This is a genomic window from Flavobacterium aestuarii, from assembly GCF_040049115.1.
Classification (GTDB): domain Bacteria; phylum Bacteroidota; class Bacteroidia; order Flavobacteriales; family Flavobacteriaceae; genus Flavobacterium; species Flavobacterium aestuarii.
The window spans coordinates 15,231-72,901 of the sequence record NZ_JBDLZZ010000011.1 but is presented as its reverse complement, the minus strand read 5'-3'; the positions used below and the strand labels follow the sequence as shown (position 1 = coordinate 72,901).

The following is a 57,671-nucleotide window of genomic DNA, read 5'->3' as shown; positions in this document are numbered from 1 at the left end:
GATTATACCAAAGCACCAATTGCTCCAGGAAAATCAGGTACAGTAACGGCGACTTATAATGCGGCAAATGCGGGTGCTTTTACCAAAACAGTATCAGTGACTACAAATGCTGAAACCGCTGTTAAAGTTTTGACTATTAAGGGAACTGTAGTTGCAGCAGCTGCTAGTGTGAAAAGCTGATTTTTAATAAAATAAATGTACATTGAACCACCTCTTTTAGGTGGTTTTTTGCTTGCAAATAGTACTCTTGCCGATTTTTGATTATAGTTTGAAAAAATAGTATATATTATTAAATTGTAATCAATTTATATTTGTTGTCTATACTATTATAAAAGCTTTAAAAGATTATGAATTACAAAAAAAAATACCATTTATTTTTATTGATTCTCATTTCATCCTTTTCTTTTGCTCAAAAAACGGTTGAAGATCAATCATTTTTTGATTATGACGGAAGGATCGAAAAATTAGCAGACAATAAGGCGGTACTCATAGGTTCTGCTTCTTCGGTTTCTTTTGATTTTATTGGCGATTCCTGCTCCGTATCTCTGCAAAGCGTGGAGGATCATCAAAATTATGTTTCAATAGAACTCGACGGAAACTATATCGGGAGAGTCCGAATCGAGAAGGGGGAAATAAAAAACTACCCTGTTAAAGCTTCTAATGGCAAAAAAACGCATCATCTTTCGATTTACAAAGCTACAGAAGCGGCTAATGGAGGTGTTTTGTTTGCAGGAACAACAGCTAAATTAACAAAAAATACAGCATCCAAAAAGAAGAAAAAAATTGAACTGATTGGTGATTCTATAACTTGCGGTTATGGCAATGATCTGTCTTCAATTCCCTGCGGGAGCGGCGATTGGTACGATCAGCATAATGCGTATTGGGCTTACGGGCCGGTTCTTTCCAGAGCTTTGAATATCGATTTTGTATTGAGTTCTGTTTCTGGTTACGGGATGTACCGCAACTGGAATGATGAACATATTCTTGAGCCTAATATTCCGGATGTTTATGAAAATCTATATTTGAATAAAGACAGTTCAAAACCGTATGACTTTGTTTTTCAGCCTGATTTGGTTAGTATTTGTTTAGGGACTAATGACCTTTCAGATGGTGACGGAAAAAAAGAAAGGCTGCCGTTTAATGAAGAAAAGTACGTTTCCAATTATATTGATTTTATAAAAACAGTTTACAAGCACGCACCTAATACCCGAATTATATTATTGACCAGTCCAATGGTTTCGGGAGATAAAAATGTAACGCTGGTAAAATGCCTCAAAAAAGTGATTCAGGCTTTTGAAAATGATAAAACGCACAAGCCGATTGCATTATTCGAGTTTCAGCCAATGTCTCCCAAAGGCTGTGGCTACCACCCAGATATTGCTGATGATAAAGTAATGGCAGACCAATTAATTCCAGTTTTTAAAAAGATATTAAATGAAAAATAAGATCATTGTTTTTGTTCTTTCCCTGATTTTTTCAAATACCGCTTCCGCAAATATTACGCTTCCGAATATCTTTTCGGATAATATGGTGTTGCAGCGTAATAGCGAAGTACTGTTTTGGGGATTTGCCAATCCGCAGGAAGAAGTTGTGATAACACCAAGCTGGAATAATGAAAGTTATAAAATAAAAGCCAGCAATCAGGCAAAGTGGGAGATTGCGATTCCAACTCCAAAGGAAGGCGGTCCTTACACCATTACTATAAAAGGTTACAATGAAATAGTTCTGAAAAACATTCTGCTTGGTGAAGTCTGGATTTGTTCCGGGCAGTCCAATATGGAAATGAATGCCGGCTGGGGAATTGAAAATGGTGATGAAGCAGTTAAAAATGCTGCAAATCCCAACATCCGATTGTTTCTGGTGCCGAAATTAACTGCCACCTCTCCACAGAATAATTTATCCGGAAATTGGACAGAATGTTCACCGGAAACGATGAAATATTTTAGTGCAGTGGGTTATTTTTTTGGAAAACGTCTGCAGGAAGAATTAAAGAATGTGCCTATCGGCTTGATTTCGTCCAATTGGGGAGGAACACCAGCCGAAATCTGGATGCCGGAAGAAGTGATTCAGAATGATGCGGTTTTATTAGAGTCGGCTAAGACACGTAAAGAAGAAAGCTATGGACCAAACCAGCCTGGACGTGCCTTTAACGCAATGATTTATCCATTGGCCAAATTTAAAATCGCTGGAGCATTGTGGTATCAGGGAGAAAGCAATGTGGGATCGGAGGTTTATGATAAAACGCTTTCGGCGTTAATAACGTCTTGGAGAAAATTATGGGGATACGATTTTCCGTTTTATTTTGTTCAGATTGCGCCTTATAAATATGGTGAAGATCATTTCAGTGGAACGATTATCCGAAATTCACAGCGGAAAGTTTTGCAGGAAGTTACAAATACTGGAATGGCTGTGACCAGCGATATTTCGCCTACTGATGATATTCATCCAAAAGATAAGAAATCGGTAGGGATCCGCCTGGCTAATCTGGCATTAGCCAATACATATAAAACGAATACAGCAACGGTGAATGGACCACTTTATAAAGGAATCACAATTGAGAAAAATAAAGTTACAGTGACTTTCGATTACGCCGATGGATTATATTTTAAAGAAAAAAAAGCAGATTTATTTGAAATTGCAGGTTCTGATAATGTATTTCATAAAGCCAATGCAGTTATTAAAAACAACACTGTAGTATTGCAGTCTGCTGAGGTAAAAAGTCCTGTAAAGGTGCGTTATGCCTGGAAGAATACGGATCAGTCCACTCTTTTCAATAAAGCCGATTTACCTGCTTCGAGTTTTATTTCGGAGTAAAAAATCTTTATATTAATAAATTTGAAGTTTAAGGCAGATATTGATATAATGGGTATTTGAAATATAAAATACTGTTATCTGCACTGAATTTGCGTGAGGGATAGAAGTGAAAATCCTCCCGTTTTTTTCGGGAGATTGTAACGCATAGCCCGACCCGCAGGGACACGCCCCAAGATAAATAAACTAATGATGAATAAAAAAATAATGATTACGGGGCTTGCTGCCTTACTTACTATTGGAACCATGAATGCACAAAAATTACCTCATTTAGATAAAACAAAACCTATTGAAGAGCGAGTAGAGCTGCTTCTGAAGCAGATGACATTGGAAGAAAAAGTGGGACAGATGAACCAGTACAACGGATTTTGGGAAGTCACTGGCCCAGCTCCAAAAGGCGGTACAGCAGAGCTTAAATATGAGCATCTGCGTAAAGGCCTGGTGGGTTCGATGCTCACTGTACGTGGGGTAAAAGAGGTTCGTGCTGTTCAGAAAATTGCAGTTGAACAAACGAGATTGGGGATTCCACTGATTATTGGTTTCGATGTAATTCATGGTTATAAAACTTTGAGCCCTATTCCGCTGGCAGAATCAGCAAGCTGGGATCTCGATGCGATTAAAAAATCGGCAGCTATAGCAGCAGATGAAGCTTCGGCCTCTGGAATTAACTGGACTTTTGGTCCTAATGTAGATGTTGCCAATGATGCCCGCTGGGGACGTGTAATGGAAGGTGCTGGAGAAGATCCATATCTAGGAAGCAAAATTGCAATTGCCCGGGTAAAAGGCTTTCAAGGAGAAACCACTGCGGATCTGGCAAAAGTAAACACGATCGCTGCCTGCGCAAAACATTTTGCTGCATACGGTTATGTAGAAGCAGGATTAGAATATAATATTGTGGATATCAGTAATTCTAAATTGTATAATTCGGTTTTGCCACCGTTCAAAGCTACTGTTGATGCGGGTGTCCGTACGTTTATGAATTCATTTAATACCCTGAATGGTGTCCCGGCAACTGGAAACGTATTTTTACAGAGAGATATTCTGAAAGGAAAATGGAAGTTTGACGGTTTTGTGATTTCAGATTACGCTTCGATCCGCGAAATGATAGCACATGGTTATGCCAAAGATGAGGATGATGCTGCTTTGAAAGGTGTGGTTGCAGGTTCGGATATGGATATGGAATCGTATTTATATGTTGCAAAACTTGTCGGTCTGGTTAAAGAAGGAAAAGTTAAAGAAGCATTGGTAGATGATGCGGTACGCAGGATTTTGCGCGTGAAATTTGAATTAGGATTATTTGATGATCCGTACAGATATTGTGATGAAAAACGCGAAAAAGAAGTTATTGGGAGTAAAGCCAATAATGAAGGTGTGCTGGATATGGCCAAAAAGTCTATTGTGTTATTGAAGAATGCTCCCTCTCCTTCGGGGAGAACGGGGGAGGGATTACTGCCGCTAAAGAAATCAGGTCAGAAAATAGCTTTGATTGGTGCTTTGGCAAATGATAAAAACAGTCCTTTGGGAAGCTGGAGAATTGCATCGGATGATAATACGGCAGTATCGGTTTTAGAAGGTATGCAGCAGTATAAAGACAATAAGCTGACTTTTGAAAAAGGAGCTGATTTAATTGTTGGGAAAACTTCCTTTTTAGATGAGGTTGTCTTCAATACTACGGATAAAAGCGGTTTTGAAGCGGCTAAAAAAGCGGCTAAGGAAGCAGATGTTGTTGTAATGGTTTTGGGAGAACATGGTTTCCAGAGCGGTGAAGGACGCAGCAGGACTGATCTTGATCTGCCAGGTGTGCAGCAGGAATTACTGGAAGAAATCTATAAAGTGAATCCTAATATCGTTTTGGTTTTAAATAACGGACGTCCTTTGAGTATTCCGTGGGCAGCAGAACATATTCCTGCTATTGTTGAGGCTTGGCATTTGGGAACCCAGACAGGAAACGCAGTTGCACAGGTTTTATACGGCGATTATAATCCAAGCGGAAAACTGCCGATGTCTTTCCCAAGAAATGTGGGCCAGGTACCAATTTATTACAACAGATACAGTACTGGAAGACCTGTAAATACAGATAAAAATGTTTTCTGGTCACATTATACTGATGTCGAAAAAACACCTTTATTTCCATTTGGTTTTGGTTTGAGTTATACAGCATTCGAATACAAAAACCTGAAGCTAAATAAAACTGTTTTTGCAAAAGGAGAGCCGGTACAGGTTTCTGTTGAGGTTACCAATACAGGGAATTATGACGGAAAAGAAGTAGTGCAGCTGTATATTCATGATGATTATGCAAGTATTATACGTCCGATAAAAGAGCTGAAAGGTTTTGAATTAGTTGATCTGAAGAAAGGGGAGACCAAAACAGTTTCTTTTACCTTAACCGATAAAGAGCTAGGTTTTTATGACAATGAAGGGAATTATTTGGTTGAGCCAGGGACTTTCAAAATTATGGCAGGAGGAAACTCTGATAATGGCTTGGAAGGTGGTTTTGAGTTAAGATAAATTTAGAAACAGCCCCATAAATATTTTCACGCAGCTATAGCAGAATATGGAAATCTGCTATAGCTGCGTGATTTTTTTTTATATTTTTAAAATCTTAAAACTTCAATCAGTAAATAAATAAGATGAAATATAACAGATGCGGAAAAAGCGGGTTGTTACTGCCTGAGATTTCTTTAGGATTGTGGCATAACTTCGGCTCAGTAGATAATTTCGAGAATGCCGAAAGTATTGCCAAAGAAGCTTTTGATAAAGGAATCACTCATTTTGATTTAGCGAATAACTATGGGCCAGTTCCAGGTTCAGCCGAAGAGAATTTTGGAAAAATATTATGGCATAATTTCCAGGGAAACCTGCGTGATGAAATTGTAATTTCTACAAAGGCAGGCTACACGATGTGGGATGGACCTTATGGAGACTGGGGTTCCCGTAAATATTTACTGTCGAGTTTAGACCAGAGTTTAAAACGTATGAATATTGATTATGTAGATATTTTTTATTCGCATCGTCCTGATCCTGAAACGCCGATTGAGGAAACCATGATGGCTCTTGATCATGCCGTGAGAAGCGGGAAAGCCTTATATGTGGGAATAAGCAATTATTCTGCGGAGCAGACCAGAGTTGCTGTTGATGTTTTAAAACAGCTGGGAACGCCTTGTCTCATTCATCAGGCAAAATATTCGATGCTGGTTCGCTGGGTCGAAGATGGACTGTTAGATGTTTTAGAAGAAAAAGGAGTAGGCTGTATTGCATTTTCGCCTTTGGCACAAGGACTTTTAACCGATAAATATTTAAACGGAATTCCTGAAAATTCCAGAGCGCATAATCCAAACGGACATTTAAGAGAAGATGAGGTTACGCAGGAGCGTATTCAGAAATTAATTCAGCTGAACGAAATTGCTCAAAACCGGAACCAGTCTTTGGCACAAATGGCTTTGGCTTGGCTGCAGAAAGACAAAAGGATTACTTCGGTATTAATTGGTGCAAGTTCTGTCAGACAATTAAATAATAATATCGAATGTCTGCAGAATCTGAATTTTACGCAGGATGAAATAAATGTAATCGATAAAATATTAGCATAAAAAAAGGGGCAATTTGCCCCTTTTTTAGAAATTGAAAAGATATAATTCAGTACTCTAGTTCGAAGAATTAAGAGTCACTGTTGCAGTTTTAAGTCCTTTGCTGCTAACTGTAAGTTCTATGTCTCCAGCTTCTTTCAGCGACTGAACAAGTACTACAGCTTTTCCGCTAAAGGCTTTCATTGTTGGCAGATGAAATAATTCCAGTGAAGTTGCATCTCCATTGCATGCTGCTCTGTAAGTCCCTTTTCCTGTAACTTTAAACTGCAGCTGATTGACTGCGTTAGGACATGGAATTCCTTTTTCGTCTACTATTGAAACCGTAACATAAGACAGATCTTTACCATCGGCTTTGATTGTTTTTCTGTCTGGATCAAGTACTATTTTGTAGGCTTTTCCGGCAGTATGAATTTCCTCTTCTGCGACTGCTTTGCCATCTTTATCTAATGCAACCACTTTTACAGTTCCAGGTTCGTATTTCACATCCATCCACATCAAACGGTATCTGTTTTGTGGTGTTGAGTTATTCTTTTTTTGAATACCCATACTTTTTCCGTTTACAAAAAGCTCGGCACTATCATAATTAGTGTACACAAATACAGGTGTTACCTGACCTTCGCGTCCTTCCCAATTCCAATGGGGTAAAATGTGTAAGGTTTTTTCGTTTTTGTTCCAGCGGCTCTTGTACAAATAAAATCTGTCCTTTGGCAATCCCGCCAAATCATTGATTCCAAAATAAGAACTGCGGGAAGGCCATTTTTCATCATAAGGAGTTGGTTCTCCTAAATAATCAAAACCTGTCCAGACAAATTCACCAATAACCCAAGGTTTGTCATCCTGTAAAACAAAATCTTCATCAGGTACATTGGACCAGCTGCAGGCTTCCAAATCATAAGAAGAGCATTGAAAATCCGGATACTGTTTGTCTTTGGCCTGTACTACAGGAAATTTATAAATTCCTCTGGAACTAACGGTAGAGGCAGTTTCAGAACCTAAAATAAATCCCTGCGGAAATTTTTTAAATGCTTCCTCATATAAATGAACGCGGTAGTTTAATCCAGGAACGTCTAACAAAGCTCCAAAACCGGATTCCATTGTTGCTTTTACCTGATCCATACCAACAGTCACGGGTCTTGTAGGATCTTCACGGTGGAAAATGTCCTGCAGCCATTTGGCACGTTTTACTCCTTCATCTCCCCATTGATCGGGAACTTCATTTCCAGAACTCCACATTACAATAGATGGATGATTTCGGGTCGCATGAACTAAATTGACAATATCTTTTTCAGCATATTGTTCGAAAAAACGGTTGTATCCATTTTCAACTTTTGGCTTTGCCCATTCGTCAAAACTTTCTGCCAAGAATATGAAACCCATTTCATCACACAATTCTAATTGTTCCAATGAAGGCATATTATGAGAACTGCGGATGGCATTACAGCCCATATCTTTCAGTATCGTTAATTGACGGCGCAAAGCTGCCACATTTACTGCAGTTCCCAGTGGACCTAAATCATGGTGCAGACAAACGCCTTTAAACTTTCGGATTTCACCGTTTAAGCTAAATCCTTTATTAGGCTCATATTTTATGTCACGAATTCCGAAACGGGTCGTAACTTCATCTTTCAATTCACTGCCTACAAACCATTGTGAAACGGCTTTGTACAAATATGGAGTTTCAGGACTCCATAGCTTCGGATTTTGAACTTTAATGTTTTGATCAAATTCGTTTCCGAATTTTGTTGTTACTTTATCTGAACTTACTTTTTGACCATTGGCATCAAAAATTGTAGTAACCAGATAGCCATTTTCTCCAGAAGCCTTGGTTTTTATATTTACTTTGGCTTCTTCTTTATTGATAAACGGTGTCGTGACAGAAGTTCCCCACTGGTCGATGCTTTCCTTATTTTTGATAATAAGGCTAACTTTTCTATACAGACCAGCACCTGGATACCAGCGCGAAGCAAATTCTTTGTTGGTTAATTTTACAGCCAAAGTATTATCGCCAGTCTTGATAAAATCAGTTATATCAAAATAAAAATAGCTGTAGCCATAGGCCCATTCACCTACTTTTTTGCCATTTAGATAAATCTGCGGTTCGCTCATGGCACCTTCGAAAAGCAAAATCACTTTTTTGCTTTTTTCGGCAGCCGAAATTGTAAATTTATTTCGGTACCAGGCTGAACCTATATGAGGCAATGAGCCAGTTCTTCCTGTTTTTTCAGAAGCTGCAGTTTCTCCGTTTTGAACAATTGCAACGCTCTGCTTATCAATTTCTTTATCAAAAGGACCATAAATTGCCCAATCATGCGGGACAGTTACTGTTAGCCATTTTGAATCAGCAAAATTGGTTTGAAAAGCATTTTCGAAATCGCCTTTTTGAAATTTCCAGTTGGTATCCAATTCTCTTACTGTACGCACTTGTGAAAAGGAAATCTGCGTTACTATAAAAAAAGCGAATAGAAGAGTTTTAAACTGTTTCATTACAAATATTTTATATTTAATTTTTGGATGTCCATTGGCTATAAATTATTTAGAGCCATTATAGAACTGCATTCCTAAAGTTGCTTTATTTGAGTTGTCAAATAAAGTGGCATTATCCCAATGAGAACCTGTTCCCCAAAGAGTTTTGCATGATGTTGAAACCCATGCCGGTTCCCAATAAATAATACCTTCCCCTCCAGCTGCTGCTACTACCTCTTTTAGTTTCTTTAGATATCCTAATTGTCCAGCCTGAGTAGCTTGATACCCATTGATTAAAGCTTCGGTACCAAGATTGTTACTAGCGTTATCATTATTATTTAAAGTAAATGGATAAGCTGTTTCAACAATCATCAGCCTTTTTTTGTAAGTACTTATAAGCGTTTTTAGAGGTGTCGAAACATTGTCCAGCGTATATGTAGAATAACTAGGATAGTAGGACAATCCAATCCAATCATAATCAGTAATTCCATTTGCAGTTGCTTCCTTAAACCACCATAATGCATTTTCGGGCTGTGCAATATGAAGCATAACTCCTATTTTTTTGTTTTTTTCCTTTGAAATATCACGCACAGCTTTAATACCGTTGTTAAGAAGATAAGAATTACGTACCCAGTTAATTGGCCAGACAAGTTCGTCATCCTGCAGAATCATTGGATTTATTTCGTTTCCAACCTGTACTATTTCTGGCAGCAGGTTTTCTTTGGATAAATTATTTAAGGTTTGATAGGTATAATCATAAAGCAATTTTCCTAAAGCCTCCTTGTTGTTCATTTGACTTTTCCAAGCCGCAGGAATTTTTTGCTTTTCAGGATCTGTCCATGAATCAGAGTAATGAAAATCCAGCAGCACATTCATGCCTAAGGCCTTTGCTCTGGAAATTGTTTTTTTGACATCATTATAATTGGAATAATTTGTCCAAGTAGGATTGTGCCATAAACGAACACGGACCAAATTTGTACCCGCTTCCTTAAAAATTTTATAAGCATCCTGCGCTGCACCTTTATCATTTTTATAAACAGCACCGCAATCTTCCATTTCGTTTACATACGAAAGATCAGCACCGTAATAGAAAGGAATGTTTTCGCTAACTGGAGGAGTTACTACTGGGTCTTTTTCAGTTGTTTCACCATCACTTTGGCAGGAACCTAAATTTAAAAAGGCTAGAATAGCAAACGTGCTGATGCAAAATTTTATTACTTTTTTCATATCTTGATACTATTTGTTTTTTATTTGAATATGCAATGAGCATAGCCGCTATTGGTATTTGATGATTTTCAACTTGCCAATTTTAGACTATGCTCATTTCACAACATTTTTTAATTTATTCTAATGTTATTGTTTTGTCAATTCCATTAATGGTTAATTTATATGTTCCTGGTGCACCTGTGAATTTAAAATTAGCATCACCGCTGCCGTCGTTTACTAAATTGTTATTGATAGTATAACCAGCATCTGAATAAGAAGCGAAGTTATTTTTCGTGTCCCAAGTATTAAAGATATGGAAAAATCTGAAAACATCATTTGATAATGTAATTGATGCTGACCAGATATCTGGCTTAGCTTCAGTGAATTCGATGGTTTTAGCAGCATCAAAAGACCATCCGCCAGGTACTGCTCCTCCTACAGCCCAAAGAGAGCTTGAAGCTGTTAATGCGATTGTTTTTTTAGTATTATCAATTGTAAGGGTGTAAATTCCAGGAGTTCCCACAAATTTAAAGTTGCTGTCATTATCTGAAGTATCTTCTAAGTTTGCATCGATAGTGTAGCCTTCTTCTTTATAATGTGAATAACCTAAAGCTGATGACCAGTTTCCTGATTCTTGGAAAAATCTAAAGTTACCAGCACCGAAACGTGCTTTAAACTTTAAAACATTATTATCACATTTCATTTCACCTTCTGCTTTAAAATTCCAAGCGATATCTGTCAAAGCATCTCCAACTGCAAAAAGAGAAGGACAGCCGTTTCCTGCAGCTGCAGTTTCAATCACTTTAATAGTGATAACCTGTGTCCCGGATAACGTTTCATTAGCTCCAGTTGTGCCAGCAGTTGCTCTTAATCTAAAGTATACCTGTCCAGTATTATTTGGTGTGCCATCTGGATTAGCAGTTTCTGGTTTATCATCAAGACCTAAATCTTTTGCAAAGTCTAATAATTTAGCAACTGTAACAGCTAAATTATTTTCGCTGGTTGTACCCACAATTTTAAAATCTGTAAAATCAGCGTTAAGAGCACCTTGAAGTTCATAAGTAATATTTGTTGCTACTCCAAAATCTGCTGATTCCCACATAAATCGATCAGCTACGTTGTCTTTTGTAGCCTGAGATATTAAATAAGCAGAAGCAAAAGTATTGGTAAATGCGATACCATCTACATCTGGTTTTGCAGTAAAAACGGGTGAATTATCATCAGAACAAGCATTTAAACTGATAAGTGCTATAAATAGTAAGATTAGTTTTTTCATTGTATCTATATTTTTGATTTTTTATATCTTTTTTTAGTAACCTGTGTTTTGAATAAGATTTGGATTTGCAGCTATACTCGCTTTAGGAATCGGAAATACATTGTAGATATCACTGATGGCAATACCGCTCATCACGTTTCCTTTCCAAGACCAGTTGTAGCTTCCTCCGGTGAATTTTCCAAAACGGATTAAATCTTGTCTTCTGTGGGCTTCACAATATAGTTCTACCATTCTCTCCTTTAGAATCAAGTCCAAATTGAGATCGCTGGTCAATATTCTTTTTGTATTGTTAGCTCTGGCACGCAATAGATTGAAATAGTCTCTTGCTGTAGTTAATGAACCGCCAGCTGCTCCTCTAAGAACGGCTTCGGCATACATTAAATACACATCGGCTAATCTAAACATTGGGAAGTCTGTATCAACCATTTCGGTTGCATAACCATTCACTCCCGCAGACGTTTTATTAGACCATTTTGCAGTAATATATCCTGTTCCATAGTTGTTCATGTCTGTCATTTCTATGGTTCTGTCTTTGCTGATAATGGTGTTTCTATCATCATTGTCATAGTTGCCGTTTAGCATAGTTTCGGAGAATTGTTTGGTAACTCTCAGTCCGCCTGCCCATCCTGCAACACCAAAATCAGCCCCATTTTTTTCTAAACTTCCTACCTGCGCATTAACCATCACAGTTGTAGGGCCGTAATTTTGTGTTACTGCACCATCCGAAACAATAGGGAATATAATTTCGTTTTTTGCCGAATTACTATTATTATCTGCATTGAAGTTATTAGCATAAACAGGAGATAAAGTATATCCTGCATCAATTATATTTTTGCAGTTCGTAAGACACTCATCGTATTTTTTCTCACCAATAAACACTTCTGCATTCAGATAAATTTTGGCCAGTACCATCCATGCTGCTGCTTTGTCTGCACGGGCATATTCATTTTCACGTGCATTTTTTAGATCTGGAATAATTGCGTTTAACTCAGATTCAATAAAAGTGAATAATTGCTTGCGATCGTATTGTGGTGATTGATAAGCTCCTACCGGATCATTCTCTGTAACAAATCCTGCTTTGCCAAACAAATCCATCAAATGATAATAAGCTAATGCTCTTAAAAAACGGGCTTCGGCTCTGTAGGTTTTAATTTCGTTACGCAATTCGGTGCTTACGCCACGGCTGTCTAATTTAGCATCTGATGTCTGCCTAAGATATTCATTGACAAAAGCTACCTGTGTCATGCATCTTCCAAAAAAACCTCGGATAACTACATTATCAGATGTCCATGTATTATTATTTAATCCTTTTAATCCCGGATCATTTTCCCATGACCATTTCACTTCGTCTGTAGTCAGCTCCTGCATGTTCCAGAAACCTCTTCCGTATTGGCTCGTTCCAGCGTCTAGACCTGAAATATTAGAACTTCCAGGGCCTGTAGCTCCTGTCAAGGCCAGATTACCATACACGCCAGCCAATCCTTGTTTGTAAGATTCCGGGGTAGAATAAAAGTTTTCTACAAGCAGTACATTCGGATCCTTAACATCAATATTAAGATCATTTGTACAGCCTGCCAGTACTAATACAGTTCCTAAAATGAAAATTGCTTTATGTTTTATTATATTCTTCATACTGTTTCTTTTTAAAATTTCATATTAGCTCCTATTAGATAAGTTCTAGGACGAGGAGTTATTGAATTATCAATTCCGTTTTCAAATACCTCTGGATCTAAACCTGAATAATTGGTAATTGTAAATACATTCTGCACACCAGCAGATAAACGTATAGAAGAATTAGCATTAAAAGTTTCCTTAAATGTATATCCAAGAGTTACGTTATCCATTTTTAAGAATGAAGCATTTTCGATGTAGTAATCAGATAATAATACAGCTTCATTAGACTGGAAATTGGTATCTAGGACTGAAGTTGGTATATTGGATACTACTGAACTGTTTCTTAATAAATTGTATTGTGCTCTTGAAGCATTAGCAGCGTTATAAACGTAATTACCTAAACTTGCTCTCATATTAAAAGATAGATCTAAGTTTTTGTAATTCATATTGGATGCAAATCCCATAGTTACAGTTGGCATACCATTGTGGTGAATGTATAAATCCGCACTAGTGATAGCATTATCGCCATTCAGATCGGCATACGCTCCCTCAATTGGCTTACCAGCTTCATTATAAATCTGTTTGTACACATAAAACGAATAAGGAGTATAGCCTACTCTGTGTATCTGTGCGGTAGATCCTGTACCTGAGCCTGTTGAACCCATAAACTGATCTTGTCCCAATGCCAGGCTCTTAATTTGTGTTTTTATAAAAGTGGTATTGAAATTAGCATTCCAGTTAAAACCTTTTGGGTTTTTAATTATATCACCATTTATAGAAAATTCAAGACCTTTTGATGTGAAATCACCAATGTTCTGAAAACCAGAGTTACTGAAGTTAGAACCATCTGAGATAGCAGCATTAGCAAGCAGATCTTCAGATTCTTTGTAAAAACCTTCAACAGTTGCTGTCAGTCTATCGTCAAACATTCCAAAATCTATAGCAGCATTATAAGTCGTAGTTTCTTCCCATTTTAGATTTTCATTTCTAAATTGCGGTATTCCAATATTTGTGATTGTATTTCCAAAAATGTATTGAGAAGTAGGTAAGCCTCGGATATATCTTGCCATATACAAATCTAAATTTGCCTGACCGATGTCCTGCTGCCCTGTTATACCCCAGCTTAATCTTAATTTTAAATTAGATAGTGTTTTAGATTCTGGAAATAAATCGTCCTTGATTTTCCATGCAAAAGCTGCTGCAGGGAAATTACCCCAGCGGTTGTCTTCACTAAAACGGGAAGTACCGTCTCTGCGATAAGAAAATGTAAACAGATATTTATCATAAAAAGACAGGTTTGTTCTTCCGAAGAATCCAATCAAAACTAAATCTGGATCTGCGTTTGTAACTGGGGAACTATCTACGCCATCGTCCAGTAACTCATTGGAAGCATATCTTTTATTCGTGAATTTTTGATAGGAATAACCGCCTGTAACATCAAAATTTAAGATTCCTATTGCTTTTTTATAAGCCAGATATCCATCTAATAAATTATTGCTCTGCTCATTCGAATATTCAGTTGACGAACCTATAATGCGCCCATCTGCCTGCGAAAGCGGATTTTTGTCAGAAACTCTTGTGTAGCCATCAGCTGTACTTCTGTCCATACCAACATTTAAAACTGCTGATAATTCAGGTAAAAAATGGAAGGTATAATCTAATTTGGCATTTCCGTATATTCTTTTTACGGTGCTTCGGCTGTTAGTCTGCATCAAATCTGCTACCGGGTTCAGCGGAGCACGTTCCGTTAAATCACTTTTATTGATAACTCCGTCATTATTATCTTTATAATATTGAAAGTATCCTCCAAATGGCGAGTTAGCATCATACACAGGCTGTGTAGGATCAAAAGTTATTGCAGTCCCCTGAACTCCTTTGTTGAATCTGTTTTTTTCCAAAGAAGCATTTGCATTGACTGTAATTTTTAAATGATTATCCAGCACACTTGGATTCAAAGATATCGAAGCGTTGCTGCGTTCAAATCCCGAAGTTAATATCAAGCCTTCCTGCAATGTTCTGCCGACAGAAAGTCTTGACGGAACTTTGTCAAACAGCATTCCATTTACCGAAAAATTCAGATTAGAAGAAATACTGTTTCTATAAATTTCTTTCTGCCAATCCGTATTTGCTGTTCCTAATAAAGGCAATAAGGCAGGATCTTGTTCAGATATCAGGCTTCTTATTTCATTAGCGTTAAAAACATCTACTGTATTTGTAATTGTATTAACACCCATGCTCATATCTAAGCTTGCAGCAAGGGTTTTAGTTCCTTTTTTTAATGTGATAATAATAACACCGTTCGATGCTCTTGAACCATAGATAGCTGTAGCTGCAGCATCTTTTAAAACAGAAAAAGATTCTATATCACTTGGGTTAATAGAACTCAATACAGAACGTGAGCCTCCAATTGTATTGTTGTCTACCGGAAGGCCATTAATAACAATCAAAGGATCGTTTGAAGCTCCTAATGAGGCTCCACCACGTATTCTGATAGTAGATCCAGAACCTGGATCACCGCCAGTGGTAATAGATAAACCAGCAACTCGTCCTGTTAAAAGATTTTCTGCAGTAACAATGTTTCCTTTATTAAAATCTTTTGCCATTACAGCAGTTACTGATGCAGTAGCCGATTTCAATTTGGTACTTCCGTAACCAATAACGACAACTTCATTTAGTTTTTGATTCTCTTCTGATAAACGGACATTGATAGTTTCTGATTTGCTTACTGTCATTTCAGTTTTTCGATATCCCATAAAAGAAAATACCAGAACGTCATTTTGATTTGCCTGGATCTGATATTTACCATCAAAACCAGTTGTAGTTCCCTGATTAGAACTCTTAATAGTTACACTAACCCCTGGAATAGTAGTTCCCGTTGCGGCATCAGTAACAAGCCCTGAAATTTTTAATTTTTGTCCAAATGCGCCTATTGTAAAACATAAAAACAGCATAATGAAGAAATACTGTTTTACCTCAAAATAGCGCTTTCTTTTTCGAAAACGGTTCATCATAAAATATAATTTAAATTGGTTAGATTAGTTTTAATAAGTGTTATTTTTTGATACTGGCTAAAAATAAAACCTACTAAATTCAATGGCTGCAATTACCTCGATTCTATGAGCTTTGATGAGGGTCAATTTCGTTAAATAGGGGTGTAGAATTCATCGCTTTGGGCGGTGAAGCACTCGATTTTAATCAAATAGAGAAAAAAGAAATAAATAAATTGAGTATAACGCAAAAAAAAGTTTTTATTTTTTCAGGAATTCGGAAGGGTTCTTTTTGAACTTTTCTTTGAACAGTTTACTGAAATATTTACGGTCAGAATAGCCCACTTTGTAGCAGGTATCCGAAACAGAATAGCCCAGATCCTGCAGAAGCTGTTTGGCAATAGAAAGCCTGTAGTCACGGATAAATTCGACATAAGACAAGCCGGTTAGTGCTTTAATTTTTTTGTACATCACCGAATGGCTCATCCCGATTTCTTTTGCAATTACTTCTGCTTTTAGATCTGTGGATTCCAGCTTGGGTTCTAAGCTTTCATAGAGACGCTGCAGAAATAACTGGTCGGGTGAACTGATAGCAAGCTCTTTTGGGTTTAAAAGATTATCGCTTATGAATTTTTCACGGATTAATTTTCTATTGTTAAGCAGATTGCTGATTCTTGCTTTTAATAATTCTTCATCATAGGGCTTGGCAACATAATCATCGGCTCCGGTTTCGAAGCCTTCCATCGTGTTTTGTATAGTAGTTCTTGCCGTCAGGATAATAATTGGAATATGATTTGTAAAAGTGTTTAATTTCAATTTTTTCACAAATTCGATTCCGTCCATTACCGGCATCATGACATCGCTTATAATTAAGTCGGGAAATTTTTCGGAAGCAGTTTTCAAACCTTCTTCACCATTAAACGCCTGAAGAATTATATATTCATTACTCAATATTTCTTTTAATGATTCCTGAATAGCGGTGTTGTCTTCAACAATTAAGATGGTTTCTTTTTTGACTTCGTTTTTTACCGTTTTTTGTTTTAAATGTTTAATGGTGTCCAGTTCCTGTTTGGGCACAACAGTTGTTTTTTCAATTTCAGTTTCATAAAAATGGGTATTTGATTTAAGAAGCTTTACTTCAAAAATACTTCCTTTGCCTTTTTCGCTTTTTACTTCAATGGAACCTTTGTGGAGATCTATGATTTCTTTTGCAATAGATAAGCCTAAACCAAATCCTGATTTTCCATCTGTTTCTGCATTTTTAATCTGGTAAAAACGATTGAATATTTGGCGCAGATTTCCTTCGGACATTCCAATTCCTGAATCTTTCACTATCAGATACACCGCCTCATCATCAGTTTCTATTTCAATATTGATGCTTCCGCCATTTTTGGTGAATTTAAAAGCGTTTGTCAATAAATTATAAAGCACTTTTTCGAATTGATTTTTGTCAAACCATAAATCTATTTTTGGTTTTTCTGAGTCAAAAGTATATTCAATATTTCGGTCAGAAGCAATTTCAGAAAACGACAGATAAATCTCTTTGCAGTACGAAACAAAGTCGCCTTCGGTAATTTTTAAATGGACATCATTTGTTTCAAATTTTTTAATATCCAAAAGCTCATTGACCAATTGAAGCAGCAAATTACTGTTTTTCCGGATGGTATGTGCCGATTTCAGCTGTCTGCTTTCCAGCATTTCGCCTTTATCGAACAATCGGTTTATCGAACTTAAAATTAAGGTAACCGGAGTTCTGATTTCATGCGAAATATTGGTAAAAAACTGCTGTTTCAGGTTATATAATTCTTTGTCTTTCTCGTGAGTGAGCCTTTCAAACTCCAGATTCGTTTTTAAACGCTCCCATTCGATAGTGTATTTTCTAAATAAATAAAACAGAAAAACCAATACAGCTCCATAAATCAGATAAGCCCACCATTGCAGCCAATAAGGCCTTAAAATATGAATTTTTACAGAAGTGTATTCTTTTCCCCATTGCCCGCCTATTTCTTTACTTTTTACTTTAAAGATATAGTTTCCGGGTGATAAATTAGTAAAAGTTGCTGTCCTGTCTTTTCCTATAAAACGCCAGTCGGCATCAAAATTTTCCATTTTGATGGCATATTCACAGCTATTGGAAAAAGGAAACTGCAGTGCCGAAAATTCAAAAGTCAGTACATCCTGATTGTGATCGAGGGTGATTTCATCTGTAAATGCAATATCCTTGGTTAAGATTCCGTTTTTCTCGGCAGCAACTTCTTTATTGAATAATTTAAAATTAGTAAGCTTCACTTTTGGCGGCTTACTGTTCATTTCTATTGTTTTGGGGTTCAGTTTGACAACGCCGTCGATGCCGCCAAAATAAATCAATCCTTTTTCGTCTTTAAAAATAGAATTGATATGAAATTCAGATGTTATTTTAGGCAGATTATTAAAGGTATTGGTCGAATAATTGTAGTTAATGATGCCTTGTTTGGTGCTAAACCAGATGGTATGATTGTCATCCTCAATAATACCGGTTATCGTTTGGTATTTAATATTATCATTTTTTTCAAAACGTTCTATTTTATTGGTTTTTAAATTCATCCGGTTTATACCTCCGCCGGCTGTGCCAATCCACAAATAACCTTTTGAATCTTTACATAGAGAGAAGATATTATTATTGCTGATTGTTGCCGGGTCTGAATCTTTGTGTTTAAAATAGCGGAACAGTTTTTTGTTAATATCAAAAACATTTAACCCGCCTCCAAAAGTGGCAATCCATATTTTATCACCATCCTGAACCATGTCAATCAGGTTGTCATTGTTTATGGTTCGGTTATTATTAGCACTTTCTCTGTAGCTGATGAATTTTTCTGTCTTAGTATCAAAATAATTCAGCCCTCCGCCCCAGGTTGCAACCCATAAATTATGGTCTTTATCCTCAATAATATCTCTTACGTCATCATAACTGATCGAACTTTTATTTCCAAACTTATGATTGAACTGCTCAAACTGGTCACTTTTTCTATTGAATTTTACAAGTCCGTTTTTGAAAGTCCCCAGCCATAGCATTCCGTCAGTCGTTTCGATAATTTTTTGAATATACCGGCCCTTTATAGAAGTATTATGATGTTTTTCATTATAGTATCTGGCTTTGTTTGATGCAGCATTAAATACAGTTAATCCTTCGCCGTCAAGGCCAAGATATAATTCTTTGTTTTTCTTGTAAATGGAAAGTACCGGCGATGGATTTAAACCTACAATATCACTAAATAATAATTCGCTTCTGTTTTTTTTATCCAAAACACTGATACCGTTCCATGCCGTCCCAATCCAGATATTAGAGTCGGAATCATCGATTATGGTATAAATAGAATTTCCGGAAAGTGAGGTTTCTAACTGTGGATTATACAAATAGTTATGAATCACAGGATGACTGGCATTGGGATATTCCACTTCAAAAACACCATTTCCATCAGTGCCGATCCATAAATTGTTTTTGCTGTCAATTTTTACAGAACGGACAATGTTTATTTCCTGTTTTAAAGCCAAATTATCCTTTAAAAAATCAGAGAATTTTTGTGTCGCTAAATCATATAACAGCAGTCCGCTTCCGCTGGTGCCAATAAGAATTTTATCAGGATTTAAAGCCGAAATAACATTTATGAAGTCAGAAACATGTATTGTTTCAGATTTAATCTGGGTGAATTTTTTTTCAGTTTTATCAAATAAAAACAAACCGTTCCCAAAAGTCCCGATCCATAATTTTTTATTTTTATCTTCATAAATACTGGTAATACTGTTGCTCTTTTTGGTCTGATTGTTACTGAATTTATTGGTATAAGAAACAAACTGTCTGGTAATTGGATTAAAGCTGCACAATCCTTTTTCCGTTCCAAGCCAGATAAGTCCTTTCGAATCCTCAATTAAGGTACTGACGTTATCAGATATCAGTGATTTAGGATTGCCGGGATTGTTTTTGAAAATTTGGAAAGTATCATCCAGCGGATTATAATAATTTAATCCGCCTCCCAGAGTTGTAATCCAGATTCTGTTTTTGCTGTCAATTAAAATATCCGAAATATCATTGGATCCAATGGTGCTGTTCTGCTTGTTGTACACTTTGAAACCCAAACCATCATAGCGGTTCAATCCATTATTAGTACCAATCCATATAAATCCGTCCTTTTCTTTTGCCATGCTGGTGATCCTGCCATTAGACAATCCAGATGATTTATTTATCTTTTTAAAGACAGTTTGGGATTGGGGAAAACAAAGTACTGTTCCAAAAAAAAATAAGGCAAAAAAGTTTAAGAAGTGTTTCAAAATTTGTGGTATTAGAGCGCATAAAAGTAGTTATACCGTTTGTTATTTCAAATTAGTCCAATAAAAAATTGGACTAAATGAAATATACAACGGCATTTATACCTGAAAAGATTGAACTATTGTATGATTGAAATTTGGTATTACTTTCTAATTGTAAATCATAATAAGCAATTAAGTATATGATACTTTTTCTCTAATGAATTAAAACAAGCTGCCGTTTATTAGTAATATAAAAGGAATTTTGACACTAATTTCACGAATTTTCACGAATTCATTCGTGAAATTAATTCCACGAAAACATGTTAGAAGCAACGATTCGTGAAAATTAGTGAAATTAGTGTTTAATATTTTTTCAATTATTTCTCCTGAATAATCATTGCTAATCCGCCGCCTCTAGCCAAATGAAAGGTCATTTTAGTAGTGGAATCTACTGTGATAATTTCTCTCTTATAATCATTCGCAGCTTTGTCAGCGTTTAAACCGTCTGAGAAAATTTCAGCTTCGTATTTTTTTCCTTTTTCAAGAAAAGAAAAATCAATAGTTATTTCTCTGGAATCCCAATTAGTAATAGCCCCCAAATACCAAGTGTTTGATTTTTTGCGGGCAATAGAAACGAATTTTCCAACTTCCCCGTCCAAAGCTACAGTTTCATCAAAAACAGTCGGCGTTTTGGCAATGAAATCGGTACTTTCCTGTTCCTTCATATAAGCAGTCGGGCTGTCGGCCATCATCTGTAGTGGCGCTTCAAAAATGGTGTACAATGCCAGTTGATGGCATCTTGTTCCCTGGCTTACCGGATTTGAATGACTAGGTTTGAACTCGCTTTTGGTCGCATTGCGCATCGCTCCAGGCGTATAATCCATAGGACCGGCCATCATTCTGATAAACGGAATCGAACAGTCATACGTTGGAACATCATCATTCGGAGTCCATTTATTATTTTCCAGACCTTTTACGCCTTCAAAATTTAGAATATTTGGGAAAGTACGCTGGATTCCTGTTGGTTTATACATGCCGTGGAAGTCCAAAAGCAGTTTATTATCGGCCGCTTTTTGTGCAATATCATAAACAGAATTCACCATTTTGGCATCGTCACGATCCAAGAAATCTACTTTAAAACCTTTGATTCCCAAGCTGGCATAATTCTTTAAAATTCCGTCTGTGTTTTTGGTCAGAGCCATCCAGGAACTCCAAAGAATAATCCCGACATTGCGTTCTTTTCCATAAGCGATCAATGCTTCAAGGTTAACATTCGGATTGTGTTTCATAATGTCTTCTTCCAGACTCCAGCCTTCGTCTAAAACGACATATTCCACTTTGTTTTTGGATGCAAAATCAATGTAATATTTATACGTTTCGGTATTGATTCCGGCTTTAAAATCAATATTGTAAATGTTCCAGTCGTTCCACCAGTCCCAAGCAACTTTTCCCGGTTTTATCCAGCTGATGTCTTTAATTTTCGTTGGCTCGGATAATTTCTGAACCATATCATTATTCGCCAGATCCTTGTCATTTTCTGATATGACAACAATTCTCCAAGGAAAGTTTCGTGTTCCTTTGGTTTTAACCAGATAATCGGCTCTTTCAGTAATCAATCTGTTGATATTATTGAACCCGCCGTTTTTTTCCTGCAGCGGATATTTAGAAAAACGGCTTTCAAAACCGGATTTAGAATTATTATTGGTTACAAATAATCCAGGATAATCCTCCAGATTGGCTTCTAAGAAAACGGCTTTTTTATGATTTTTAAAATCAATTAAAAATGGCATAAATGCCAAAGTATCTTTGGCAAATTCACTGATTTTTTTGTTTTCATAATGTGCTTCAAATGATGAAATATAAGGGTCTTTGGGGTTTCTCAAATCGCGGACATAAGGTATCAGCGTGCTGTAATCCTGATCGAAATTCAAAACCACTTCTTCTGACTGCACGGTGATTTCCTTTTTCTTTTTGGTGATAAAACGATAGGCAGTACCGTCATCAAAAACACGGTATTCAATGCTGAATTCATTTTTAAAGTTTAATGTCAGCTGATTGTAATTGTTTTTAACTAATTTTTTTTTGTAAAAAGGAGAATCAAATGAAGCGGCAACGGTTTCTTTTTTTGAATTCAGAACAACAGCATTTTTTCCTAAAACTTCATTGTTATCAATAGTCATTGCCATTGCCGATGGAGCTAAAATAACATCCTTTTCATGCGAAACAGTCCAAGTTATTTTATCATTAACGGTAATTGAGACATGAATTTTTCCATTTGGTGAATCCAAGCTGAAGTCTTGTTTCTTTTGAGCAGAAGAAAGATTGAAAAACAATAAAACAAGGAATAATGCGATTGTCTGCTTCATTACTTTTTGAATTTAGAATTGTATTTTTTAACGATTTCCAAAGTTGATTTGTCAGAAGAAAAAACCGAATTCAGTCCCTGTGGCTCCTGCGGTGGATCAGTAGTTAACGGATCGCCTGGATTCCATTTTCCATCAGCAGTGACTGCTTTTCCTTCACCGCCAAATCCCCAGAAATTAGCGGCCTGAAGCACATCTTTTTTAGCTACACTTTCTGCAACACGGCTAAAGATATAATTGTAAAAAATATCTCTGTTAGCAGCAGAAGAACTGCTGGTCAGATTTTCATTTTCTCTTGGCAGGCCAAATTCTTCGATAATAATAGGTCTTTTCAGATTTTGAGCAGCTTTGATGTGCTTGTCAATATAAATCCCTGCATTTTCCAGAGTTGTCGGTAATGTTTTTTCGGCATTATCGGCTTTGAACCAATTCCAGTTTTTCGGCCAGATATGCATTGTCAAATAATCAATATTCGGATTTTTATGTGTTCTTTCAAAAATTTCAATGTTGTCGTTTGAACTATTTAGTCCTTCAGAACCAGTTGAAATCAAATGATATTTGTCCAGACTGTCAATCAAATTTACAATGTTATTCAGCCAGACGGTAAATTTCGCTTCATTTTCTACAGTAAAAAGCCTTGGCTCATTTCCAACCTGCCATGCCATAATGGTATTGTCTTCGGTATATTTTTTCTGGGTGTAAGCGTTTGTTCTGCCAATGATATACTTGACATGATTATTCAAGCCTTCCATACAAGGCTCACAGCTATAAAATTGCTGGGTATAGGCCATAAATTGTGGCCATGTATTTGGCGGAATTGCCGGAACTGGAATAGCACCTTTTCCATTCCATTCCAGATATTGCGACATACCGCCGGACCATTCCCAGTTATTGGTCAAAAACAATACTGCATACATATTGCGTTTACCCATTTCAGCAATAAGAAAATCCAGGCCATCCAGTAAGTCAGCATCATATTTTCCCTGCTCGTACTGCAAAGCGGGGCGCACAGTATAATCATATTTTCCGCCATCACCGCCAACAAGGATTCTTAGGTTGTCAATGCCGTTTTTTTTCATTAAATCCAGCTCCCGAAGCAGCCTTTTTCGGTCGCCCACTTTTTTGGAAGCCAATAAACTTCCGTACCAATAATTGGTTCCAATGTACGAATATGGCTTGTCACCCTTATAAAACTGCGTTCCTTTTACGGTAATTCTGGCCTGCTGTTTTTGGGCACTGCCTTCAAAATTTACCGTTAATAATGCAAGTAATGCTAATTGTAGAAATGTCTTTTTCATATATACTTATGTTTCTTTTTTAAGAAGCTGATCCTGCTATCCGTTTCAAGTCCTCGCAGGAAAAGCAGATTTTCTAAAGTTACAAAAAGAGCTTCTTTGGTCGCTTTTTTGCAACAAGAAAATTTTGCTTTTCCTGCTCCGGGCTTTTCTCTTCTATCAGGGCTAGGGCTGCACGTTATAAATTTAAATTTTAAATTTATTTAGGAAGCGCATACATTTTAGGCAAAGAATTCACTAATGCCGATTTGGTTTTTGTTGCGAATGTTTTAAAATCAGCTGCATTTGATGCACTAGGCGTTGGAACATAATAACCATCTTTATAGTTAGTCCAGAAAACCACATAACTTATTTGGATACTGTTTGCCGTCAGTGCACCGTACAAGTAAGTCGAAAACCAATTGGCTACTGGAGAGATATTTGCTGTAACTTGATAACCAGTTTCAGTCAATGCAGCAATTTTTACTTTATCTGCTGCTAAATCGGATATCATTTTTAGTTTGGCATTGGCTTTATCAGCACCAGTCTGTCCTTGATTATTAAAGTCACCATAATTATCCATGCCCAAAACGTCAACATATTTGTCTCCTGGATAACGGCTCAGATAATCAGCCGTTTTAGAATAAGAATTGTCAGGAGAGAAAGCGTATAAAATATTATGAACTCCTTTGGTGTCTCTCAAATAAGTAACAGTAAACTGATAAGCTGCTTTATATTCTTCTGGTGTGCAGAAATTAGCTCCCCACCAGAACCAGCTTCCGTCAAACTCATGAAATGGCCTGAAAATGATTGGAATTAATTCTCCTTTAGAACCTTTTAAATTGGATATTACACTGGCAACTTTATCGAGTTTCTTTTTATACCATTCATTGTTTACACCGCCTGGCAGAATACTTTTGAAAGCAGTGGCTTTTTCTTCTGCTGTCATATCAGCGGTATAAAAACTTTCGTCTTTATTAGGTTCTCTTATGTGCCATGAAAAAGTATTAATCATGCCTTTGGCATATGCTTCTTTGACATCGTCGGTTATAGCAATTTCCTGCTGATAAAACCAGTTGTTAGCTTGTTCATTATTGTTTTTGTCTGTGATAAACATAAAATCGGAAGCCAAAACTGCAGGATCGTATCCAGTTGTTTTTTTTATATCCGATTCATTTGCAGCCCCATTGTTGTAAAAGCCGCTAAAAGCATCCTGCTGGCCTATAGCAAATTTAGTTTTGGCCAGTTTTTTTAAGTTGTAAAATAAAGCCACCGTTTCTGCAGTGGCATTTGGGTCAACCATATAGTTTTTTACATTTTGTACTGTCAAAAGATCGGTATCTATCGGCTGATTTACTACTGGTGTAGTAGTTGTATCTGAATCTCCAGAGCAGGAGCAGAGGAACAATACACCAGCCAGCATTGCAAAGGCATAAGTTTTTTTCATATAATTCTTTATGGTTTAGTAATTTGGAGAGAATTTGAATGCTATTTAAAATCAACCGATAGGGCATCTGCATACAATGTTCCTGTTGCAAATCCTAAGGCTAGCATGATTCTATAATTTTTAGTTCCAGCTGGAATTGAATAGGTTTTAGTATAAAAAGTCCAATCTGTGGTTCCAGTTACAAAGGTTATGTTTTGGTCTTCTCCTGTTTTTTTATTATCTGTTCCAGTAAATTCGACACTGAATAACCCGTTATTCCATGGATCTTTACCTTGTTTTATAGCATCGGATTTTAACCAGCCCGAAATTGTTATTGATGTTGTGTTTTCTGGCACACTGGCAATCTGGTCAATTCCATTCCAGTCAAATGCAGCTGAATTTAGTACAAGAGCAGCCTTGCCTTCTTTAAACACAGCAGTAGAGACTATAGCATTTCCGCGCCAGGAATCTATTCCGTTTTCGAAGCCGGTATTTGCCAATTCTTTTGTTTTGGTTTCTGAAAAAGCAGCTGTTTTTGCATTTTCTTCTGCTTGAATTTTGTCAATCTGTTCTTGAGTCAGGGCAACCGCTTTTAAATCATCAAAAAATATGGTTCCGTTAGCCTGTCCCAATGCTAGCATTATTCTTGCTTTGGAAGCTCCTGCAGGAACTGTAATTAATTTTTTGTAAAAAGTCCATGGTGTTGTCCCTAATACCGAAGCAATACTTTCGCTTTGAATATCTTTATCACCAGAATTCATAAAGGCTATATCAAACTTTCCTGTATTCCATACATCCTTTCCTTTTTCTATACCGGATGTTTTTACCCAGCCGCTCAATTCAATGGCAGCTGTTTTTTTAGGTATATTTATTATTTGATCGACTGCTTTCCACTCGGCTCCAACATACTGATTAATGACGCAGCTGTTTTTGCCCGTTTTTTTATCAAAAGCAGAAATCGTTGCAGCATCTTCGCCTCTCCAATTTAATAAATCTGTTTCAAACCCGCCATTTTTAATAAGGTTGGTCTGAGCATTATTTGTTACAGTAATAAAAAAAAGACTTAATACAGCTAATGCTTTCATAATCAATTAAATTTAGAGGTTACTTTAAATTAAAATAGTTTTTTATCTAGCTTTTAATTCGGTGGATTAATTCAATACAGGCTCTTCCATTGTGATAAGGACATTTCCAGAAGCCTGCTTTGTCGTTTTTCATGGTGGAATAATCACGCAGAACTCCCCAGAACCACTCGCCATTTTCTGTGTCAATAATATGTTTTTTTGTAAAATCCCAATTTTTGAAAACGATATCCAGATACTCCTTATTTCCCGAAAGCTGCCAAGCTGTGAAATAACCAATCATCAGTTCGGCTTGTGGCCACCAATGCTTTTCGGCCATTAGCTCGTTAGTATCAGGATCAAATTCATACCATAGGCCACCATCGGTATCTATTCCTTCCTTAGTCGCTTCTGCCATTTGAATGGCATATTTTTTATAATTGCCAATTAATTTTACGTCTGAAACAATTTCGGCACATTGCAATAGGAGCCAGGCAGCTTCGATGTCATGGCCGTAGGAGATAACATCTTTTTTTTCTACCCAGTTTTCATCAAAAAATAACCGTAAATGCCCTGTTTCGGTGTCTATGAAGTATTTTTCAATGGTTTCCAATAATTCAATAATGATTTTTCGAAGGGATTCATCTTTCCAGACGTTGTATAGATTTGCAAAACCTTCTACGATATGCAAATGGGTATTCATTGTCTTTTTTTCGTTGGCATCCTTTTCGCTTAGGCGTAAATCATCTATTGGCTGCCACTCGCGGGTAAAAGCTTCAAGATAACCACCTTTTTCGGCATCATAGCTATGTTCTTGAATTTTATCAAATAAGGAAATAGCAAGCTTAAGTGATTTTTCGTCCTTTGAAACCGAATAGTATTCGCTCAGCCCATAAATAACAAATGACAAAGCATAAATCTGGTTTTTTGTGTCTTTTGGAGTTCCATCGGGATGAAGACTCCAGAAGATACCACCAAATTCACTATCGTAAAAGTGTTCCGAAATGTATTCAAAAGCACGTTTGGCTGTGTCTATGTGTTCTTGTTTTTTAGAAATTTTATAAGCTGCAGAAAAGGTCCATAACAGTCTCGCATTTAGTACAGACCCTTTTTCAGCTTCATTATTTATGTTGTTATTGTAATCTATCTGTCCAGCAAAACCGCCATTTTTTTCATCCATAGTATTTTCCATCCAATAGGAGAGGATACTTTCGAGTTCGAGGCTGAGTTCTGTTTTTAGATTTTTTAAATTAGAATTCACGATTATGAAATTGCTTTGTTTTTATTCACTTGATTGATAATGGTATTTACTGAACCTGCTGAAGTCAAAGTATCTTCTGGGGTATTGATTACGTAATCCACTAATCTTTCTACCGATGAAACTGCCACATGCATTCTTGTATCTGAAGAAGCATAATAGATAAAAATAGTGCCGTCATTATCTTCAATCCATCCATTAGAGAACAGAACATTAGAGACATCTCCAACTCTTTCTATTCCTTCGGGAGCCATAAAATGACCAGCGGGTGCGTGTGTTACTTTAGCTATATCGTTCAGATCAGTCATGAACATGTATAATGTATAGCGCAATCCTGCAGCGGTGTTACGTACGCCATGTGCCAAGTGCAGCCATCCTTTTTCGGTTTTGATTGGAGCTGGTCCAAGGCCGTTTTTCAATTCATAAACCGTATGATACTGTTTTCCGTAAATGATTTTTTCTTCTTTTACGATAGGGTTTGTCATGTCTTCTACAAAGCCAAGCCCAATACCACCGCCATTTCCTACATCAATAAAACCATCTTGGGGACGGGTGTACAATGCATATTTTCCGTTTACAAACTCAGGATGCAGTACCACGTTGCGCTGCTGTCCTGTATTAGAAATTAGGTCTGGCAGTCTTTCCCAGTTTACTAAATCTTTGGTGCGCACAATTCCTGCATTGGCTACAGCCATACTAGTATCACCTTTTGGAGCAGCAGGATCTTTTCTTTCGGTACAGAAAATACCATAAATCCATCCGTCCTCATGATTTATTAAACGCATGTCGTAGACGTTAGTATCCGGTTCTTCAGTTTGAGGGATTACGCAAGGCTTGTCCCAAAATCTGAAATTATCCACACCATTTGGGCTTTCAGCAATGGCAAAGAATGATTTTCTGTCGGCTCCTTCAACGCGTACTGCCAGAATGTATTTATCATTCCATTTCATAGCTCCTGCATTAAATGTTGCATTTATCTGGATTCTTTCCAGCAGCAATGGATTTGTAGCTGGATTGAAATCAAATCTCCATTCCAGCGGAGCGTGTGCTGCTGTTAAGACTGGATTTTTATAACGAGTATATATTCCGTTCCCAATGCCATCCTGTGGTGCATTTTTGGTTTGTATCAATGTGTTGAATTGTTTTTCAAGCCCAGCTTTTATTTCTTTTAAATCTGGCTGTAGTGCTGTTGTATTCATAAGTTGAATTTTCTAGATCAGGTATTATTTATTTATATTTCTTTTATCATTGAGATCATCTTCAATGGCTTGTAATTTTTCTTCTGTTAGCGGATAGAATAGGATAAAAAGTACAGAGATTGCTGCAGCAATGGCAGGAAGAATACTCAGCATGAGCTGTATTCCTGTTTGTGCGGTTAAAGTCTGTGCTACATTGGCCTGGAAACCAAAGTATCCCAATAGCCAGCCTGTAGCTGCGCCGCCAATAGTCCAGCCAAATTTTTGTGACATTGAAGAAGCTGAAAAAATAAGCCCGGTAGCTCTTCTGCCTTGTTTCCATTCTGAGTAATCGGCACTATCAGCATACATAGACCATATTAATGGGAAGATGCATCCAGCGCAAATACTGATCAGTACTTGGAAAACCATGATAAGTAGTACATCTTCTTTGCCTAAATAATAGAAAATGATGCTCAATGCTGAAGCAATTGCCATTGCTCCAAAAAATGTTTTCTTTTTGCCGATTTTATTTGCAATTGGTGTAGCAGCTATAACGCCAATAATGTTAGCAGCTTGTCCTAATACCAAATAGAGCGTTGTTGGGGTCATTGCAAAATTTTCGCCAAAAAAGTCAAAACTATAGCTTACAGTACTGCTTACATAATATTTAAAATAATAAACAGCAGCTCCGTCACGGATCGAGTTGAATATCAATGCCCCGATTCCTGCGCCAAGTAAGATCCACCAGGGCTTGTTTTTAAGAAGGTCATTTAAATCTTCTTTTAAATTTGGTTTTTCATCGTTAATTGGCTGTACTCTTTCTTTAGTGAAGAAAAAACATCCCCAAAAGAAAACGGTTGTAATCATTCCAAAAACGACAATGGTGTAAAGCCATCCAGTTTTAGAATTTAAGCTCCCGCCAAAATGATTTACCAAAGGCTCAATTAACCAAAGTGCCAGTAAGCTTCCGCCAAAGGCAAAAACCATGCGGTAAGAGGACAGTGTTGTGCGTTCTTTGCGGTCACCCGACATAACGCCTAATAGAGATGCATACGGTACATTAATTACCGAATAAATCATCATCATCAGGGAATATGTAACGTAAGCGTAGATTATTTTTCCTTTTTCGTCAAAATCCGGAGTGTAAAAAGTTAGTACTCCTATTATTGCAAAAGGTATGGCTGTCCATAGTAAATAAGGTCTGAATTTTCCCCATCGGCTTTTAGTCCGGTCGGCAATAATGCCCACTAGAGGATCAAAGCAGGAATCCCAAATACGGGTAATAAGAAACATTGTTCCAACTACAGCGGGTGCTATGCCAAAAACATCTGTATAAAAAAACATTAAGTACATGCTGAAAATTTTCCAGAACATGGAGGAAGCAGCATCTCCTAATCCGTAACCGATTTTTTCTTTTAATTTAATTTTTTCTTCCATTTTTAAGGTTATATTCTTTGGGGTTATTTTTTGTATAAGTTTATCTTGGCAGCATCTTTTTCAAAAAGAATGTTTTCCAGATTGTAAAAATCCACAAAATCTTTTTCGCTAGTCTGCCCTTTAAAAGGTGCATAATAATGCATTTTCTGCTCTTTTTCCTGCCAGCCGTGGTTTCTCCAAAGCAATACATAGGATATTTTGTAGGAACCCATTGCCTTCAGCAGTGTGTCTGTCCACCATTTGCTGTACGGAATGGCTTCGTAACCGGTTTCTGCAAAAGCAATAATTTTGTTCTGCTCTTTGGCAATCTGATCCATAATCGCAAATTGTTTTTGACAGCTTTCAATAAAGGAATTGTCTTTTAAAGGATCGCTATACTGGTATTTGTCAAAGCTTAATATGTCAGCATATTCTGAGCCTGGATAGTATTCCAAGAAATCTTCCCTGGATCCAAAATCGGCAGTATTGTATACATAAATCAAATTATGTACTCCTTTTTTCTGCAGATAATCAAAGGTAAATTTCCACAATGATTTAAAATCTTCAGGTGTACAGTTGCCTTTACCCCACCAGAACCAGCTTCCGGTGAGTTCATGATATGGCCTGAAAAGAATAGGAATGTTATCTCCTTTTTTATCTTTCAGGGATAAAAAGAAAGTAGCCGCTTTGTCTAGCCAGGAAATAAATTTCTGATGATTCTCTCCATCTGGAAGTACTGTTTTTAATGAATTCGGAGTGTTATCCCAAGCATTTTTTCCTGTAGCCGGATTATCAAAATGCCAGCTTATTGTAGATATTCCGCCTCTTTCATTTGCTTCCTTTATGTATAGTTTCATTTTATCAAAAGGAACTCCATCTATGTTTTTTGGATTATCATTTTCTATTCCTGCAATATCCCAGCCATATACAGCAGGATAATCACCAGTTACTTCTTTAATATCGCTTCTTTTTTCTTCATATTTCCAATTTACACCATAAGCTAAATCATCCTGATGACCAAATAAAATGCCTTTATTTGCTGTTTTGTGTAAATTATTATACAATATAATTGTTTTTTTTGTTGATTTTTTGTCGCTTAATGATGATTTAGTATCATTTGTTTGTGATCGTGATATGTAAACTGCCCCAAAAGTGAGTACAAGTAAAAGTATGTAAGCTGATTTTGTCATAATCTATAAGAAAAGTATTTGCTTGTTGAGTTGTAATTCTTTTTTCTATGGTTTGTTATTAAAATAAATTGAATGTGTTAAAAACTTAAATCACATGTTTTTGCTAATTTTTTGACAAAATGATTAAAAAAATGCAGTATTAATGTGGTTTTTGTTTTTTAAGAATACCTTTATGTGTAAAAAGATAAATTCATTTTTCAAAGATAAAGTAATAACATCTTTTGAATTAATATTATTTTATCAATATTATATCTTATTATTGCAAATAAAAAATGAAATATGAGCGCTTTTAAAAATTTTCATAGAGAAATAGTTCCCCTTGCGGCGCAAGACAGTTTTTTAGTTTTTGACAGGATTAAAGATGAATTTGATTATCCAATTCATTATCATCCTGAATTTGAAATCAATTTTATATTGAATGGAAAAGGAGTAAAAAGGGTGGTAGGTGACAATATAGAAGAGATTGACGATATTGAGCTTGTACTGGTTGGACCAAATTTGTATCATGGATGGGAACAGCATAAATGTAAAAATAGAGATATTCATGAAATAACGATTCAGTTTCATCATGATCTTTTTCATGAGTTTTTGCTTTCCAGGCGGATTATGACTCCTATAAAGGAGATGTTTAACCGATCTGTACATGGTATTTTATTTTCAAAACAGGTAGCGGAAATGCTGACTCCAAGGTTTGTGAAAATATCAAAATTGGATGGGATGGATTATTTTCTGGAAATCGTCTCTATACTCTATGATCTTTCTAATTCCCGTAATCAAAGACTTTTGTCAACTTTTACAGTTGAAAATGACACATTTGAGGAGTATGATAAAATGAAATTGATATATGATTATATCCAAAAGAACTTTGCTGAAAAATTATCGCTTGAAGAAGTAGCGGGTGTTGCTAATATGACAACTATTTCATTCAATAGATTTATAAAAAAACGTACAGGAAAAACATTTGTCAATTATATAAACGATATCCGGATAGGTTATGCCGCCAGATGGTTAGTGGAGAAAGATCTCAGTATATCTGAGGTGGCGTTCAAATCCGGCTTTAACAATATAGCGAATTTTAATAGAAGTTTTAAAGCTTTCAAGAAATGTACTCCCAGTCAATACCGAGATGATTTTTCGGGACTAAAGCGGATTTTGTAGAGAAGCTTACTGTTTTTTTTTTTTTTTTTTAACTCTTAAGACACTGTTTTTAAGAGTTTTTTTATTTTTATAATTATTTAAAATATTAATATTTTAAGCTTTAAATATTAATAACATAAAAAAGAAGTCGTTAAATTTTATTATGTGTAATTAAATTTTTCATTTTGAAAATATATTATCACTAAATGATATAATAATATTAATTTGATGTTAAGTACTGTTATAAATTTGTTAATTATAAATCATACTAATTAATACCAAAGATAGACTCCAAAATAGCCATTTGGAGTTCTATTGAACTTAACTAACAAATTTTTATTATGAAAAAACCATTGTCTAATTTATTTCATTGGAAAGCCGATACTATATCGATTTCATTGATATTCTTTTTGCTAACCAGCAGTTTTGTTTTTGCGCAGACAAAAATTCAAGGAACTGTTAAAGATGTTTCAGGTATTCCTTTACCAGGGGCTAATGTCACAATTGTCGGAACAAAAACGACTGTTACAACTGATTTTGATGGAACTTTTTCTGTTCAAGCACCTCCAGCTGCATCATTAACTGTATCCATGGTGGGCTTTATTACTAAAACGGTTCTTGTTAACGGACAAGCTAAAATCAGTGTAGTTTTAAAACAAAGTGCTGAGGATTTGCGTGAGGTTGTTGTGAACGTTGGATATGGAACTCAGAAAAAGAAAGATGTAAATAGTGCTATCTCAAGTATTAAATCTCAAGATTTAAAAGATTCTCCGAAAGTGACCTTTGATCAAATGATACAAGGAAAAGCAGCCGGTGTAACGGTAACAAATAACACAGGCCAGCCTGGTGGTGATGTTTCTGTAAAAATTCGTGGTACAACTTCCATTGGTGGTACAAATGAGCCGTTATATATTGTTGATGGTATTCCTATATCTGGAGATGCAACTAATTCATCTACAAGCGGAAGACCTCTTGCAGCAGGTTATACAGGGTCGAACGCTGCGAGTGTAACGGTTAGTCCATTGTCTTTAGTAAATCCAAATGACATTGAAACAATGGATATTCTTAAAGATGCATCTGCAACTGCTATTTATGGTTCAAGAGGTGCAAATGGGGTTATTGTAATTACAACGAAATCTGGAAAAAAAGGAACTGGTAAATTAACTTATGATACCTATTTTGCATCACAGACGCAGGCTAAGTTGTTAGATACTATGACTTTGAGTCAATTTGCAGCACAACAAAATGCACTTGCGGTTCAAACTGGCAGAGACGATGCTTTGCGTCCAGAATTTGCTAAACCTGAGTTATTAGGTTCTGGAACAAATTGGCAAAAAGAAATATATCAGACAGGTACGTTAGCTAGTCATCAGTTATCTTTTTCAGGTGGTAAAGATGGAATGACTTACTATGTGTCTGGAGGATATCTTAATCAAGTGGGTACAGTTATTGGTTCTGGTTATAAAAGATATAACTTTAAAACTAATGTAGATGCTAAGGTAAAAGAATGGCTAAAAATTGGTGTGAATGTTTCGGCAGGTATTTCTGATGAAGATATTACACTCAATGGATCTCAAAATGGTATTATAAGTACATCAATATTAGGAAGTCCAGATGTTGCAGTTAAAAACACTGACGGTACATATGCAGGACCGCCTCCTTCAGTGCCTGGCAGACCTAATTATAATTTTATAAACCCGGTTGCGGCTGCATTGCTTAAAACAAATAATCTTTTACGTAAAAGTTTTATGGGGAATTTTTATTCTGATGTAAAACTAGCTAAAGGATTAGAATATCGTTTTGAATTTGGTGGTAATACCGAAATAAGTAATAACGAGGAGTTTAATCCAACTTATACTTGGGGAGCATCTGTTAATGAACATGCAAGCCTTACTGTTAGAAATCAAAGCTGGTACAGTTTAAATGTTAAAAACTTACTTACCTACAGATTTGCATTAGGAAAGAATAATTTTAATTTATTAGCTGGTCAAGAGGCTAATGACTCTCATTGGCAAGGAAACTCTGCAGGAGTAAGTGACTTTTTATCAAATGATATAACTTCTATATCGCTTGGAGATCAGGAAACATTAGTTTATTCTGACTATAAAGGAAGTGCTGCTTTATATTCATACTTTGGAAGGTTGATTTATGATTTCAATGACAAATATGGTTTGAATGTGACAATGAGAGCTGATGGTAGTTCTAAGTTTGCCGAAGGAAATAAGTGGGGATATTTTCCATCTGCATCGGTTTCATGGAAATTATCTAATGAATCTTTTATGGAGGATACAAAAAAGTACATAGATAATATCAAGATTAGAGCAGGATATGGAGAAACAGGGAATCAAAATATTGGAGGAGGAGCATATCTTTCTAATATTAATAAATTAAATACTTTTGAAGGAAATGGATTCTTAGCAGGTAATATTTCAAATCCTAAGCTGCAATGGGAAACTTCAACACAGATCAATTTTGGATTAGATTTTACACTTTTTGATTCTAAATTATCTTCTACAATTGATTTATATAGAAAAAAATCAGAAGGATTTTTATACAGATTGCCTTTACCAATGTATTTGACAGGGATGGAATCGTATCAAGGAGGAATTAGTGCTCCTATGTCGAATGTAGGAAGCATGCAAAATCAGGGAATTGATTTAACTTTAACTTATTCAGAAAAATTTGGAAATGATTTTTCTTGGAATTCTACTTTAGTTTTTTCTAAATATAATAACGAATTATTAGAAATTACAAATGGACTTAATCTACAAAGAGAAGCAACACTTACTTCAAATGATACTAAAACAGTAACAAATACAGTTGTAGGAGAGCCAATTGGACAGTTTTATGGACTTCAGTCTTTAGGAATAATAAGAACTGCAGAGCAATTAGCCTCAGCGCCAATTCCTCATCTTGGAACTAAAGATGAACCAAGTGTATTAGGAGATGTATTATATAAGGATCAAGACGGTGATGGATTGATTACTAATAAGGATTATGTAAGTATGGGGAATCCGCATCCTGAATTCACGTATGGTTTTACTAATAATTTTAAATATAAATCATTTGAGTTGAATATTTTCCTTCAAGGTTCTCAAGGAAACAAAATTTTGAATTTGACTAAAAGAGCTGGAACTACTAATTCCGCATTATACCAAAATCAATTGGAGGAGGCCGCTGATTTCTGGACTGTTGATAATGTTAATGCTCAATATCCAAGACCAATTCTTGATGCCAAAGGACATGCTAATATGGTTATATCAGACAGATATGTTGAAGATGGTTCTTATTTAAGAATTCAAAATGTAACATTTGCTTATTCTTTGCCTTCTGATATTATATCTAAAATTAATTTGTCTAAAGTTAGACTTTATACTGGAATACAGAACTTGTATACGTTTACTAAATATTCAGGGTACGATCCTGAGGTAGGTTCTTTAAATCAAGATGCTTTGCTTACAGGTGTAGATAATGGACGTTATCCATCGCCAAGAACTTTTACAATGGGGTTAAATGTTGAATTTTAAAAATAAAATGAAATGAAAAAAAATATTATAAATATAAAAGGAGCGATTTTATTTTTGGTTCTTGCAATATCAGTTTCTTGTTCTGATGATTTTCTGGATCGCCCTTCTGAAGATGGTTTTGATTCTTCTAATTTTTATGCTTCGGATGATCAGGTTAGCCGTTCTACATCTGCATTGTATGGAAAAATATGGGCACCTTTTTTTACTAAATGCTTTTATGCGCTTTCAGAAGTTACTTCTGGTAATTTATATGCTGGGGATGATGGTACAGAATTGATTCAATTTCATGCCTCTTCAGAAAGTCCTTTATTGTTAAATCCATGGGGAACCTGTTTTGGAGTTGTTGCTCAGTCAAATAACTTAATCAATTCACTTAGAACTTCAGTTGGTCCTAATGTTTCGCCAGCTGTAGTTGAAAATACAATCGCCGAAGCTCATTTTATGCGTGCAATTGCATATTTTTATTTAGTAAGAATATGGGGTGAAGTTCCTATTATTGAAAATGGATTAGATTATGTAACAAATCCAAATATCAATACAAACAGAGTTGAAGATGTATATACGCTAATTATAAGAGATTTTCAATATGCTGCTGCTCATCTTCAGTCAAAAGTAAGAGGAGCAAATTATAATGATAATATTAGAGTATCCAGCGGTTCTGCAAAAGCTTTTTTGGCTAAAGTTTATTTATATAGAAAAGATTATGCTAAGGCCAGAGCGTTAGCTGAAGAAGTTATTAATAGTGGTGAGTTTAAGCTTATGCCTAATTTTGCCGATCTTTTTAGGATAAGAAATAATAATAATGAAGAATCTATTTTTTCTTGGCAATGGATAGCTACTGGATCATATCAGGATGCTAACTTTTCGAATGTTCAGTATGGTCCAGACGTTCTTAATGAAGTTAGTTATGGAGCAACTTATATTCCGTCAAAAGATCTTATTAAAGCTTTTGAACCAAATGATAAGCGTAAAAGAGAAACTATAATGACAGATGGGGATTATTATCCAGAATTAACACATGATGGGGGAGCTGGATTTACTTGCAGTGCAGATAATGGTTTTTTAAACGCTACTGGTGCGTTAGTTAAAAAATATGTAGTTGGGAAAATATCTGGAGAGACTGGTCCGCAAGATTCTTGGGGAGGTACAAGTTCTTGTAACTATATAATGCGTTATGCTGATTTATTGCTGATTCATGCTGAGGCTATTATGGCTGGAAATGCTGAAACTACTGATGTTGAAGCTTTACGTTCTTTTAATAAGGTTAGACTAAGAGCTGGATTGCCTGCAAAAACAAAAATTACTCATAATGATATGATTCAAGAAAGAAGAATTGAATTAGCTTTTGAAGGTGAATACTGGTATGATTTGGGGCGTTTGCCTGCAAGTGAAGCAATTTCTATAATGTCTAAACAAGATAGAAGTGCATACAGTAATACTCCAGCTTATTATACGCCTACAGAAGCGGATCTTATATATCCTAAGCCTAGTAACGACGTAAATAAAAATCCAAAACTAAATGAACCTGCTGTTCCTTATGTTTTTAAATAATTAATTTTAATTAAAAAATATTATGAAAAAATTTAATTTTTTATATTTAAGAAGTTTCTTGGCAATAGTTTCATTGTTTCTAATATGCTTCTTTACATCTTGCTCTGATGATGATTCTGGGGCTGCTAAAAAAACAACTATAACAAGTGTTAATACTGCTAAGACTACACCAGAGGATGGGTCACCTGCAGAAGTGGATGTTCCAACACAAATGGGGTTGCCTAACAATACTTATTTTATTCACGGTACTGGATTTTCGACCTTACAAAAAGTATATTTTAATGGTGTTGAGAGTTATGTTAACCCAACTATGGTTACAGATAATGTTATTGTTGTTACTATAGATCAGGATACACCGTATGAAAATGCTTCAAGCGAATTAAAAGTTGTAACCAAGTTTGGTACGGTTATTTATCCTTTCATAATAGCTCCTCCGGTTCCAATATTGACTAAAGGTTTTAATCCGATAAATGCTCCTGAAGGTTCTGTAATAACTATTTATGGAGACTTCTTTTTAGACCCTGTTGTTACATTTGGATCAATTCCTGCTACTATAATCTCTTCTTCTATGAAAGAAATTAAAGTTAAAGTCCCTGCAGATGCTGTTAATAAATACATTTCAGTAAGAAATATTTCTGGGTCTGTAACTTCTACTTATGCTTTTGGTACGGCAATTTATGATGATGTATCTCATGGATGTAGTTTTCCATCATGGAATAATCATACTTATGAGACTGATGGTACTGCTGATCAAGGATTGACTTATATTCAAAAGAAAATGGGAGCATGGGATAATCTGCAAAGTGATTGGAATTCATGGTATGATAAATTGGGACCATACAAAGGAATAAGGCTTTCTGTAAAAGCTTCAGTGAACGGGACTGTTAAATTTATTTTTAATGGAGATTGGTCTGAAAGAAATATGATGACTGTAACACCAGGATGGAATACTTTTGAGTTTACATGGGCCGAACTTGGTAATGCAACTTACGTACAGAATATTTCATTTCAAAATATGTCGAAAAATGCAGATGGAGATGGTATTGCAAATACAATTTCTATAGATAATATAGGTTTTATTTTGAAAGAAGAATAATTTGGTTTTTGTTTATTTGAGTTAGTTTAAGATATCCCCTAATCGAAAATTAGGGGATATTTTTTTAAACAGGTTTACGTTTTCTCTTTTGCCTTTTTTTCAGTACATTTTGAAAAAAAAGTATCAATATATTTGCTTGTTATTCACTATATTGTCACTTATGTGATTGATTATCTTATTAATAAAATATAAAATGAAAAGTTTTAATTCCTCTTTTTTTATACTTCTAATATCATTCAGCTTTAGTTTTTCTGTTTTTTCACAATCGGCTCCAGACAAGCTCAATAGAGAACATATTTTGCTGGATAAAAACTGGAAATTTGCTTTTGGCCATCCATCAGATGCCAGGAAAGATTTCAATACTGGGACAGCTTATTTTTCTTATTTAGCAAAGGCAGGTTTTGGTGACGGTGCAGCAAATGCTTCTTTTGATGACCGTTCCTGGCGAAAGCTGGATCTTCCTCATGACTGGGCAGTAGAGCAGGGTTTTAGCAGCGAAGCCAGTTTTAGCCACGGATTCAAAGCCATTGGGCGAAATTTCCCTGACAAAAGTATCGGCTGGTACCGAAAAAAAATAACCATTCCTCAAAGTGATTTTGGCAGACGGATCCATATCGCATTCGATGGTGTTTTCCGTAATTCGATTGTTTGGATAAACGGTCATTATTTAGGAAATCACGACAGCGGTTATTTAGGTTTCGAATATGATATCACCGATTATATTAATTATGGTGGCGAAAATACAATTGCTGTTCGAGTAGATGCAACCATGGAAGAAGGCTGGTTTTATGAAGGAGCCGGAATCTATCGTCATGTATGGCTCAATAAAACCAATGAGCTTCATGTTCCTGCAAATGGTACTTTTGTACAGACAAAAACAAAAGGAAATACTTCTGAAATTAATGCATTGGTTACCATTGCCAATGAAGGTAAAATTGCAAAATCATTTAGAATTAACCAATCTATTATTGACGCAGCAGGAAAAAGTGTTTCCGATAAAACAATAAATTCCTGTAAGTTACAGCCACGAGAAGTCAAAGATTTCGTGGCGGATTTGACTGTGCAGAATGCCACACTCTGGTCACTGGAAAATCCGTATTTGTACAAATTGATTACTTCGGTTTATGAAGACGAAAAATTGGTAGATACGTACCAGACATCTTTCGGAATCAGAACAATCCGTTTTGATGCCAACGAAGGTTTTTTTCTTAACGATAAACACGTTAAAATAAAAGGGACAAACAATCATCAGGATCATGCAGGTGTAGGCGCAGCCATGCCTGATGCATTGCAGGATTTCAGAATCAAAACCTTAAAGTCTTTTGGAAGCAATGCTTATCGCTGTTCTCATAACGTGCCAACTCCTGAATTACTTGAAGCCTGCGACCGCTTAGGAATGCTCGTTATCGACGAAAACCGTCTGATGGGAAGCACACAAGTACAATTGGATGATGTAAAAAAAATGATTGAACGCGATAGAAACCATCCTTCAATCATTAGCTGGAGCATCGGAAACGAAGAATGGGGAATTGAAAATGATATAACAGGCGCCAGAATTGCCAGTACTATGCAATCGTATGTAAAAACGCTGGATTCTTCCAGACCTGCAACTGCTGCCTTTAGTGGCGGAATTGGCAGTAACGGAATTACAACAGTTATGGATCTGTTGGGAATCAATTATATTGTAAATAAAAGTACAGATAAGCAGCATGAACTATTTCCTGATCAATGCATTTGGGGAACCGAAGAGGGCAGTACCAATGCTACTCGAGGCGAGTATTACCGCGACAATCAAAAACACATTATGCCGGCTTATGATAAAGCTCCAAGTTCCAGTTTTATCAGTATAGAAAAAGGCTGGAAACATTATAATTCACGCCCATACCTTTCAGGAATGTTCATCTGGACAGGTTTTGATTATCGCGGTGAGCCAACTCCTTTCGAATATCCTTCGACAGGTTCTTATTTTGGAATGGTAGATCAGTGCGGATTTTATAAAGACACCGCTTGGTATTTAAAAGCATGGTGGCAGGGCGAGCCAGTTTTGCACTTGTTGCCTCATTGGAACTGGGCAGGAAAGGAAAATCAGAGTATTGAAGTCTGGGCTTACAGTAACTGTGATGAAGTGGAACTTTTTTTAAACAAGAAGAGTTTGGGCAAAAAAGCAATGGAAAAAGATGGACATCTCGAATGGAATGTCAATTATATGCCAGGCACGCTTGAAGCAATCGGATATAAAAATGGAAAGAAAATCGTAACAGAAACTGTAAAAACCACTGGAACAGCTGTTGCCTTAAATTTATCATCCGATAAAAACAGTATTGCTGCTGAAAAAAACGACATCGCAATGATTGCAGTCAGTACCAAAGATAAATCGGGACTTTCAGTGCCAATTGCCGATAATGAAGTGACCTTTACAATTACAGGTCCCGGAAAAATTATCGGTGTAGGAAATGGAAATCCAACATCACTCGAAGCCGATAAATACTTGGAAACTATCACAGTTATAAATCTTGAAAACCTTAAAGAAAAAATGGCAGCAGATTTCAATGTTTCTCAAGAAACTGATGAAAATACCGCAACAGAATCCTGGCAAAAAGCCTTTACAGAGGACAGAGATACCATTTTTGGCAAAAAAGTAAAAGCAGTCGTGTATAGAACTGAGTTCGAATTGCCTGCCAATTATAACGAAACTGAAATTAATCTGTTCTATAACAGCCTTGGGAAAAAGCAGTCTATTTTTATTAATGGAAATAAAATCAGTAATGAAATTCCCGAAAACAAAAAAGGGGATTCATTTGTCCTGGACAAAAAAATACTGCATTCAGGAAAAAATACCATTGCAATTGTCGCCGTGCCTTTATTGAAGAAATACAAATGGGATGTGGTGAATCAAAATCCGGGAACAATTCAAATTATTGCTAAAGCAGAAAATTATAAGCGCAAATTATTCAACGGTCTGGCTCAGGTTATTGTTCAAGCTGCCGGTGAAGCGGGCGAAATCACGCTGACCGCAACCAGTAACGGGCTCAAAAAATCAGAAATAAAAATAAACGCAATAAAATAATGAAAATATTTTGGGCGTGTCCCGCCGAAAAAAGGCGGGCCGGGCTGTACGTTCCCGCTTCCCGATGAAAAATCGGGAGAGCTCCACTGCCATCCCTCACGCGAAAAGTGCTAAACAAGACAATTGCTTTTTTATACATCTGCGCAAATCTGCAAAATCTTCGTGCTGCTATTTTCAGGTTTATGCAATCTCAAAAAAATCAAATTAAAACAGTACCATTAACAAAAAATAATACACAAAATGAAAAAAATACTTCTTATAATATTGCTTGCCAGCTTGCCAATTCAAGGATTTTCGCAAGGCAACACCCGCACACAAGAGCTAGGGAAATTTGAAGGACTTGCCATGACACCGCCAATGGGATGGAATTCCTGGAATACTTTTGCAACCAATATTGACGAAAAATTAGTCAAAGAAACCGCTGATATTATGGTTTCATCAGGAATGGCTGCCGCAGGATACAATTATATTGTACTCGATGATGGCTGGATGGCAAAAGAAAGAGATGAAAACGGAAATCTGATTCCAGACCCAATAAAATTTCCGGGCGGAATGAAAGCATTAATTGAATATGTTCATTCCAAAGGATTAAAATTTGGATTGTACAATTGCGCAGGAACACACACTTGTGCAGGTTATCCAGGGACTCGCGGCTATGAATATCAGGATGCCCGTTTTTATGCAGGCTTAGGAATTGATTTCTTAAAATACGATTGGTGCAATACTGCAGGAATTACAGCCAAGGAAGCTTACACAACTATGAGTAACGCCTTAAAAAAGGCAGGACGGCCAATAGTTTTCAGTCTTTGCGAATGGGGCGACAATCAGCCTTGGGAGTGGGGGAAACCAGTGGGAAATCTGTGGAGAATTTCGGGCGATATTTATCCTTGCTTTGATTGCGAATACAAGCATCCGGAAAACTGGTCCTCTTGGGGATTTATGAAAATTGCCGAAATGCGCAAAGACATCCGAAAATTTTCAGGACCCGATCATTGGAATGATTTTGATATGATGGAAGTAGGAAACGAAATGACTGCTATCGAAGACCGGTCGCACTTTGCAATGTGGTGTATGCTCGCTTCTCCTTTAATTGCTGGAAATGATTTTAGAAAAATGACTAAAGAAACATTAGCCATTTTAACCAACAAAGAGCTTATTGCTGTAAATCAGGATAAATTAGGAATTCAGGGATTTAAGCTTTCTGCCGAAGAGGGTCTGGAAGTCTGGGTAAAACCTTTAGCCGATGGTAATTGGGCTGTTTCATTTTTGAATAGAAGTGAAGTGCCAAAAAAAATCAATTACGACTGGAAAAAAAAACCAATCAAAGATGCCGATTTTGGTTTCGCAGCCGATTTTAATAAATCTGAATTCAAAATCAAAGATCTTTGGAAAAATAAAGAAGCTGGAAATACCAAAAAGAATTTCACCGCCGATCTAGCTCCTCATGATATTATTACACTTAGATTAATTCCATAATTTAAAGGATGAAATACCTATCCTGACAGGTTAAAAAAAACTGTTAGGTATACATTTAACAATAAGATTAATTCGATAAGTTTTATAATCTTAAAATACATTATTAAAAAATGAATTTAAAATCTAACATCGTAGTGCTTTTGTTTCTTTTGATTTGCAATATTACTGAAGCACAGTTTGTCAAAAAACACGGTCAGCTCAGCGTAAAAGGAACACAGCTGGTTGACAAAAATCAGAAGCCGATTGTGCTAAGAGGAGTAAGTTTAGGATGGCATAGTATGTGGCCACGATTTTACAATGAAAAAACTGTCAGCTGGTTAGTGAAGGATTTTAATTGCAATATTGTGCGAGCTGCTTTAGGCATCGAAATAGGAGAGCATGCTTATATAAAGGAGCAGGAGTTTTCTAAAGACAAAATAGAATCCGTTATTAAAGGCGCAATCAAATCAGATATTTACGTAATCATAGACTGGCACAGTCACAACATTAATTTAAAGGAAGCCAAAGAGTATTTTGATGAAATCTCAAAAAAATACGGGAAATATCCAAATGTAATTTATGAGGTTTTTAATGAGCCAGATTACGAAACATGGCCCGAAGTGAAAGCCTATGCCGAAGAAATAATAAAAGTCATCAGAGCAAATGATCCAGATAATGTTATTTTGGTAGGAAGCCCGCGTTGGGATCAGGATGTTCATCTTCCAGCTGCTGATCCAGTAAAAGGCTATGATAATTTAATGTATACGATGCATTTTTATGCTGCAACTCATGGAAAGGAGCTGCGTGACCGAACAGATGAGGCCATAAAAAGCGGTTTGCCAATATTTGTTTCCGAGTCGGCTGGTATGGAAGCTTCAGGTGATGGACCTATGAATTATGCAGCATGGCAAGAGTATGTTGACTGGATGGAAGATAGAAAAATCAGCTGGATAACATGGTCCATTTCAGATAAAGATGAAACATGTTCAATGTTAAAAAAATCGGCTGATTCTGAGGGAAAATGGAAAGATGAAGATCTAAAAGAATCTGGAATGAAAACAAGAGAATTGCTTAGAAAGTATAATGGCAAGAATTAGTTTATTAAAACGTAAAAACCAACTCTTTCAATGAGTTGGTTTTTTTGTATTATAAAAAAAGAAACTATATTGCGTCCTGATTTTTAGGTAAAATAGAATGAATAATATGATATTAGCTATATGAGATTAACATTAAAACTAACGACTTATTTTAAATTGGTAGTGTTAATCATTGGGATTTGTTCACTCTTTATATTATTATTCAGCTCTCTTTATTTATATACTGAAAAGCAGGAAAATGATGTTTTCAAAGCTAATTCCAATCAGTATAAAGTAGAAGTCAACAGGTTGTTTGATTTCAATTCCAAAACCCAGATAGTTACTATAAATGATCTTACTTATTGGGATGCACTGGTAAAATTTACAAAATCCAAAGACACACTATGGTTTAAAAAATACATCGTAAATGAATTTCCTACTTATGAGGTAGATTACATTTCGGTTTATGGCCTGGATAAAAAATTCATTACAAGTGTAGCAAAACCTTATTTTAAGTCCAAGGATTTTATTGCGGCTCAAGCCATGAGGAGTTTGTATAAAACCAAATTCTCCCGATTCTATATTAGAGTCCCAGAAGGCTTGATAGAGGTATTTGGAGGGACTATCCATGCTTCAAACGATCCCAAAAAGATAAAGACAAGACCAGCAGGTTATATGTTTATGGCCAGGTTATTGGACAAGGCGTATTTTAAGAATTTAGAAGATATTTCCACCTCCCATGTGCAGGTTTTTAACAATGCCCGTATGGATACTGCAGGGAACAAAAAAGTTAAATCATTAATTAAGCTTAAAGATTATAATAATCATACAGTTGCTGAATTATTATTTGAGAGACCTTCCAATCTCAATTTCGAAAGGACTAAAGAGCTATTGCTAATCATTGTAATAACAACACTGATTGGGCTTATTGCGGCAGTACATTACTCCAGAAAATGGGTTTACAGGCCATTGCGGTTAGTAACAAACATTTTAGAAACTGACCGTGAAATTTCAATTAAATTATTGAAAAAAGAACCAGGTGAATTTGGACATATCGGGAATTTATTCGAAGACCACAGGAAGAACAGATTTCAATTAGAAAAATCCAAAGAAAAGGCCGAAGAAAGCGATAAGTTAAAATCTACTTTTTTGGCTAATTTATCTCATGAAATCAGGACGCCAATGAATGCTATAATAGGGTTTTCGGATCTGCTGCTGAATGAAAGCTTAAGTGAGGATCTAAAAAGGAAGTATTTGAAAATCATCAATAGCAGTGGTAAAAGCCTGGTGTCAATTATTGAGGATTTAATTGAAATGTCAAAAATTGATGCCAAACTAATAGTTCCCAATTATAAAGGACTTGATATTGAAAAATGTATCAAGGAGCTGTATAATACACTTAAAGTAACAATCCCAGAAGATAAGAATATTGTTTTTTACATTACCGAAAGTACTGAGAAATTAGAAAATAATATTTTAACAGACGAAGTAAAACTGAAGCAGATAATTGTAAATCTGCTCACAAATGCTATTAAGTTTACTGATAATGGCCATGTTGCTTTTGGTTATTCTATAGATAAAAATGAGCAATTGTTAGAATTTAGAGTCGAAGATTCAGGTATTGGAATAAGTAAGAATGATTTGAAAGTTGTCTTTGACCGTTTCCGAAGAGTTGATGATGATTATTCAATATCCCTTAGCGGATTAGGATTAGGGTTGTCTATTTCTAAAGCTTATGTAGAAATGCTGGGTGGAGAAATCTGTGTGGAATCTGTTTATGGCGGAGGTTCTGTTTTCAAATTTACAATTCCATTAATTTATGAAGAGTACACGGTTGAAGATAATATATTAAATGCAGAAAGCGTAAATGAAAATTCCCAAACCAAAAATATTCTAGTGGCTGAAGATGATAATATCAATTTCCTTCTTTTGAAAACTATTCTGGAATTAAAAGGACACAAGGTTTTAAGAGCAAGAAATGGTCAAGAAGTGGTAGATATCAGTGCATCAAATACAGCCATAGATTTAATCTTTATGGATATTAAGATGCCCGTTCTAGATGGTTATGAAGCTTTTGAAATAATAAAAAAAGATAATCCAGATATTGCTGTAATAGCCCAAACAGCCCATTCTTCATCCGAAGTGAAAGAAAGGATCATGAAAGCTGGATTTTCTGGCTATATAACAAAACCTTTGGACAAAGAAAAAATCTATAAAATAATTAGTACAGTGTTTAAAAGCAGTTCAGTTTATTAACTTATAATTATAGTATTTTTTTTCAGTTGAGAGTTTCTGGCGAGTTCGATTATGAAACTGCAAGATCGTAGCTGTACAGATAGTCTTCTCTCACAAATCCCATTTTCTGATATAAATTTTGGGCGGCATTGTTATTTTTGGCAGTTCGTAATCTAATAGTGTGCGAGCCAATCTCCTTTGCTAAAGCAATAGTTTCTAAAATTAATTTTTCACCTATTCCTTTTTTACGGGCTGAGCTATCTACAAAAAGATCATTTAAGATTACTATTTTGTTGAGAGCAAGTGATGAAAATGTTATGTAAATCAGAGCAAAACCAATTAAAAGCTCAGGGTTTTTGTCATCGCATGCAACAAAAACTATTGCTTCATTGTTTTCTAATCGTTCTTTTAAAAAAGCATAATGCTTTTCATAATTGGACGGGCTTTTATAAAAAACAACATATTGATCAAATAATTTTGTCAATTGATCTAAGTCTTGAATATTTGCTTTTCGTGTCATGTTGAGTTAGTTAAGTTGGTTATGAAAACTAAATGTACAAAAAAGATAATAATTTATTTTAATATTTTTTTAGAATTAATTGTTTTTTGTTGTTTTTCATTACTCAAATAGCAAAAAATTGGCAGTATTTTAGTCTAATATGCATTGTTAGACAATATGATGCTTTTATTGTCAAATTGCGGATATATATACTTTTTATTGAGTCTTCTGTTTGTGGATATGCAGTTTATTTATTTAAGATCAGAAGCAAGTTTTTAATGCAACGTCTTAAAGTTTTTTTATTCTTTTCAGTAATAATGAAACAGTGTTTTTTATTTTTCAAAGCGATAAAATTTTTAATTTATTTTTTAAATTTAAAACATACCCCCTAAAATTTTAGGGGGTATGTTTATTTAGTTATGTTTTTTATATCTGTTATGTGTTATTTTTTCAACTAAAAAATATTTTAAGGTGTGTTTTTTATGGGTTGAATTTAAAAATTGTCATTATTGAATTTTCAAAATAATTGCCAAAAAAACGTAATTTGATGATAATTCCGATGTGATTTTTGGATATTAATAATTCTTCTCAGAAACTTTTAAAAAAATTTTCATGTTAACGAAAAGTTAATAATTTCGCTCTAAAGAAAGAAAAAAATAACCAAAATCTGGCCGAAAAGCCATTGATTAAATTACTAACAAAAACACATTTAAAAGATGAAAAAAGTATTAGCAATTTTAGTGTTAGCCTTAACAACGAGTATTTCATTTGCACAAGATGATGCACCAGAAACTACCCCATTAGAAATTACAGGTTCTGGAGATTTATATTATAAATATGATTTTTCAAAAACAGCAAACATTGGAACAAGCTTTGGAACAGACCAGAATTCTGTTTCTTTGGGGATGCTGGATATCGCTTTTAAAAAGACAATTAAAAAAGTATCTTTTGTCGGTGAGGTGTCTTTTGGGCCAAGAGGACAATATCAGTCAATACTAAATGGTGATGGAGCTGATTCAAATGAGGGGAATTCATTTCATATTCAGAATTTATATGCAAGCTATGCAGTTTCAGACAAATTGAGTTTGACTGCTGGTTACATGGGAACTTTTATTGGTTATGAGGTAATTTCTCCATTAGGTAATTTCTCTTATTCAACTTCTTATTTGTTTACCAACGGACCATTTCAAAATGCAGGTGTAAAAGCAAATTATAAAATATCTGATAAATTTGGAGCTATGATTGGTTTCTTTAATGACTCTTGGAATTCCTATAAAGCTGATCCAGTGAAAGGATTGAATGCTGTAGGAGGTCAATTGTCTTTTGCAACAGAAGGAGTTAGTGCTTACCTTAATTTTATGGATGGTTCAGTAAGTGGAACTATTGTAGATTTGACTGCAACATTCCAGCTTTCTGAAAAATTCAAATTAGGTCTAAATGTAGCAGATTTTTCAAACGAAGATAAAGTAGGTTACACAGGAGCTGCTATTTATCCATCTTATGCGCTTACTGATGCTTTTTCTTTAGGATTACGTGCTGAATATTTTCAAACTAAAGAGAATGCAGATGCTCTATACTACGGAATTAATCCTGATCAATCAGTAACGGCTTTTACATTGTCAGGTAACTATAAAGTAAACGGATTGACTATTATTCCTGAGTTTAGATTGGATTCTAATTCTGATGAGTATTTTGTTGATTCAGATATGGCTCCAACAAAATCTGCTTCTCAAGTGCTTTTAGCAGTAGTTTACGGTTTCTAACCAAAGAAATTGTTTTGGTTTAACTTGTAAAAAATAAAAAGATATTTTTTTTTTGGCTGTCAAGATCCTTTGTGGTTTTGGCAGCTTTTTTAATTTGATTAATGAAGGTTTTTTGAATTGCTTCTGAGGGATTGCTATTTTAAAAAGCTGTATCACCTATTTGCAGTACTATTCAATTAGCTCAAAAGCTTTAATAAAACTGTGCGTATGCGTTCTCGATCATCATCTGTCAGATTAGAACCTGAGGGAAGGCTCAGCCCGTTTTCAAATAATTTTTCGGCAGTTTTTTCCCCATAATATGGATAGTCTTTATACAATGGCTGCAGATGCATAGGTTTCCATAACGGACGGCATTCAATATTGGAATCTAATAAAGTTAATCGGATAGTTTCTTTGTCGATTTTGTTTTTAGTTTCAGATGGATTTACAAGTATCGAAGTAAGCCAGCAATTGGAATAATAGTCTGGGTTTTTTACTGTAAAAACAGTAATTCCTGGAATGTTTTCAAAAAGCGAAACATAAAAATCATGCATAGCTCTGCGCAAGATAATATGTTCTTCTAAAACTCTCATTTGGCCACGTCCAATACCAGCACAAATGTTACTCATTTGATAATTAAACCCCAGTTCGCTGTGCTGATAATGAGGTGCTTCGTCTTTGGCCTGTGAGGCAAGAAACTGTACTTTTTTCTTTAGTTGATAATTTGAAGTTACAATAGCTCCGCCTCCAGAGGTCGTTATGATTTTGTTTCCGTTGAATGAAAAAACGCCAATATCGCCAAATGTCCCGCATTTTTGCCCTTTATAACTGCTTCCTAGTGCTTCGGCACTGTCTTCAAGAATCGGAATACTGTATTTATTGGCGACAGCCCTGATTTCATCTATTTTATAAGGGACTCCATATAAATGCACAGTAATTATTGCTTTTGGAATCTGGCCTTTATTAATTGTGTCAACAATAGCATTTTCTAAAGCTATAGGGCAAAGATTCCAGGTTTCTGCTTCGCTGTCAATAAAAATGGGTGTTGCTCCCTGGTATAAAATTGGATTTGCTGATGCAGAGAATGTCAAGGATTGACAAATAACTGTGTCACCAGGTTTTACATCTAAAAGAATCAAGCCTAAATGAATAGCGGCAGTTGCTGAGTTTAGTACTGTTACAAAAGAGCCATGTGTAAGGTATTTTTCCAGATCATGTTCAAATCCGGTAATATTTGCCCCAAATGGTGCAATCCAATTAGAGTCAAAAGCATCGTGTATATAGCTAAGTTCAGTTCCTCCCATGTGTGGAGAAGAGAGCCAGATTTTGTTATTATTCATTATTTCTTGTTTTTAAATGACATAATTTACACGAAAAAACTGATTTGGATTTTCTATTTGTAATTTAAGAAAAAACGCTTTTTGATCAAATCAAAAAGCGTTTTACTTAGAATATAGGATTTCTATTTTTTGTAAATAGAATAGATAGTGCTAATTGTTTTTTCATCCAAAATATCATTAACTTCAGTCTGGATATAATGGAGCTTAAAAGCTATTAAGGCTGCCGAAAGGTTTTTAGTATTGTAGCCTATTACTTGCAAGCCTTGCTCTACATTAAATTCTGGAGGAGGACACGGTAATTCTTCGTCAGGCCAGACCCCAAAACCATTTACTGCCAGAAGTTTCCAGGGAAATAATGCACTAGGGTCTTTCTTTCTGGTTGGAGCAATATCAGCATGTCCAATTATATTCTGGGCCGGAATATTGTAATCTTTCTTTAATTTGGTTAAAAGTGCCAGCAGGGAATTGATTTGTATGTCCGAAAAAGGTTCAAAACCATTATTGTCCAGTTCAATGCCAATGGAACTGGAATTGATATCGGTGTCTCTTCCCCATGATCCATTCCCGGCATGCCAGGCTCTCAGGTAATCATTCAGCATGTGAATTACTTTGCCATCTCTTCCAATCACATAGTGAGCGCTGACGCTGGTCTGTTTTAATGTAAAAGTTTTTATAGTCTGCTGTATAGAATCCTGCGCTGTATGGTGCAGAATAATAAAATTAGGTTTTCTTAAATTGAAATTAACAGTTCCCATCCACTCAGAAACTATGCCGTTTTGCAAGAGCTTGCTTTCGGTTTTAGAAAGTGTATCTTTATAATTAAGCAGTTGATTATTATATCGATAAGCAATACTGTCGATTACAACAAAGGGCTGGCTTTTTAAAGCTGTAGCTTCTTTTGCAGCGATAGTTTCCTTCAGGGTGTTTACCTGATCATTATAAGTTTTCTCATTTAATTTGTGCGGATTGGGGCCACAGGAAGCAATAAAAATTAATAAAATGAAATAGAAAAAGTGCTTTTTCATGGTAGGTATTCGGCTGTTTTTTTTAACAAATGATGAAATATTAATGTTTTCTAGCTTCTATTTTGCTATTTCTTTCATCTATTAAGTTTTTAAATTTTTCTTTTTGTTCTTTGTTCAAAATCTGTTTCACTTCCATTTCTGTCATGTCGCTGAGAACTTTGTATTCTTCTTTTTTCTCATCATCACTAATTTCCTTTTTCATTAAAATCTCTTCTTTTTTAAGTGATTTAATGTAGATGTTTTTTACAACCACTTCCTGAAGAGCATCTAGGTTAAGCTCTTTTTTGTAAAACGCTACTATTTTGCCAGCAGTTTCTTCGACAGGTACTGGTTTTGGGGTACTCGGAGTAGCTGGCAGCTGACTCATCTGATTGGATCTTCCATAACCGTTTCCGTAACCGCCACCTCCGTAACCATTATTATAATATTGAGCCGAAATGGTATTGGCAGACAAAAATAAAAATGCGATAAACAATACTTTTTTAAATGTTTTCATAAAATACAATCTTGAAAATTAAAAAATCTAAACTGGTTCTCCGTATAAATCAAATTCTGTTGCTTCAATAATTTTAATCATTGCAAAATCGCCTGTTTTCACATAGTGTTTTGTGGCATCAATCAATACTTCATTATCTACATCTGGACTGTCAAACTCGGTTCTGCCTACAAAATGGCCTCCTTTTTTTCTGTCAATAATGCATCTGAAAGTTTTTCCGACTTTCTCTTGGTTCAAATCCCATGAAATCTGTGACTGCAGTTCCATAATTTCGTTGGCACGATTTTGTTTTACATCGGCAGGAACATCGTCTTCAAGCAGAAAAGCATGTGTGTTTTCTTCATGAGAATAAGCAAAACAGCCCATTCTGTCAAATTTCATTTCTTGTACAAAATCTTTCAGGATATTAAAATCTTCCTCGGTTTCGCCCGGATATCCTACGATCAAAGTAGTCCTGATAGCCATTCCAGGAACAGCAGCTCTAAAGTCTTTTAATAATTGTGTTGTTTTTTCCTGCGTAGTACCGCGACGCATCGATTTCAATACTGAATCGGCAATGTGCTGTAAAGGAATATCAATATATTTGCAGATCTTTGGTTCGCGTTTCATGATTTCAAGAACATCCATCGGAAAGCCAGTAGGGAAGGCGTAATGTAAACGAATCCATTCAATGCCTTCAACTTTTACCAAAGCTTCCAATAATTCCCCAAGGGCTCTTTTTTTATAGAGATCAAGACCATAATAGGTTAAGTCCTGAGCAATCAAAATCAATTCTTTTACGCCATCTCTTGCTAATCCTTCTGCTTCCTTAACCAATTTTTCAATGGTCTGCGAAACATTTTTTCCTCTCATTAACGGAATCGCACAAAAACTGCATGGCCTGTCACAGCCTTCCGAAATTTTTAAATAAGCGTAGTTTTTTGGAGTTGTTGTCAAACGTTCTCCCAGCAGCTCATGTTTGTAATCAGCACCCAATGCTTTTAATAATGCGGGTAATTCAGTAGTTCCAAAAAACTGATCCACATTTGGAATCTCTTTTTCTAAATCCGGTCTGTATCTTTCAGATAAACATCCAGTTACAAAAACTTTGTCTACAAGTCCTCTGTCTTTTTTATCAGCATATTCCAATATCATATTTACTGATTCTGCTTTGGCATTGTCAATAAACCCACAGGTATTAATCACGATAATGTTTCCTTCGTCTTCGGCTTTGGCTTCATGGGTTACCTCTTTTCCGCTTGCTTTCAGCTGTCCCATCAGCACTTCACTGTCATATACATTTTTTGAACACCCTAGAGTGATCACATTTATTTTGTTCTTTTTTAAAGACTTCGTTCTCATAATATTATAATCCTGATAATTTTAGGATTTGCAAAATTACAATTTTTTGCCGAAACCCTGTCTGTTTCCTTTTAAAATGGAATGTTTTGTTGGTGTAAAAATGATAAGGAGCAGAACGTTTTGTTTTTTTAAAGGGTATTTCCTCCTGCTGTACGTTACAATCTCATGTGCCGAACACCGGCACATGAGGATTTTCACTGCTATCAGGGCTAATTAAAGATCGTTTGTTTTTCATATAAATCCCTAATTAACGTTAAAAAAAACAAAACCACTAATGATAGATTTCAAAAGTGGTTTTGCTAAAGAAGTATATTTTTGTTTTTACATTTCAAATGTAAAAGTCATTGTGAAATTATTTTTAGAGGTATTGATTCGGGCACTTTCTGTAAATCCTTGTGAAAAAAACTGCTCCTGAGATGTAGAATAAACATGAACATACGAAAAATCAAGTTTTATAGGGCCGAAATTATATCCCAATCCACCCGAAAAACTGTTTAAATCTCCAATTGTTTTAGAGTTTTTGTACGGGCTTCCTTCAAATCGATAACCGCCTCTTAGTTTTAAATTTTGTATTCTGTACTCGCCGCCAACTCTTATTTCGCTGCTGCTCCCAAAAGTATTCTGCATCACCTTGTTTAAGTCTCTGAAGTATTCGTTTTCTGGTCCAAATTCAGTATTGCTGTAATCTTTGTATTTGTAATCCACACTAATCAGACCCATTTTTCCAAAAATATAGGCAAAGCTCCCAGTTAGACTCCCAGGAGTCTGCAGATCGTAAGGTGCATAATAATTAATGATGACAGGGTCTACAACATTTGGAGGGTTCGATTCTTTGATGTTTGTAGTGATAGAGGTTAGTCTTTGCGAAAATTCATCTCTCAGATTATACCAAGTTGGTGATTCATAAGCAAAACCTACACGGATATTATCATTCAGCTTAGCAATAGTTCCAATTTGGAATGAAAATCCAGAACCAAAAGTATGAAGGCTATTCGAAAAATTTAAATTGCTGACTCCATCGTCATGTAAATCTAAAGTATTGTTGTTGGATTCATAAAAATTGGTATCTTGGACATAATCAGTAAAATGTGAATTCAGGTTCAATCCAAAATATAAATTATTGATTTGTAATGCACTATTGAAAATTAGTTTTCCGTTATAACCATTAGAGTAAACGCTATTTTCCTGATAATAATTTCCCCCTGACCGGACATTAGAAGTGTATAAAGTATTTTTATCAGTGTCGGAAACTGGATTTATAATAAATCCCCAATATCCTAGATAGGCTTGTTGTGCTCCATTGTCTAGATTTGCATAATTGCTGTTTTCTAATAATTCCAGAGGAACACCTTCGGCATAGCTAGTGAAATAATCTGCAATTGAATTAATTGGACTTACTCCGGCAGAGAATAAGGAGTTGTTATAGTTATTTGTATTCTCATAATTGATGGATAATGAGAACTTTTTCAAATCACTATTTGGGTTTCTGGTTTTAAAAACAAAAACACCTCCTGCCTGATTGAGGTCAAAAGTATTTTCACTTGCCGTAGTTGAAGTCCTAAAATAATTAGAATTATTTTTAGTGTCATAAAACCCCATTGTTGAGGCGAACAGGTTATTGTTGAAAATAGCAGATCCTGCCGGATTTACATTTAGAGAAGATAAGTCTCCTCCCAAAGCTCCAAAAGCCCCGCTCATAGATGTAAATCGAGCGGTTCCCTGTAGTTCGCTTTGTGCATAACGCATGGCGTCTTTCATTTCTTGTGATTGTGCTGTGGAGAATGTTAATCCTACTGCTAAAAGTAACAAGAGGTTATTTTTCATGAGTTTTAAATTACAATTAGTAAATTTCCCTTGTTCGTTTTATCGTCTTCCGCCACCAGACATTCTTCCACCGCCGCCACCGCTAGACATCCTTGCTCCTCCGCCACCACCGCTGCTTCGGTAGGAATTATTGCTGCTAGGAGTATAGCTGCTCGACCTTTGTGTGTTTTGGTTTGATGTACTGGTTCTGTTTTGCGTGTAATTACTATTTCTGGATTGGCTTGGATTGTAATTTCTAGAAGCAGAATTAGTAGAATAGCTATTATTCCTGTTAGTAGAGTAATTGTTTCTGTTGGTGGAATAATTATTTCTATTTGTAAATGTAGCTGTTTGCCTGTTTGTAAAGCTATTAGAACTATTTCTATAGTAGGTGTTATTATTATATATTCTGTTTCTGCTGTAAGCAGTTGCTCTATTGTTGTTATAGATAGAATTGTTGTAGCCTCCTCCATAAGATGAGCCTCTGCGGCTATAGTTATAAGAATAAGGAGTAGCTACAGGATAGCCATAACCGGGATGTCCCCATCCGTAACCAGGATAGCCCCATCCATAGCCTGGGTAACCCCATCCATAATAAGGATAGCCCCATCCATAGCCATAATAGGGATAGCCCCATCCATAACCATAATACCAGTATGGGTCTGAGTAAACCGTTACTGTTGTTTCTTGAGGAGAACTTCCCCAGGAAGCATAGCCGGTTGATGGTGCTTGTATAGAATCGTTTTCTGCGTAGCTGCCGTTGCTATAGCTGTTAACGTCAGTGAATATTTCGTCAGAAGTTCCAGTATTTTGTAATGAATTGAAATATTCTTTGTATTGAACTGAAGCAGATGCGGATTGGTTGTTGTTTTTAACAACTTTCTCTCCATTTGTGCTATAAATGCCATCGCTATCATAATAGGAACTGTTTTGATAAGAACCACAAGAGGTTATTACAATGCCCAAAAATCCTATTAGGAAGTAAAGTGATGTTTTCCGAGTAATTAATGCATTTGTTTTCATTTCGGCAGATTATTTTATTGTTGGACAATACAAATTTAGTTAGTTTTGCGTAATTATTTAGTTAAATTATTTACAAACAAATATTATGCCAAATTATTCAAAATGAGCAAGAACCTTACAACAAGAGCAGAAGATTATTCCAAATGGTACAATGAGTTGGTTGTTAAGGCCGATTTAGCAGAAAATTCAGGAGTTAGAGGGTGTATGGTAATAAAGCCATACGGGTATGCTATATGGGAAAAAATGCAAGCCGAACTTGATAGAATGTTTAAGGAAACAGGACATCAAAACGCTTATTTCCCTTTATTTGTTCCCAAAAGCATGTTTGAGGCAGAAGAGAAAAATGCAGAAGGCTTTGCAAAAGAATGTGCGATAGTGACTCATTATAGATTAAAAAATGATCCTGACAAAGCAGGTAAATTAATGGTTGACCCTAATGCAAAACTAGAGGAGGAGTTAATTGTTCGTCCTACCAGTGAAGCGATTATCTGGTCGACTTACAAAGGATGGGTACAATCCTATAGAGATTTGCCTTTGTTGATTAATCAATGGGCAAATGTTGTACGTTGGGAAATGAGGACCAGACTGTTCTTGAGAACCGCTGAGTTTTTGTGGCAAGAAGGGCATACGGCACATGCGACCAGAGCTGAAGCAATTGAAGAATCAGAAAAAATGATGAATGTTTATGCTGATTTTGTTGAGAATTTTATGGCTATTCCAGTTATAAAAGGGTTGAAAACCGAAACAGAACGTTTTGCAGGAGCCGAAGAAACGTATTGTATTGAGGCTTTAATGCAGGATGGTAAAGCTTTGCAGGCTGGTACGTCACACTTTTTGGGGCAGAATTTTGCCAAAGCTTTTGATGTGAAATTTGCTAATGCCGAGGGTAAGCAAGAACACGTATGGGGAACTTCGTGGGGCGTTTCAACACGATTGATGGGAGCATTGGTAATGACGCATTCTGATGACCAGGGATTGGTGTTGCCTCCGAATTTGGCTCCAATACAAGTTGTTATTGTTCCTATATATAAGAGTGACGAACAATTGGAAGCTATTTCGAATGAAGTTGATGGTTTGGTTAAAGCTTTGAAAAAATTAAACATCTCAGTAAAATTTGATAACAGGACAACTCAAAAACCAGGATTCAAATTTGCCGAATGGGAATTAAAAGGTGTTCCAGTCCGAATTGCAGTAGGTCCAAAAGATTTAGAAAACGGGACTTTTGAAGTGGCAAGAAGAGATACATTGACAAAAGAAGTAGTTTCTAAAGACGGAATCACAGTTTATATTGTCGATTTATTAGAGCAGATTCAAAAAGATTTATTCGGCAAAGCATTAAATTATAGAAATGCCCATATTACTGAAGTTAATAGTTTTGATGAATTTAAAGCTGTTTTAGACGGTGAAGCTGGCTTTGTTTCAGCACATTGGGACGGAACTGCTGAGACCGAAGAGAAGATTAAAGAATTAACGAAAGCAACAATAAGATGCATTCCTTTAGATAGAGTAGAGCAGGCGGGAAGCTGTGTGTTTACAGGGAATCCTTCTGTAGGAAGAGTGCTTTTTGCTAAAGCGTATTAAAAAAAAAATATTTTTTTTACTTCAGCTATTGCGCTTCTCAAAAATAGTTGTATTTTTGCATCCGCATTACAGAAGTAGGGCGTTTTACAAAAGTATGGTCCGTTCGTCTATCGGTTAGGACGCCAGGTTTTCATCCTGGTAAGGGGGGTTCGATTCCCCCACGGACTACAAGAAGTATTTAGATTGAAAAATTTCTGAGAATAAAAAACTATGGTCCGTTCGTCTATCGGTTAGGACGCCAGGTTTTCATCCTGGTAAGGGGGGTTCGATTCCCCCACGGACTACA

General features: G+C 35.8%; 36 protein-coding genes and 2 tRNA genes (1 of these 38 only partly in view). 17 read left to right on the top strand and 21 right to left on the bottom strand.

What is annotated here, in order from left to right; translation table 11 throughout:
• The 5 genes from ABEG11_RS12645 to mgrA all read left to right on the top strand — a co-directional run.
• On the top strand, positions 1-180 hold the 3' end of the coding sequence (locus ABEG11_RS12645; protein WP_348824535.1) for a DUF1573 domain-containing protein. Its footprint begins 252 nt before the window's first position; 180 of the gene's 432 nt are visible here — the last part of the coding sequence; its start codon lies beyond the left edge, outside the window; it ends in the stop codon at positions 178-180.
• A gap of 167 nt (positions 181-347) precedes the next feature.
• Entirely contained in the window at positions 348-1,445 is a 1,098-nt protein-coding gene (locus tag ABEG11_RS12640) for an SGNH/GDSL hydrolase family protein (protein WP_348824534.1), read from the top strand.
• Complete coding sequence (locus ABEG11_RS12635; RefSeq protein WP_348824533.1) at positions 1,435-2,814, top strand: sialate O-acetylesterase; 1,380 nt, start codon at positions 1,435-1,437, stop codon at positions 2,812-2,814. Before ABEG11_RS12640 ends, ABEG11_RS12635 begins: the two co-directional genes overlap by 11 nt.
• Before the next feature lie 186 nt (positions 2,815-3,000).
• The gene (bglX, locus tag ABEG11_RS12630) at positions 3,001-5,319 is read left to right on the top strand and encodes a beta-glucosidase BglX (protein ID WP_348824532.1); all 2,319 of its coding nucleotides are present in this window, start codon (positions 3,001-3,003) and stop codon (positions 5,317-5,319) included.
• A gap of 122 nt (positions 5,320-5,441) precedes the next feature.
• On the top strand, positions 5,442-6,398 hold the full coding sequence (gene mgrA / locus ABEG11_RS12625; RefSeq protein WP_348824531.1) for an L-glyceraldehyde 3-phosphate reductase: 957 nt from the start codon (positions 5,442-5,444) through the stop codon (positions 6,396-6,398).
• 54 nt (positions 6,399-6,452) lie between these two features.
• Here the strand turns inward: mgrA and ABEG11_RS12620 are convergent, their stop codons facing one another.
• The 14 genes from ABEG11_RS12620 to ABEG11_RS12555 form a co-directional block, all read right to left on the bottom strand.
• Positions 6,453-8,879 carry a DUF4982 domain-containing protein gene (locus tag ABEG11_RS12620; RefSeq protein WP_348824530.1) on the bottom strand — a complete coding sequence of 809 codons (2,427 nt, stop codon included), beginning with the start codon at positions 8,877-8,879 and terminating at the stop codon, positions 6,453-6,455.
• Positions 8,880-8,924: 45 nt separating this feature from the next.
• Positions 8,925-10,085 (bottom strand): glycoside hydrolase family 53 protein, encoded by a 1,161-nt coding sequence (locus ABEG11_RS12615; RefSeq protein WP_348824529.1) that lies wholly within the window; start codon positions 10,083-10,085, stop codon positions 8,925-8,927.
• Between the two features lie 115 nt (positions 10,086-10,200).
• Positions 10,201-11,340: a SusE domain-containing protein gene (locus ABEG11_RS12610; protein WP_348824528.1), complete on the bottom strand. Its 1,140-nt coding sequence runs from the start codon at positions 11,338-11,340 to the stop codon at positions 10,201-10,203.
• Positions 11,341-11,373: 33 nt separating this feature from the next.
• A complete protein-coding gene (locus ABEG11_RS12605; protein ID WP_348824527.1) occupies positions 11,374-12,972 on the bottom strand; it encodes a RagB/SusD family nutrient uptake outer membrane protein in 1,599 nt (532 codons plus the stop codon).
• 11 nt (positions 12,973-12,983) lie between these two features.
• Entirely contained in the window at positions 12,984-15,965 is a 2,982-nt protein-coding gene (locus ABEG11_RS12600; protein ID WP_348824526.1) for a SusC/RagA family TonB-linked outer membrane protein, read from the bottom strand.
• Positions 15,966-16,202: 237 nt separating this feature from the next.
• Positions 16,203-20,144, bottom strand: a complete 3,942-nt coding sequence (locus tag ABEG11_RS12595) for a hybrid sensor histidine kinase/response regulator transcription factor (RefSeq protein ID WP_348824525.1) — start codon at positions 20,142-20,144, stop codon at positions 16,203-16,205.
• Positions 20,145-20,602: 458 nt separating this feature from the next.
• On the bottom strand, positions 20,603-22,591 hold the full coding sequence (locus ABEG11_RS12590) for a retaining alpha-galactosidase (RefSeq protein WP_348824524.1): 1,989 nt from the start codon (positions 22,589-22,591) through the stop codon (positions 20,603-20,605).
• Positions 22,591-23,886 (bottom strand): glycoside hydrolase 5 family protein, encoded by a 1,296-nt coding sequence (locus ABEG11_RS12585; protein WP_348824523.1) that lies wholly within the window; start codon positions 23,884-23,886, stop codon positions 22,591-22,593. Before ABEG11_RS12585 ends, ABEG11_RS12590 begins: the two co-directional genes overlap by 1 nt.
• 196 nt (positions 23,887-24,082) lie before the next feature.
• Positions 24,083-25,309, bottom strand: coding sequence for a glycoside hydrolase family 26 protein (locus tag ABEG11_RS12580; protein ID WP_348824522.1), 1,227 nt, complete (start codon positions 25,307-25,309; stop codon positions 24,083-24,085).
• A gap of 41 nt (positions 25,310-25,350) precedes the next feature.
• The gene (locus ABEG11_RS12575) at positions 25,351-26,373 is read right to left on the bottom strand and encodes a carbohydrate binding domain-containing protein (protein ID WP_348824521.1); all 1,023 of its coding nucleotides are present in this window, start codon (positions 26,371-26,373) and stop codon (positions 25,351-25,353) included.
• Between the two features lie 46 nt (positions 26,374-26,419).
• Positions 26,420-27,610, bottom strand: a complete 1,191-nt coding sequence (locus tag ABEG11_RS12570) for an AGE family epimerase/isomerase (protein ID WP_348824520.1) — start codon at positions 27,608-27,610, stop codon at positions 26,420-26,422.
• Between the two features lie 2 nt (positions 27,611-27,612).
• On the bottom strand, positions 27,613-28,806 hold the full coding sequence (locus tag ABEG11_RS12565; protein WP_348824519.1) for a glycoside hydrolase family 130 protein: 1,194 nt from the start codon (positions 28,804-28,806) through the stop codon (positions 27,613-27,615).
• Positions 28,807-28,830: 24 nt separating this feature from the next.
• Complete coding sequence (locus ABEG11_RS12560) at positions 28,831-30,222, bottom strand: MFS transporter (RefSeq protein ID WP_348824518.1); 1,392 nt, start codon at positions 30,220-30,222, stop codon at positions 28,831-28,833.
• A 23-nt stretch (positions 30,223-30,245) separates the two neighbouring features.
• A complete protein-coding gene (locus ABEG11_RS12555; protein WP_348824517.1) occupies positions 30,246-31,391 on the bottom strand; it encodes a glycoside hydrolase family 26 protein in 1,146 nt (381 codons plus the stop codon).
• 279 nt (positions 31,392-31,670) lie between these two features.
• Here ABEG11_RS12555 and ABEG11_RS12550 point away from each other — a divergent pair, with 279 nt between their 5' ends.
• The 8 genes from ABEG11_RS12550 to ABEG11_RS12515 all read left to right on the top strand — a co-directional run bounded on the left by ABEG11_RS12550 (position 31,671) and on the right by ABEG11_RS12515 (position 46,556).
• Positions 31,671-32,549 carry a helix-turn-helix domain-containing protein gene (locus tag ABEG11_RS12550; RefSeq protein WP_348824516.1) on the top strand — a complete coding sequence of 293 codons (879 nt, stop codon included), beginning with the start codon at positions 31,671-31,673 and terminating at the stop codon, positions 32,547-32,549.
• A 320-nt stretch (positions 32,550-32,869) separates the two neighbouring features.
• Entirely contained in the window at positions 32,870-36,055 is a 3,186-nt protein-coding gene (locus tag ABEG11_RS12545) for a SusC/RagA family TonB-linked outer membrane protein (RefSeq protein ID WP_348824515.1), read from the top strand.
• 12 nt (positions 36,056-36,067) lie between these two features.
• Positions 36,068-37,606, top strand: coding sequence for a RagB/SusD family nutrient uptake outer membrane protein (locus ABEG11_RS12540; RefSeq protein ID WP_348824514.1), 1,539 nt, complete (start codon positions 36,068-36,070; stop codon positions 37,604-37,606).
• Between the two features lie 22 nt (positions 37,607-37,628).
• Entirely contained in the window at positions 37,629-38,702 is a 1,074-nt protein-coding gene (locus tag ABEG11_RS12535; protein ID WP_348824513.1) for an IPT/TIG domain-containing protein, read from the top strand.
• 193 nt (positions 38,703-38,895) lie between these two features.
• Positions 38,896-41,769, top strand: a complete 2,874-nt coding sequence (gene galA / locus ABEG11_RS12530; RefSeq protein ID WP_348824512.1) for a beta-galactosidase GalA — start codon at positions 38,896-38,898, stop codon at positions 41,767-41,769.
• A gap of 240 nt (positions 41,770-42,009) precedes the next feature.
• Positions 42,010-43,245, top strand: coding sequence for a glycoside hydrolase family 27 protein (locus ABEG11_RS12525; RefSeq protein ID WP_348824511.1), 1,236 nt, complete (start codon positions 42,010-42,012; stop codon positions 43,243-43,245).
• A 110-nt stretch (positions 43,246-43,355) separates the two neighbouring features.
• Positions 43,356-44,321 (top strand): glycoside hydrolase family 5 protein, encoded by a 966-nt coding sequence (locus tag ABEG11_RS12520; RefSeq protein ID WP_348824510.1) that lies wholly within the window; start codon positions 43,356-43,358, stop codon positions 44,319-44,321.
• A 120-nt stretch (positions 44,322-44,441) separates the two neighbouring features.
• Positions 44,442-46,556: an ATP-binding protein gene (locus ABEG11_RS12515; RefSeq protein WP_348824509.1), complete on the top strand. Its 2,115-nt coding sequence runs from the start codon at positions 44,442-44,444 to the stop codon at positions 46,554-46,556.
• A 49-nt stretch (positions 46,557-46,605) separates the two neighbouring features.
• Here ABEG11_RS12515 and ABEG11_RS12510 read toward each other — a convergent pair whose 3' ends face one another.
• Positions 46,606-47,055, bottom strand: a complete 450-nt coding sequence (locus tag ABEG11_RS12510) for a GNAT family N-acetyltransferase (protein WP_348824508.1) — start codon at positions 47,053-47,055, stop codon at positions 46,606-46,608.
• 695 nt (positions 47,056-47,750) lie between these two features.
• On the opposite strand from ABEG11_RS12510, the gene ABEG11_RS12505 reads away from it, so the two are divergent.
• Entirely contained in the window at positions 47,751-48,797 is a 1,047-nt protein-coding gene (locus ABEG11_RS12505) for an outer membrane beta-barrel protein (RefSeq protein ID WP_348824507.1), read from the top strand.
• 176 nt (positions 48,798-48,973) lie between these two features.
• Here ABEG11_RS12505 and ABEG11_RS12500 read toward each other — a convergent pair whose 3' ends face one another.
• The 6 genes from ABEG11_RS12500 to ABEG11_RS12475 all read right to left on the bottom strand — a co-directional run bounded on the left by ABEG11_RS12500 (position 48,974) and on the right by ABEG11_RS12475 (position 55,804).
• Positions 48,974-50,116, bottom strand: a complete 1,143-nt coding sequence (locus tag ABEG11_RS12500) for a DegT/DnrJ/EryC1/StrS family aminotransferase (protein ID WP_348824506.1) — start codon at positions 50,114-50,116, stop codon at positions 48,974-48,976.
• A 122-nt stretch (positions 50,117-50,238) separates the two neighbouring features.
• The gene (locus tag ABEG11_RS12495; protein WP_348824505.1) at positions 50,239-51,141 is read right to left on the bottom strand and encodes an N-acetylmuramoyl-L-alanine amidase; all 903 of its coding nucleotides are present in this window, start codon (positions 51,139-51,141) and stop codon (positions 50,239-50,241) included.
• 40 nt (positions 51,142-51,181) lie between these two features.
• Positions 51,182-51,637, bottom strand: coding sequence for a hypothetical protein (locus ABEG11_RS12490; RefSeq protein ID WP_348824504.1), 456 nt, complete (start codon positions 51,635-51,637; stop codon positions 51,182-51,184).
• Between the two features lie 27 nt (positions 51,638-51,664).
• Positions 51,665-52,978 (bottom strand): 30S ribosomal protein S12 methylthiotransferase RimO, encoded by a 1,314-nt coding sequence (rimO, locus tag ABEG11_RS12485; RefSeq protein ID WP_348824503.1) that lies wholly within the window; start codon positions 52,976-52,978, stop codon positions 51,665-51,667.
• A gap of 321 nt (positions 52,979-53,299) precedes the next feature.
• Positions 53,300-54,802, bottom strand: coding sequence for an OmpP1/FadL family transporter (locus ABEG11_RS12480; protein ID WP_348824502.1), 1,503 nt, complete (start codon positions 54,800-54,802; stop codon positions 53,300-53,302).
• A 39-nt stretch (positions 54,803-54,841) separates the two neighbouring features.
• On the bottom strand, positions 54,842-55,804 hold the full coding sequence (locus ABEG11_RS12475) for a hypothetical protein (RefSeq protein WP_348824501.1): 963 nt from the start codon (positions 55,802-55,804) through the stop codon (positions 54,842-54,844).
• 102 nt (positions 55,805-55,906) lie between these two features.
• On the opposite strand from ABEG11_RS12475, the gene proS reads away from it, so the two are divergent.
• The 3 genes from proS (at position 55,907) to ABEG11_RS12460 (ending at position 57,669) form a co-directional block, all read left to right on the top strand.
• Positions 55,907-57,385 (top strand): proline--tRNA ligase, encoded by a 1,479-nt coding sequence (gene proS, locus ABEG11_RS12470; protein WP_348824500.1) that lies wholly within the window; start codon positions 55,907-55,909, stop codon positions 57,383-57,385.
• Positions 57,386-57,481: 96 nt separating this feature from the next.
• A tRNA-Glu gene (locus ABEG11_RS12465) sits at positions 57,482-57,553 on the top strand.
• Between the two features lie 44 nt (positions 57,554-57,597).
• Positions 57,598-57,669: transfer RNA gene (locus ABEG11_RS12460), tRNA-Glu, on the top strand.
• The last annotated feature ends 2 nt before the right edge of the window (positions 57,670-57,671 follow it).

Bases quoted from the DNA above. Each gene is read 5' to 3' on its own strand.
- ABEG11_RS12640 (WP_348824534.1), top strand. From the start codon at position 348: ATGAATTACAAAAAAAAATACCATTTATTTTTATTGATTCTCATTTCA.
- ABEG11_RS12635 (WP_348824533.1), top strand. From the start codon at position 1,435: ATGAAAAATAAGATCATTGTTTTTGTTCTTTCCCTGATTTTTTCAAAT.
- bglX (WP_348824532.1), top strand. From the start codon at position 3,001: ATGATGAATAAAAAAATAATGATTACGGGGCTTGCTGCCTTACTTACT.
- mgrA (WP_348824531.1), top strand. From the start codon at position 5,442: ATGAAATATAACAGATGCGGAAAAAGCGGGTTGTTACTGCCTGAGATT.
- ABEG11_RS12620 (WP_348824530.1), bottom strand. From the start codon at position 8,879: ATGAAACAGTTTAAAACTCTTCTATTCGCTTTTTTTATAGTAACGCAG.
- ABEG11_RS12615 (WP_348824529.1), bottom strand. From the start codon at position 10,085: ATGAAAAAAGTAATAAAATTTTGCATCAGCACGTTTGCTATTCTAGCC.
- ABEG11_RS12610 (WP_348824528.1), bottom strand. From the start codon at position 11,340: ATGAAAAAACTAATCTTACTATTTATAGCACTTATCAGTTTAAATGCT.
- ABEG11_RS12605 (WP_348824527.1), bottom strand. From the start codon at position 12,972: ATGAAGAATATAATAAAACATAAAGCAATTTTCATTTTAGGAACTGTA.
- ABEG11_RS12600 (WP_348824526.1), bottom strand. From the start codon at position 15,965: ATGATGAACCGTTTTCGAAAAAGAAAGCGCTATTTTGAGGTAAAACAG.
- ABEG11_RS12590 (WP_348824524.1), bottom strand. From the start codon at position 22,591: ATGAAGCAGACAATCGCATTATTCCTTGTTTTATTGTTTTTCAATCTT.
- ABEG11_RS12585 (WP_348824523.1), bottom strand. From the start codon at position 23,886: ATGAAAAAGACATTTCTACAATTAGCATTACTTGCATTATTAACGGTA.
- ABEG11_RS12580 (WP_348824522.1), bottom strand. From the start codon at position 25,309: ATGAAAAAAACTTATGCCTTTGCAATGCTGGCTGGTGTATTGTTCCTC.
- ABEG11_RS12575 (WP_348824521.1), bottom strand. From the start codon at position 26,373: ATGAAAGCATTAGCTGTATTAAGTCTTTTTTTTATTACTGTAACAAAT.
- ABEG11_RS12565 (WP_348824519.1), bottom strand. From the start codon at position 28,806: ATGAATACAACAGCACTACAGCCAGATTTAAAAGAAATAAAAGCTGGG.
- ABEG11_RS12560 (WP_348824518.1), bottom strand. From the start codon at position 30,222: ATGGAAGAAAAAATTAAATTAAAAGAAAAAATCGGTTACGGATTAGGA.
- ABEG11_RS12555 (WP_348824517.1), bottom strand. From the start codon at position 31,391: ATGACAAAATCAGCTTACATACTTTTACTTGTACTCACTTTTGGGGCA.
- ABEG11_RS12550 (WP_348824516.1), top strand. From the start codon at position 31,671: ATGAGCGCTTTTAAAAATTTTCATAGAGAAATAGTTCCCCTTGCGGCG.
- ABEG11_RS12545 (WP_348824515.1), top strand. From the start codon at position 32,870: ATGAAAAAACCATTGTCTAATTTATTTCATTGGAAAGCCGATACTATA.
- ABEG11_RS12540 (WP_348824514.1), top strand. From the start codon at position 36,068: ATGAAAAAAAATATTATAAATATAAAAGGAGCGATTTTATTTTTGGTT.
- ABEG11_RS12535 (WP_348824513.1), top strand. From the start codon at position 37,629: ATGAAAAAATTTAATTTTTTATATTTAAGAAGTTTCTTGGCAATAGTT.
- galA (WP_348824512.1), top strand. From the start codon at position 38,896: ATGAAAAGTTTTAATTCCTCTTTTTTTATACTTCTAATATCATTCAGC.
- ABEG11_RS12525 (WP_348824511.1), top strand. From the start codon at position 42,010: ATGAAAAAAATACTTCTTATAATATTGCTTGCCAGCTTGCCAATTCAA.
- ABEG11_RS12520 (WP_348824510.1), top strand. From the start codon at position 43,356: ATGAATTTAAAATCTAACATCGTAGTGCTTTTGTTTCTTTTGATTTGC.
- ABEG11_RS12515 (WP_348824509.1), top strand. From the start codon at position 44,442: ATGAGATTAACATTAAAACTAACGACTTATTTTAAATTGGTAGTGTTA.
- ABEG11_RS12510 (WP_348824508.1), bottom strand. From the start codon at position 47,055: ATGACACGAAAAGCAAATATTCAAGACTTAGATCAATTGACAAAATTA.
- ABEG11_RS12505 (WP_348824507.1), top strand. From the start codon at position 47,751: ATGAAAAAAGTATTAGCAATTTTAGTGTTAGCCTTAACAACGAGTATT.
- ABEG11_RS12500 (WP_348824506.1), bottom strand. From the start codon at position 50,116: ATGAATAATAACAAAATCTGGCTCTCTTCTCCACACATGGGAGGAACT.
- ABEG11_RS12495 (WP_348824505.1), bottom strand. From the start codon at position 51,141: ATGAAAAAGCACTTTTTCTATTTCATTTTATTAATTTTTATTGCTTCC.
- ABEG11_RS12490 (WP_348824504.1), bottom strand. From the start codon at position 51,637: ATGAAAACATTTAAAAAAGTATTGTTTATCGCATTTTTATTTTTGTCT.
- rimO (WP_348824503.1), bottom strand. From the start codon at position 52,978: ATGAGAACGAAGTCTTTAAAAAAGAACAAAATAAATGTGATCACTCTA.
- ABEG11_RS12480 (WP_348824502.1), bottom strand. From the start codon at position 54,802: ATGAAAAATAACCTCTTGTTACTTTTAGCAGTAGGATTAACATTCTCC.
- ABEG11_RS12475 (WP_348824501.1), bottom strand. From the start codon at position 55,804: ATGAAAACAAATGCATTAATTACTCGGAAAACATCACTTTACTTCCTA.
- proS (WP_348824500.1), top strand. From the start codon at position 55,907: ATGAGCAAGAACCTTACAACAAGAGCAGAAGATTATTCCAAATGGTAC.